49 protein-coding genes and 3 tRNA genes are annotated in these 45,324 nt (G+C 62.3%); 15 read left to right on the forward strand and 37 right to left on the reverse strand.

Features of this window, described 5'->3' with window-relative positions; translation table 11 throughout:
• Positions 1 to 153: 153 nt before the first annotated feature.
• The gene (locus KBX17_RS09830) at positions 154 to 1,353 is read right to left on the reverse strand and encodes an Ig-like domain-containing protein (protein ID WP_255998578.1); all 1,200 of its coding nucleotides are present in this window, start codon (positions 1,351 to 1,353) and stop codon (positions 154 to 156) included.
• A gap of 318 nt (positions 1,354 to 1,671) precedes the next feature.
• On the opposite strand from KBX17_RS09830, the gene KBX17_RS09835 reads away from it, so the two are divergent.
• From KBX17_RS09835 to KBX17_RS09845, 3 genes are all read left to right on the forward strand, one after another.
• Positions 1,672 to 1,744 (forward strand) — tRNA-Lys (locus tag KBX17_RS09835).
• Positions 1,745 to 1,825: 81 nt separating this feature from the next.
• Positions 1,826 to 2,389, forward strand: a complete 564-nt coding sequence (locus tag KBX17_RS09840; protein ID WP_256019627.1) for a TIGR00730 family Rossman fold protein — start codon at positions 1,826 to 1,828, stop codon at positions 2,387 to 2,389.
• A gap of 52 nt (positions 2,390 to 2,441) precedes the next feature.
• A complete protein-coding gene (locus KBX17_RS09845; RefSeq protein WP_256019629.1) occupies positions 2,442 to 2,999 on the forward strand; it encodes an isochorismatase family protein in 558 nt (185 codons plus the stop codon).
• Between the two features lie 72 nt (positions 3,000 to 3,071).
• Here KBX17_RS09845 and KBX17_RS09850 read toward each other — a convergent pair whose 3' ends face one another.
• A complete protein-coding gene (locus KBX17_RS09850) occupies positions 3,072 to 3,350 on the reverse strand; it encodes a DUF3618 domain-containing protein (protein ID WP_256019630.1) in 279 nt (92 codons plus the stop codon).
• Between the two features lie 67 nt (positions 3,351 to 3,417).
• Here KBX17_RS09850 and bcp point away from each other — a divergent pair, with 67 nt between their 5' ends.
• The 4 genes from bcp (at position 3,418) to KBX17_RS09870 (ending at position 4,996) form a co-directional block, all read left to right on the forward strand.
• Positions 3,418 to 3,891: a thioredoxin-dependent thiol peroxidase gene (gene bcp / locus KBX17_RS09855; RefSeq protein WP_256019632.1), complete on the forward strand. Its 474-nt coding sequence runs from the start codon at positions 3,418 to 3,420 to the stop codon at positions 3,889 to 3,891.
• Between the two features lie 74 nt (positions 3,892 to 3,965).
• Positions 3,966 to 4,047, forward strand: a tRNA-Leu gene (locus KBX17_RS09860).
• Between the two features lie 54 nt (positions 4,048 to 4,101).
• Positions 4,102 to 4,584 carry a hypothetical protein gene (locus KBX17_RS09865; RefSeq protein WP_256019633.1) on the forward strand — a complete coding sequence of 161 codons (483 nt, stop codon included), beginning with the start codon at positions 4,102 to 4,104 and terminating at the stop codon, positions 4,582 to 4,584.
• Between the two features lie 31 nt (positions 4,585 to 4,615).
• Positions 4,616 to 4,996 carry a DUF3817 domain-containing protein gene (locus KBX17_RS09870; protein ID WP_255998584.1) on the forward strand — a complete coding sequence of 127 codons (381 nt, stop codon included), beginning with the start codon at positions 4,616 to 4,618 and terminating at the stop codon, positions 4,994 to 4,996.
• Between the two features lie 94 nt (positions 4,997 to 5,090).
• Here the strand turns inward: KBX17_RS09870 and KBX17_RS09875 are convergent, their stop codons facing one another.
• From KBX17_RS09875 to clpS, 10 genes are all read right to left on the reverse strand, one after another.
• Positions 5,091 to 5,468: a hypothetical protein gene (locus KBX17_RS09875; protein WP_050748790.1), complete on the reverse strand. Its 378-nt coding sequence runs from the start codon at positions 5,466 to 5,468 to the stop codon at positions 5,091 to 5,093.
• Between the two features lie 98 nt (positions 5,469 to 5,566).
• Positions 5,567 to 6,169, reverse strand: coding sequence for an RdgB/HAM1 family non-canonical purine NTP pyrophosphatase (gene rdgB, locus KBX17_RS09880; protein ID WP_256019676.1), 603 nt, complete (start codon positions 6,167 to 6,169; stop codon positions 5,567 to 5,569).
• 11 nt (positions 6,170 to 6,180) lie between these two features.
• The gene (gene rph / locus KBX17_RS09885) at positions 6,181 to 6,912 is read right to left on the reverse strand and encodes a ribonuclease PH (protein ID WP_040424232.1); all 732 of its coding nucleotides are present in this window, start codon (positions 6,910 to 6,912) and stop codon (positions 6,181 to 6,183) included.
• Between the two features lie 10 nt (positions 6,913 to 6,922).
• Entirely contained in the window at positions 6,923 to 7,699 is a 777-nt protein-coding gene (locus tag KBX17_RS09890; protein ID WP_256019635.1) for an MBL fold metallo-hydrolase, read from the reverse strand.
• 52 nt (positions 7,700 to 7,751) lie between these two features.
• Positions 7,752 to 8,606, reverse strand: a complete 855-nt coding sequence (gene murI / locus KBX17_RS09895) for a glutamate racemase (protein ID WP_256019636.1) — start codon at positions 8,604 to 8,606, stop codon at positions 7,752 to 7,754.
• Between the two features lie 37 nt (positions 8,607 to 8,643).
• Positions 8,644 to 9,177, reverse strand: a complete 534-nt coding sequence (locus KBX17_RS09900) for a MarR family winged helix-turn-helix transcriptional regulator (protein ID WP_005288940.1) — start codon at positions 9,175 to 9,177, stop codon at positions 8,644 to 8,646.
• A 197-nt stretch (positions 9,178 to 9,374) separates the two neighbouring features.
• Positions 9,375 to 10,142, reverse strand: coding sequence for a rhomboid family intramembrane serine protease (locus KBX17_RS09905; protein WP_256019638.1), 768 nt, complete (start codon positions 10,140 to 10,142; stop codon positions 9,375 to 9,377).
• A 13-nt stretch (positions 10,143 to 10,155) separates the two neighbouring features.
• On the reverse strand, positions 10,156 to 11,148 hold the full coding sequence (locus KBX17_RS09910) for a P1 family peptidase (protein WP_256019639.1): 993 nt from the start codon (positions 11,146 to 11,148) through the stop codon (positions 10,156 to 10,158).
• Between the two features lie 4 nt (positions 11,149 to 11,152).
• Complete coding sequence (locus KBX17_RS09915; protein ID WP_005288929.1) at positions 11,153 to 11,692, reverse strand: DUF2017 domain-containing protein; 540 nt, start codon at positions 11,690 to 11,692, stop codon at positions 11,153 to 11,155.
• A gap of 50 nt (positions 11,693 to 11,742) precedes the next feature.
• Positions 11,743 to 12,030, reverse strand: coding sequence for an ATP-dependent Clp protease adapter ClpS (clpS, locus tag KBX17_RS09920; RefSeq protein ID WP_040423530.1), 288 nt, complete (start codon positions 12,028 to 12,030; stop codon positions 11,743 to 11,745).
• 195 nt (positions 12,031 to 12,225) lie between these two features.
• Here clpS and KBX17_RS09925 point away from each other — a divergent pair, with 195 nt between their 5' ends.
• A complete protein-coding gene (locus KBX17_RS09925) occupies positions 12,226 to 13,542 on the forward strand; it encodes a nicotinate phosphoribosyltransferase (RefSeq protein ID WP_256019641.1) in 1,317 nt (438 codons plus the stop codon).
• Positions 13,542 to 15,554, forward strand: coding sequence for an ATP-dependent DNA helicase (locus KBX17_RS09930; RefSeq protein WP_305086265.1), 2,013 nt, complete (start codon positions 13,542 to 13,544; stop codon positions 15,552 to 15,554). The genes KBX17_RS09925 and KBX17_RS09930 overlap by 1 nt, the downstream gene beginning before the upstream one ends.
• Here the strand turns inward: KBX17_RS09930 and KBX17_RS09935 are convergent.
• The 9 genes from KBX17_RS09935 to KBX17_RS09975 form a co-directional block, all read right to left on the reverse strand.
• Entirely contained in the window at positions 15,512 to 16,330 is an 819-nt protein-coding gene (locus tag KBX17_RS09935) for an aminoacyl-tRNA hydrolase (protein WP_256019644.1), read from the reverse strand. The genes KBX17_RS09930 and KBX17_RS09935 overlap by 43 nt on opposite strands.
• Positions 16,330 to 17,580 carry a phosphoserine phosphatase SerB gene (serB, locus tag KBX17_RS09940; protein ID WP_256019645.1) on the reverse strand — a complete coding sequence of 417 codons (1,251 nt, stop codon included), beginning with the start codon at positions 17,578 to 17,580 and terminating at the stop codon, positions 16,330 to 16,332. The genes KBX17_RS09935 and serB overlap by 1 nt, the downstream gene beginning before the upstream one ends.
• A gap of 77 nt (positions 17,581 to 17,657) precedes the next feature.
• Positions 17,658 to 19,526 carry a cytochrome c oxidase subunit I gene (gene ctaD / locus KBX17_RS09945; RefSeq protein WP_256019647.1) on the reverse strand — a complete coding sequence of 623 codons (1,869 nt, stop codon included), beginning with the start codon at positions 19,524 to 19,526 and terminating at the stop codon, positions 17,658 to 17,660.
• 395 nt (positions 19,527 to 19,921) lie between these two features.
• Positions 19,922 to 20,923 (reverse strand): class 1b ribonucleoside-diphosphate reductase subunit beta, encoded by a 1,002-nt coding sequence (gene nrdF, locus KBX17_RS09950; RefSeq protein WP_005288840.1) that lies wholly within the window; start codon positions 20,921 to 20,923, stop codon positions 19,922 to 19,924.
• Positions 20,924 to 21,051: 128 nt separating this feature from the next.
• The gene (gene nrdE, locus KBX17_RS09955) at positions 21,052 to 23,214 is read right to left on the reverse strand and encodes a class 1b ribonucleoside-diphosphate reductase subunit alpha (RefSeq protein WP_256019648.1); all 2,163 of its coding nucleotides are present in this window, start codon (positions 23,212 to 23,214) and stop codon (positions 21,052 to 21,054) included.
• 79 nt (positions 23,215 to 23,293) lie between these two features.
• Complete coding sequence (gene nrdI, locus KBX17_RS09960) at positions 23,294 to 23,821, reverse strand: class Ib ribonucleoside-diphosphate reductase assembly flavoprotein NrdI (protein WP_256019649.1); 528 nt, start codon at positions 23,819 to 23,821, stop codon at positions 23,294 to 23,296.
• A 74-nt stretch (positions 23,822 to 23,895) separates the two neighbouring features.
• Complete coding sequence (nrdH, locus tag KBX17_RS09965; protein ID WP_256019650.1) at positions 23,896 to 24,129, reverse strand: glutaredoxin-like protein NrdH; 234 nt, start codon at positions 24,127 to 24,129, stop codon at positions 23,896 to 23,898.
• A 372-nt stretch (positions 24,130 to 24,501) separates the two neighbouring features.
• Positions 24,502 to 24,624, reverse strand: coding sequence for a type B 50S ribosomal protein L36 (gene ykgO, locus KBX17_RS09970; protein WP_005288826.1), 123 nt, complete (start codon positions 24,622 to 24,624; stop codon positions 24,502 to 24,504).
• Positions 24,625 to 24,748: 124 nt separating this feature from the next.
• Positions 24,749 to 26,140 carry a sugar porter family MFS transporter gene (locus KBX17_RS09975; protein ID WP_050748866.1) on the reverse strand — a complete coding sequence of 464 codons (1,392 nt, stop codon included), beginning with the start codon at positions 26,138 to 26,140 and terminating at the stop codon, positions 24,749 to 24,751.
• Positions 26,141 to 26,165: 25 nt separating this feature from the next.
• On the opposite strand from KBX17_RS09975, the gene nadE reads away from it, so the two are divergent.
• A complete protein-coding gene (nadE, locus tag KBX17_RS09980) occupies positions 26,166 to 27,017 on the forward strand; it encodes an ammonia-dependent NAD(+) synthetase (RefSeq protein ID WP_256004607.1) in 852 nt (283 codons plus the stop codon).
• Positions 27,018 to 27,035: 18 nt separating this feature from the next.
• On the opposite strand, the gene KBX17_RS09985 is transcribed toward nadE, so the two are convergent.
• From KBX17_RS09985 to KBX17_RS10000, 4 genes are all read right to left on the reverse strand, one after another.
• Positions 27,036 to 27,446, reverse strand: coding sequence for a type II toxin-antitoxin system VapC family toxin (locus KBX17_RS09985; RefSeq protein ID WP_256004609.1), 411 nt, complete (start codon positions 27,444 to 27,446; stop codon positions 27,036 to 27,038).
• The gene (locus KBX17_RS09990; RefSeq protein ID WP_005288803.1) at positions 27,436 to 27,783 is read right to left on the reverse strand and encodes a type II toxin-antitoxin system Phd/YefM family antitoxin; all 348 of its coding nucleotides are present in this window, start codon (positions 27,781 to 27,783) and stop codon (positions 27,436 to 27,438) included. Before KBX17_RS09990 ends, KBX17_RS09985 begins: the two co-directional genes overlap by 11 nt.
• A gap of 71 nt (positions 27,784 to 27,854) precedes the next feature.
• A complete protein-coding gene (locus KBX17_RS09995) occupies positions 27,855 to 28,622 on the reverse strand; it encodes a fructosamine kinase family protein (RefSeq protein ID WP_256019652.1) in 768 nt (255 codons plus the stop codon).
• 50 nt (positions 28,623 to 28,672) lie between these two features.
• On the reverse strand, positions 28,673 to 29,011 hold the full coding sequence (locus tag KBX17_RS10000) for a helix-turn-helix transcriptional regulator (RefSeq protein WP_083770250.1): 339 nt from the start codon (positions 29,009 to 29,011) through the stop codon (positions 28,673 to 28,675).
• Positions 29,012 to 29,117: 106 nt separating this feature from the next.
• Between KBX17_RS10000 and KBX17_RS10005 the strand changes: the two genes are divergently transcribed.
• Positions 29,118 to 30,275: an MFS transporter gene (locus KBX17_RS10005; protein ID WP_256019653.1), complete on the forward strand. Its 1,158-nt coding sequence runs from the start codon at positions 29,118 to 29,120 to the stop codon at positions 30,273 to 30,275.
• 29 nt (positions 30,276 to 30,304) lie between these two features.
• On the opposite strand, the gene KBX17_RS10010 is transcribed toward KBX17_RS10005, so the two are convergent.
• From KBX17_RS10010 to KBX17_RS11510, 3 genes are all read right to left on the reverse strand, one after another.
• A complete protein-coding gene (locus KBX17_RS10010; protein WP_256019656.1) occupies positions 30,305 to 30,775 on the reverse strand; it encodes a methylated-DNA--[protein]-cysteine S-methyltransferase in 471 nt (156 codons plus the stop codon).
• A gap of 56 nt (positions 30,776 to 30,831) precedes the next feature.
• Positions 30,832 to 31,275 (reverse strand): protein-tyrosine phosphatase family protein, encoded by a 444-nt coding sequence (locus KBX17_RS10015; RefSeq protein WP_256019658.1) that lies wholly within the window; start codon positions 31,273 to 31,275, stop codon positions 30,832 to 30,834.
• 77 nt (positions 31,276 to 31,352) lie between these two features.
• Positions 31,353 to 31,799 carry a TetR/AcrR family transcriptional regulator C-terminal domain-containing protein gene (locus KBX17_RS11510; protein WP_370687603.1) on the reverse strand — a complete coding sequence of 149 codons (447 nt, stop codon included), beginning with the start codon at positions 31,797 to 31,799 and terminating at the stop codon, positions 31,353 to 31,355.
• Positions 31,800 to 32,035: 236 nt separating this feature from the next.
• On the opposite strand from KBX17_RS11510, the gene KBX17_RS10025 reads away from it, so the two are divergent.
• Positions 32,036 to 32,578, forward strand: coding sequence for a GNAT family N-acetyltransferase (locus KBX17_RS10025; protein WP_256019660.1), 543 nt, complete (start codon positions 32,036 to 32,038; stop codon positions 32,576 to 32,578).
• 21 nt (positions 32,579 to 32,599) lie between these two features.
• Positions 32,600 to 33,130 carry a GNAT family N-acetyltransferase gene (locus KBX17_RS10030; RefSeq protein ID WP_256019661.1) on the forward strand — a complete coding sequence of 177 codons (531 nt, stop codon included), beginning with the start codon at positions 32,600 to 32,602 and terminating at the stop codon, positions 33,128 to 33,130.
• Between the two features lie 475 nt (positions 33,131 to 33,605).
• Here the strand turns inward: KBX17_RS10030 and KBX17_RS10035 are convergent, their stop codons facing one another.
• The 7 genes from KBX17_RS10035 to pgm form a co-directional block, all read right to left on the reverse strand.
• Complete coding sequence (locus KBX17_RS10035; RefSeq protein ID WP_256019663.1) at positions 33,606 to 34,700, reverse strand: ABC transporter ATP-binding protein; 1,095 nt, start codon at positions 34,698 to 34,700, stop codon at positions 33,606 to 33,608.
• A gap of 2 nt (positions 34,701 to 34,702) precedes the next feature.
• Complete coding sequence (locus tag KBX17_RS10040; RefSeq protein ID WP_256004618.1) at positions 34,703 to 36,310, reverse strand: iron ABC transporter permease; 1,608 nt, start codon at positions 36,308 to 36,310, stop codon at positions 34,703 to 34,705.
• 9 nt (positions 36,311 to 36,319) lie between these two features.
• Positions 36,320 to 37,357, reverse strand: coding sequence for an ABC transporter substrate-binding protein (locus tag KBX17_RS10045; protein ID WP_256004620.1), 1,038 nt, complete (start codon positions 37,355 to 37,357; stop codon positions 36,320 to 36,322).
• Between the two features lie 197 nt (positions 37,358 to 37,554).
• Positions 37,555 to 37,627: transfer RNA gene (locus tag KBX17_RS10050), tRNA-Ala, on the reverse strand.
• 86 nt (positions 37,628 to 37,713) lie between these two features.
• The gene (locus KBX17_RS10055) at positions 37,714 to 38,478 is read right to left on the reverse strand and encodes a thioredoxin domain-containing protein (protein ID WP_256019665.1); all 765 of its coding nucleotides are present in this window, start codon (positions 38,476 to 38,478) and stop codon (positions 37,714 to 37,716) included.
• 48 nt (positions 38,479 to 38,526) lie between these two features.
• The gene (locus KBX17_RS10060) at positions 38,527 to 38,949 is read right to left on the reverse strand and encodes a MauE/DoxX family redox-associated membrane protein (RefSeq protein WP_256019680.1); all 423 of its coding nucleotides are present in this window, start codon (positions 38,947 to 38,949) and stop codon (positions 38,527 to 38,529) included.
• 177 nt (positions 38,950 to 39,126) lie between these two features.
• The gene (gene pgm / locus KBX17_RS10065; protein WP_256019667.1) at positions 39,127 to 40,785 is read right to left on the reverse strand and encodes a phosphoglucomutase (alpha-D-glucose-1,6-bisphosphate-dependent); all 1,659 of its coding nucleotides are present in this window, start codon (positions 40,783 to 40,785) and stop codon (positions 39,127 to 39,129) included.
• 99 nt (positions 40,786 to 40,884) lie between these two features.
• Here pgm and KBX17_RS10070 point away from each other — a divergent pair, with 99 nt between their 5' ends.
• Both KBX17_RS10070 and KBX17_RS10075 read left to right on the forward strand, forming a co-directional pair.
• Positions 40,885 to 41,223, forward strand: coding sequence for a CrcB family protein (locus KBX17_RS10070; RefSeq protein ID WP_256019670.1), 339 nt, complete (start codon positions 40,885 to 40,887; stop codon positions 41,221 to 41,223).
• Entirely contained in the window at positions 41,220 to 41,648 is a 429-nt protein-coding gene (locus KBX17_RS10075; protein ID WP_256019671.1) for a CrcB family protein, read from the forward strand. The genes KBX17_RS10070 and KBX17_RS10075 overlap by 4 nt, the downstream gene beginning before the upstream one ends.
• A gap of 34 nt (positions 41,649 to 41,682) precedes the next feature.
• On the opposite strand, the gene KBX17_RS10080 is transcribed toward KBX17_RS10075, so the two are convergent.
• Together KBX17_RS10080 and KBX17_RS10085 are read right to left on the reverse strand one after the other, a co-directional pair.
• A complete protein-coding gene (locus tag KBX17_RS10080; protein WP_256019673.1) occupies positions 41,683 to 44,226 on the reverse strand; it encodes an ABC transporter permease in 2,544 nt (847 codons plus the stop codon).
• 17 nt (positions 44,227 to 44,243) lie between these two features.
• Positions 44,244 to 45,032, reverse strand: a complete 789-nt coding sequence (locus tag KBX17_RS10085) for an ABC transporter ATP-binding protein (protein WP_256019674.1) — start codon at positions 45,030 to 45,032, stop codon at positions 44,244 to 44,246.
• Between the last annotated feature and the right edge of the window lie 292 nt (positions 45,033 to 45,324).

The raw sequence follows: 45,324 nt of genomic DNA on the forward strand, positions 1-45,324 counted from the left end.
GCGACTGACCTGTCAACCATCAGGAATGCTGTCCCAGGCACGCCGTGTCAACTATGTCATGACTTCAGACACCGTCAGCCACCCCAACGCGAAAGGCCCTGTCCGCCCTTGAGAGGGAACGGACAGGGCCTTCTACTTTGGCCGCTTTGGTGGCTAAAAGTCCTCGCCTGCCTTGACGGATTGGCCCGGCTCAAGCTCGATGTTCCAGTAGCCCAGGCCGTCGTACGGGCTCAGCGTTTCGCCGCCGGTGTTAATGATTTCCACCGGGTCGCCGCGCTTGGTGTTTTGCAAAAACCACAGGGCATCGTCAGGGCGCGCGTTGATGCAGCCGTGCGACTGGTTGTGCTTACCCAGCGCCCAGATTGCCCACGGCGCGGAGTGAACGTAGATGCCCGAGTAGGACAGCTGCGTCGCGTAGTCAACCGGGGTGACGTAACCACCGTTTTCCAGGGCCAGGCCGTACGTGCGGGAATCCATGACCAAGTGGTCGTGCTGGTCGCCCACGACATAGGTGCCGTTCGGGGTATCAAATGCCCCGTCCTCACCGAGGGAGACCGGGAACGACTTGATCTCTTCGCCGTTCTTGAACACGGTCAGCGTCTTGCCGTAGTTGTTCACCACCGTGCGGAACTCATCGCCGACGGTGAAAGAGGTCTCTGTGTCCTCAGCGCCATAGATGCCGTCGCCCAAGTCGCGGCCGTAGAAATCTGCCTTGACGGTCACCTCGGTGCCGGGCTCCCAGTACTCCACCGGGCGCCAGCGCAGCTGGTTGGCGTCCAGCCAGATGAATCCACCCTCGGTGTCATTGGATGTTTCGACAGTGATCGCGTCCTCAACGGCCTGCTTGTCGCTAGGAGCGATGTCGAAGTAGAACGAGATCGCCTGGCCGACGCCAACCTCTTCGCCTTCCTGCGGGCTCAGGGAAGCGGTCGACTGCGCCGACGGAGTCACCGTCGAAAACGTCGCCGTCGAGGTCTTGCCGGATTCCGTGGTGGCTTCGACGGTGTACTCGCGGCTGTACCCCAGCGGCTCTGCCGTGGTCCACTCCGTCTTGTCGTCGTTGAGCTCGGCTTCAACCTCTTTGCCGTCTTCGTTGGTCATGGTGACCTTCTCAAGACCGGCGGGGGCGGTCACGGTGACTGGGACAACCGGTTCCACGTCCTCGGCACCGTCTTCGACAGAGATCTCTGCGGGGTCATCCTTGACCTCTTCCGTCGTCTCTGTCGCCTCTGAATTCTCCGCTGCGTTCCCATCCTGCTCGATGGTGCACGCCGCCAACGCCGAACCCGCGATGATCAATGCCACACCTGCGGCCGCCGCGCGCCTGACACGCGAACCCCAGCTCTTACTCATCCTCGAAACACACAACCCTTATTCAAGTCCCAAACAGGTGCCATACACGTGCAAGGCCCCGTCGCAACAACTACTCACAATATAGGTGGCCGACACACGAATTCCAGTTGCATCACGGGCCTTCCACCAACCTGCCACCAAGCTGATATTAACCGTGTACCGTCGCGTTATCGCACCGTTACCCTCTGTTCAACGGCCAGCGAAAACAGGGCTCCCTCACCCTTTCCACCACCTCCCCGCTTTTCGGCAGTGACCTGGCGATTTCACTCTGCGCAGACCTAACTGCTATATTTTCTCTTCGTTGCCGTAACGGCCAACGCGCCACTAGCTCAACTGGCAGAGCAGCTGACTCTTAATCAGCGGGTTCGGGGTTCGAGTCCCTGGTGGCGCACACTACGACAGGCTGGGAGTTGCTCCCGGCCTGTTTTTCTTTGCGCGCATTCCACACCCAGCCTTTTGTACCCTGGGGCCCGTGAATATCTCCGCAGTGACTGTGTTCGCGGGGGCGCGCGAGGGTGTGGACCCAACAATGACGTCCCTCGCGCACGCCTTCGGTACCGCGTTGACGCGCCACGGAATGACCCTGGTGTACGGCGGCGGCCGGCTGGGCATGATGGGCGCTCTCGCTCAGGGGGTCATTGATGCCGGCGGCGCCAGCGTGGGCGTCATGCCAGAGCACCTCGCCGCCCACGAGGTGGCGCACACAGGGTTGGGGGAACTGGTCATCGTGGATACGCTCGCGCAGCGCAAACGCATCATGAGTCAGCGGTGCGACGCGTTCGTCGCGCTCCCTGGTGGTGCGGGCACGCTCGACGAGCTTTTCGACGAATGGACCAACCAGCAACTCGGCCTGCACACCAAACCTATCGGCCTGCTCGGCGCCGATTTCTGGCGGCCGTTGACGGACATGATCGATCACATGGTGGCCCACGGGTTTGTGCGCCAGGAAGACCGCGACAGTCTCGTCGTGGCTGACGATCCGGATGAGCTCCTCGCCGCACTGATGCACTGGACACCCCAACCGCCCCGGTGGTGAGCACGGCGGTGAAAGCATCCGCGCACCGGCCACGCGGGCTAGGCTGGCACGCATGAACCACGCACTCGTTGTCGTTGACGTACAGAATGACTTTTGCCCCGGCGGCACCCTCGGCACCGCACGCGGTGATGAAGTGGCTGCCACCATCGCCGAACACATCGCCGCCGCCGATAACTACTCCCACATCGTCGCTACCCAGGACTGGCACATTGATCCGGGCAGCCACTTCTCCGAAGATCCGGACTTCGTCGACACATGGCCGGTCCACTGCGTCGCGGACTCCGAAGGCGCCGCACTGCGCGCGTCTATCGCAGACGTCCGCTTCGACGAGTACTTCCGCAAAGGCGAGTACGAGGCGGCGTACAGCGGCTTCGAGGGGGCGTCGGCAAGCGAGGGCGCGCTGCTCGCTGACTGGTTGAAAGCGCATGATGTCGCTGGCATCGATGTCGTCGGCATCGCCACCGACCACTGTGTGCGCGCCACCGTGCTCGACGGGCTGAAGGAAGGCTTCAACGTGCGCGTACTGCGCGAGATGTGCTCGCCTGTCGACGACGCACGCGGCGCCGCCGCCCTCGAGGAGATGCGCAGCGCCGGCGCCGAGCTGGCCTAAACCAGTCTAGAAACACGACCAGCGCACCCCGCAACGGATATTGCGCAGGGTGCGCTTGGGCGCGACGAAGGACTACTTGCGGTCTGCCAGCAGGCGCTGCAGGTCCTTGAGATCCTTCTTCTTCTTGCGCTTGTTGGACACGTTGATCACCACAATGGCGGCAATAGCGACACCGATGCCGGCGAGAACCTTCTGCGCCTTGTCGTCTTTCATCTTGTTCTGCACCTGAGCCTTCGCGTTGTTGGCCAGGTTTTCCGGGCGGGTGCGGTCAGCGATCTCGTCGATCGTCTGGGCCAGGTTGCCGCGGGTGCGCTCGATGTCGCGCTGAATGTCGTTAATGTCGCGTGCCACGTCATACTCCTTTGTGGATAAATTTCTCTCGCCACCACAGTACTGCATCCCAGCTACAGTGGCGGGCATGACTGAAAACACACGCTTGACCCCCGGCGATGAAGCGCCAAACTTCACCCTGACCAACGACAAGGGCACCACCGTCTCCTTAAGCGACTACGCAGGTCAACGCGTCATTGTCTACTTCTACCCGAAGGCGAACACCCCAGGCTGCACCACCGAGGCGTGCGATTTCTCCGAGAACTTGAGCCAGTTCAACGACGCTTCTGTCGCCGTTGTGGGCATCAGCCCTGACACCCCGGAGAAGCTGGCGAAGTTCCGCGCCGACCACGACCTGGGCTTCGAGCTGCTGTCCGACCCGGACAAGGAGGCAATGACCGCCTACGGCGCCTTCGGCGAGAAGAAGAACTACGGCAAGATCGTCCAAGGCGTCATCCGCTCCACCTTCCTGGTCGATGCCGACGGCACCATCGAATCCGCCCAGTACAACGTCAAAGCAACCGGCCACGTTGGCCGTTTGCTGCGCGATCTGGACCTCTAGCTTTCGCCGCGAACGGCGCGCCCTGTACACTGTGAACCGCTTCGCGCACCGGGCAACGGCTCATGCGCGAATAGGCGCCCGTGGCGGAATTGGCAGACGCGCTGGATTTAGGTTCCAGTGCCGTAAGGCGTGAGAGTTCAAGTCTCTCCGGGCGCACTACTCATTCCCGGCGCTTTTGGCGCACTTAGGCCGGTTGATAGACTTTTCACTGTGACCGAACCAGCGCCGGGCTCCTCTTCCAGCCCCGAAGAACAGCCGCAACGCGACCATGTGCGCGTGAAGGCGTGGCACGTGCTGCTGCTCATCGCCGCTGTGATCGTCTCGCTGATGCTGGCTAACTGGCAGTGGTCGCGCTACACCTCCGGCACCGGTTCGCTACAAAACCTCGGGTACGCGCTGCAGTGGCCCATGTTCGGCCTTTTCCTCATTTTCATTTACCGCGCAGGCATGCGGATGGAAAACGAGAAGATTGACGCGGAGAACTCCGGCGACCGCATGCAGGCGCTTTACGACGCTGATGCCGCCACCTTCGGCGACCCCTCCCCCAGCCCAAACCAAACCGACGCCGCGCCCGAGTCCCGCCGCACTGCCGACGAGGACCTCCTCGAGGACTTCCTGCCCTCGCGCCCGGAGCTCAACGTCGAGGAGTTCAACGCCCTGAACACGCCGCGACGCCGCCAGCACGACGCGTGACGCCCAGTACTACAAGGAGAAACCACACCCCATGACAACGCCCGAAAGCCAGCCCGCCCCGCAGCCGGGCCAGCCCCGTGTTCACCCCGAGCGCCAGCGCCGCGTGAAGACCGCACTGAATCTTTTCTCCGTCGCTGCGTGGGTCACCGGTGTCATGCTGCTGCTCCTGTGCGCCCGCATGATCATGGAGTACGGGCTGAACATGGATGTCAGCGCACTGAACTGGGTGGCGGTCGGCCACGGCTGGATGTACGCGCTGTTCCTTCTGGCCACACTCAACCTGGGCATGAAGGCACGGTGGTCGGTGCAGACATGGCTGGTGACCGCACTGGCCGGCGTGGTGCCGTTTCTCTCCTTCTTCGTAGAATACTGGCGCCGCAGGGAAGTCAAGGCGGAGTTCGATCTGGCGTAGTGCCAACGCTGGGCGGGCGCGTCCAGCCCCTAGAAAACGTGAAAGGACCGGTGTGAAAACCGGTCCTTTGTTGTTGCGCTAGTAGTCGGTGGGGCTATTCGCCGACCTTGGTCAGCACGAGAATGTCCTTGGCGTCGCCACCGTCCGGGGTCAGGGTGAGCGAGTTCTCGGTCTGCTCGGTCTTGTACTTCAGGTCCTTGCCGGTAATAACGTCGGCAAGCTTCAGGTCGTCGCCGTCGACCTCGCAGCGGGCGGTGTCGGACTCGTTAGTGTCCGGGTTGGTGACCATCCACTCACAGTCGCCGCCGTTGATCTTCAGAGTGACCTTGCCCGCTGCGACACCAGTCTCTGCGTCCTGGCCGGTGCCCTCCCAGGTGCCGTCCAAGGAGTTACCACAGGCAACGAGCAGACCTGCAGACATAACGGTTGCACCTGCGAGTGCGATTGCCTTCTTTGCTGACTGAACAGTCATTTTTGCGATTCCTCCAATGAGTTTGATTAGCATTTAATAATTCGACTCTACCAGCGCGGTGCTCCCTCACTCCGAGACGCAGCGGCCCGAGCCGATTGCTACCGTAGTGCCGCGATATGCGGGGCGAGCTCGCGCAGTGCTTTTCCGCGGTGGGAGCGGGCGTTCTTCTCCTCCGCACTGAGCTCAGCAGACGAGCGCCCGTCAGCATCAGCGGGCTGGAACAACGGGTCGTAACCGAAGCCGTTGGAGCCGCGAGGCGCGCGCAACAGCGCACCTTCCCAGCGCCCCTCAGCGGTGACCTCGGAACCGCCGGGCACGACGAGCGCGCAGCAGGACACGAACGCTGCACCGCGATGCTCGTCAGGAATGTCGCTGAGCTGTGCTAACAGCAATTCGTTGTTGGCAAGGTCGTCACCGTGGCCGCCCGACCACCGCGCAGAGAGAACACCAGGCATGCCGTTCAAGGCGTCGACGGCGATGCCGGAGTCATCCGCCACGCACGGCAGACCGGTAGCCGCTGCCCCGGCGCGGGCTTTGATGAGCGCATTTTCGGCGAATGTCAGCCCCGTCTCCGCAGGTTCAGGGTAGGCCTGCACGTCGCGCAAGGAAACGAGCTCGATCCCGTCGATGCCGAGCTCAGAGAGAACAGTTTCCAGTTCTCCGAGCTTCTTCGCGTTTCCGGAGGCGACGAGGACACGCACAGGATTGGGGGTTACCACCCGAGGGCCGCCTTTTGTGCGTCGATAAGCTCACGGCATCCCTTTTCCGCGGCGTCGAGCATCAAGCCGAGCTGCTCGCGGCCGAAGAGGCCGTGCTCACCGGTGCCCTGCACCTCGACGAAGTCACCGGAGTCAGTCATGACCACGTTGAGGTCGACCTCGGCGCGGGAGTCCTCTTCGTACGGCAGGTCGAGACAGACGCGGCCATCGACAATACCCACAGAGACCGCAGCAACAGGGGCGAGCAGCGGCTCGCCGGGGACGACTCCTTGCTCCTTGAGGTAACCGATCGCGTCCGCAAGCGCGACGTACGCGCCCGTGATCGAGGCCGTGCGAGTGCCGCCGTCAGCCTGCAGGACATCGCAGTCGAGCTGAATCGTGTTCTCCCCCAGCGCCGTGAGATCCACAGCGGCGCGCAGCGAGCGGCCCACCAGACGCGAGATTTCATGCGTGCGGCCCTTGACCTTGCCCTTCATCGACTCGCGCGGCATGCGGTCGTGGGTCGCAGCCGGCAGCATCGCGTACTCGGCGGTCAGCCAGCCTTCGCCAGAGTCCTTCTTGAAGCGCGGCACGCCCTCTTCGGCGGAGGCGGTGCACATCACGCGGGTGTTGCCGAACTCGACGAGCACGCTGCCCGCCGGGTTTGAGGTGAATCCGCGGGTGATGCGCACGGGGCGCATTTCGTCCAGAGCGCGGCCGTCGGCACGCAAGAAAGCTTCAGTCATGCCCACGAGCCTACAACTCGTAGACTGCCTTAGCCTCGCCGAGCACGATCTCGCCGTCGAACTCCGTGCGCGCAGCTTCCAGCGTGGCTTCCTTGTCCGACCACGGTTGGATGTGCACGAGCACAAGCTTGTCGACGCCTGCCTCACGCGCAATCACACCCGCTTCCTGCCCCGACATGTGCATGCCCTCAGGGGTGCCGTCACCCTTGTACGGGCCCCACGCGGCTTCGCAGAGGAAGAGGTTGGCGTTACGCGCGGCGTCGATAAGCGTGGGCGTGTAGCAAGAATCGCCGGAGAAGCAGATGACGTTGCCTGAATCGCGGTGCTCCACGCGCAGTGCGTGCGACTCAGCAGCCGGGTGGACAACAGGGAACGGGGTGACCGTCACCGAGTCGATGTCGACCGGCTTGCCGGATACCCATGCCTGAAAGTCGAACGTGTCGGACAAATCCGCGATGTCATCCGGCCCGTCGCCGCACATCCGGCCAATGTGTTCTGGGGTGTAGCTGGGCCCGCACAGCTTGTGGCGCTGCCTGGCAGGAGCCGTCGGGTGAAAGCGGCGCCACACGCACAGCGACGCGGTATCGGAGCAGTGATCCGCGTGCAGGTGGCTAAACAGCAGGTGCGCATCAGACGGGTCCGCGACTTCCTGCATGGCAGCCAGCGCACCGGGACCAAAATCCATGAGGATGCCCGGCTCGTTCGCCCCCGTCTCAATCAGGTAGGAAGAGCCTGGGTTGCCCGGCGCTGCCAAGGACCCCGTGCACCCGAGAACTGTCAGCTTCATAACTTTACTGTTACACAAACCTGAGGGAAAGGTTAAGCCAGAGAGCGGAAGATCACGCATGGTTTTCCTCTGAGACACCCGCCACAGACGCGCCTGCAGCTGGGCCGAGGAAGCGCGGGCCGAGGCGGTGGAAGGGTTCCGGATCACCGGTCGATTCGAAAGTGCGGACTGGCTCATGGTCAACATCGGCGAACATATCGCGCTCCGTGAGAATGCGCAGAACGTCCTTGGCGGTCTCTTCCGCAGAGGAGACGAGGGTGACATCATCGCCGATAGCCAACTGAATCACGCCAGATAGCAGCGGGTAATGGGTGCACCCAAGCACAAGCGTATCCACGCCCGCCGCCTGCAGCGGCTCCACATAGCCTTGGGCTACGCCGAGCACTTGACGGCCGTGAGTGATGCCGGCCTCCACAAACTCGACAAAAGCGGGACATGCCGCCGCCGTCGCTTCAATCCCGGGAGCCAGGGAAAACAGATCTTGGTACACACCAGAACGAATGGTGGCTTGGGTACCAATGACGCCGACTTTGCCGTTCCGTGTCGTCGCAACAGCGCGGCGGACGGCGGGTTTGATCACCTCGATGACGGGGACGCTATAGCGCTCGCGCGCGTCATGCAGGAAGGCGGCGGAAGCCGTGTTGCACGCAATGACGATCATCTTGCAGCCACGCTCCACGAGATTGTCCGCAATTGCCATAGCGTGGCCGCGCACCTCGGCGAGCGGCTTCGGGCCATAGGGCCCGTTCGCGCCGTCGCCGATGTAGATAACTGATTCCCCCGGCAGCTGGTCCATGACAGAACGTGCGACTGTCAGACCGCCGAAACCGGAATCAAAAATGCCGATGGGGGCGTTATTGCCCCCACCGACGTTGTCATCGCTGAAGCTGTCACCACTGTCAATCATAATTGGCCAGTCTAGTGACAGCCGCAGCCGAACTGCATTAAGCGGCGTCCAGGCCGGAGGATTCGCCGACCAGCGGGGAGTCCGCGACGACCGGGCGTGCCGACTCCGCCAGAGCAGCAGCCATCTTGGCCAGAGCGGAGGAGACGACCTCCATCTCGTAGTCCGACAGGTTGTCGAACATGATGCGGCGCATCTCGCCCACGTGGCCCGGGAGCCCTGCATCGACGGTCTTGGCGCCGGCCGGCGTCAGCGTAGCGAAGGTGGAGCGGCCGTCGTTCGGGTCCGGGGTACGGGAGACGAGGCCCTTCTTCTCCAGACGCGTGACAACGCGGGAGAGGTGAGACAGAGACATCATCGTTGCGTCAGCCAGCTCGGTCATGCGCAGAGACTTCTTCGGAGCCTTTGCCACGTTCAGGAGAGCCTGAAATTCGAAGTAGGTGACACCTGCATCACGCTTGAGCTGTGCGTCCAGAGTCGACGGCAGCTTCATGTGGCAGGCCCAAACGCGCGTCCAGGTCTCAGCCTCGTGCGCAGAAAGTCGTGTGTTCAAGTTCGCGTCCATGTTTCCCATAACGCTTAATATAATCTAAGACCTTAGAAGTTCATGTGCTGACACAGAAAATATTTCTTTTGCATGTACCGAAAACGCAGTGAACAGGTCTTTTGCTCAGAAAATTTTCTGAAAATCTGAATTTAATCTGATTTCCTTGTCCATAACCGAACAATGAATGCGCGACAAAGAAGCCTTTGCCCATGTAGTTCACAGGTTCAGCGCGCTTGCCTCCGCGCCTGTTTCTCAGCCTTCCGTGATTGCTTCTTGGCCTGCAGTTCCGGCGGATCGTCCGAGGTAATCAGCACACCAGCGGCGACACCGCCAAGGCCGCCGAACAGGTGGGCCTGCCAGCTAATGCCGTCCTGCATAGGCAAGACACCCCAAATAAATCCTGAGTACATCAGGCCCAGAACACCCGCCAGCGCAATCTGGCTGCCGGAACGGTTGAAGAATCCGCGTACAAGCAAGTAGCCCAACCAGCCGTACACGAGCATGGAGGCGCCGATGTGGTTTGTCCCCAACCCGCCGAGAATCCACGTGCCGATCCCGCCCACCAGCACCACGAAGGCCGTGACCTCCCAGAACACCCGGTGCCCGGAGTAGCCGATCAAAAACGCGAAAATCGCGCCGGGGATCGTGTTGGACATCAAGTGCTCGAAGTTCGCGTGCAGGATCGGCGATGAGAGAATGTGCGGCAGCGAGGAAGGGTCCAGCGGGTGAATGCCGAAGTACGTCAAGCGGCCGCCGAAGATGACCACATTGACTATGTGCACCGCCCAGATGAGCACCACATACCCAATGGCGTAGGTAAAGCCCGTTCGCGTTTGCTGGCCGCGGGAGCGGTACAGACTCCTTTGCTGGGAAGGCACAACGGGGCCGCCGCCGACGCCGGGAACACCGTTCTGACCGGGTTGACCACCGTAGGGGTTGAAACCGTGTGTAGGTCCCTGGCCAGGATGCGGGGAGGAATATGGATAGCTCATGGTGCGGCCAAGCTTAGGTGATCTCGCTCCACGCGGCGACACCATAACCAGGTTCAGCGGCAGCGACGCCACGGACGATTGCCGCTTCGACGCACCGAGCGGACGCGTCGCACAAGGCGTAGTAGAGGTCCGGGTCCGCGGCGGCGTCGGCTGCGGACCCCGTGTATGCCTCCGGTTCGGCGGTGGAGACGGCGAACAGGGTATCGCCGTCGAGAGGTGAGTGTGCGGGGCGCACGGCGCGAGCAATCCCGTCATGGCCGGTCATCGCGAGGCGCTCAAGCTTATCGACGCCCACCGGGCAGTCCGTCGCCACCACCCCGATCGTGGTATTCAGTTTCGGTTGGGGCCGCTCCAACGCGACAAAGGCGTCCAGGTCCACAGCGGGGCGGGCGAGGTCGCCGAAGAAGCGGCCAGTATCCGGGTCAATGACACTGCCGAGCGGATTGGCCACGACAGCGGCGGCAACGGTGAAATCGCCGACACGTGTTTGTGCGACGCCGAACCCGCCGCGGAGAACGCCGGCGGTCGCGCCACAGCCAGCACCGACTGAACCAACAGGCACGGCAGAGACCGCATCGCCGCTGTGGCCGTCGAGAGCCGCACGTACTGCGGCGGCACCGTCCTCGGGGCTGGGCCGGTGGTTCGGGTCGCCGATGATGAGGTCGAAGACGACGGCAGCGGGGACAATCGGCACCCGGGGGCCCGGGTTGCCTTCACCGAAAACTGCGAACCCGAGGCCGCGGGATTCCAGCTCACGCATCGCTCCATCGGCTGCGGCCAAACCGAACGCAGAACCCCCAGCCAGCACGATCGCGTTCACGCGCTCCACTGTGTTGTGAGGTTTGAGCAGGTCAGTTTCCCGGGTGCCGGGGCCGCCACCGCGCTGGTCGACGGCTGCCACCATGCCGGCGGCGGACGTGGAGACAAGCGCTGTCACTCCCGTGTCACCTAGCGATTGGTGGCCGAGGGCTAAACCGGGGAGGGAGAAACCGCAGCTAAGCTCCATGCGCTCATTCCCCCATGAGGGCCTGCAGCAGCGATTCCTGGCAGTACGCGAGCCACTCGACAAGGTTGTCGCGGTCCTGCTCAGCAGCCTCTGTCGGAGCGTCGGCGGCAGCGACGTAGAGGCGCATGTCGTTCAACGCGGCGATGACCTGTTGCGCCTCGTGCTCCTCGACACTCACCGCGACCCCGCCGGTCGGACCAAGCGCAGTGTTGATCACCTGCAAGTTCGCCAGCTTCGCCTTGATGATGTCTGTTTCGTGCAGGCTGCGCAGCAGAGCGTTGTCGCCGTCGAATTCTTCGTCCCCGGCGCGCTCAAAATCCGGCAGGAGGCGGGCGAGCGACGGGTCCGCCGGCGCCTCGGTGTGGCCGGAGGGCATATCCATCATCTCCGCGAGCTCATCCTTCGGCGCGGACTGCGCGCGTTGGATCAACGCCTCCGACACCGTGGCCGTGAGATCCCCAATGACCTCGCGCTCCATCGGCTCGAACACAGTGCTAAAGCGTGTGGCCCGCATCAGGCCTTTCTTCCGCCGCCACGGCTGCATGCCTTATCTCCTTTCCAAGCCCGGCCACATCACGCGGCCGGGCGGGAACTTTAACCAGCTTGCTGCATCGTGGCCCACAGACCCGCGGTGTGCAGCTTCTTCACGTCGCCCTCGACCTTGTCTTTCTCGCCGGAGGACACCACGGCTTTGCCTTCGGTGTGCACCTGCATCATCAGCTCCTGGGCGCGCTTACGGCCGTAACCCAGCACTGTCTGGAACACGTAGGTGACGTAGCTTTGCAGGTTCACCGGGTCATCCCACACAATGCACATCCACGGCAGGTTCTCCGCCGTGTCGACGTTGACCTCAATCTGCTCGTCGAGGTCAGGCGTGGCCATGGGGGATCCCATCCGGACACCGGGCCGAATCTCAGGGTTGACACCAGTCATGGCTTCAAGCGTACTAAAGAGTGCTCTGCGCGTACGCCCCACGCCGCCACGGCCACTGCCACTGCTACTGGCACGGCACTGACACAACACTGACACAGCTCTGTCCTTGTCGTACGGAGACGAGGACAGACTAGGCTTGACTGCATGAACCAACAGCCGTCAACCGCCTTTCTTACCGACATGTACGAGCTCACCATGCTCGATGCATCCATGAAGGACGGCACCCACTCGCGCCAATGCGTTTTCGAAGTCTTCGCCCGCAAGCTGCCCAACGAACGCCGTTACGGGGTTGTCGCAGGCACTGGTCGCCTGATTGAAGCCGTGGAGAAATTCCGTTTCACCGAAGACCAGTTGTCCACGGCCGACTTCCTTAGCGAGGAAACCCGTGAGTACCTGCGCAACTACCGCTTCACCGGGCACATTGACGGCTACAGGGAAGGTGAGCTGTACTTCCCCTACTCCCCCATCCTCACCGTGCGCGGCACATTCGCAGAATGCTGCATCCTGGAGACGGTCATCCTGTCGATCCTCAACTCCGACTCCGCGATCGCCTCCGCCGCCTCGCGCATGGTCACGGCTGCCGACGGCCGCCCGATCATGGAGATGGGCTCGCGCCGCACCAACGAGCAGGCTGCGGTGACCGGTGCACGCGCCGCCTACATCGCCGGGTTCGGCTCCACCTCCAACATGGAAGCCTCCCTGCGCTACGGCATCCCGGCCTCCGGCACCGCCGCCCACGCCTGGACGCTGCTGCACACCAACCCTGACGGCACCCCGAACGAGAAGGCCGCTTTCAAGGCGCAGATCGACTCCCTCGGTGTGGACACGACCCTGCTGGTGGACACCTACGACATCACCCAGGGTGTGGCCAACGCGGTGGAGGTCGCGGGCCCGGAGCTCGGCGGCGTGCGCCTGGACTCCGGTGACCTGGGCATCATGTCGCGGCGCGTGCGGGCGCAGCTCGATGAGCTCGGTGCGTACAACACGAAGATCATCGTTTCCTCCGACCTGGACGAATTCGCCATCGCCGGCCTGCGGTCGGACCCGGTCGACGGCTACGGCGTGGGCACGTCGGTAGCCACAGGTTCCGGAGCTCCCACGGCAGGAATGGTGTACAAGCTTGTGGAGGTAGACGGTGTGCCCGTCGCTAAGCGCAGCTCCGGCAAGCAAATGAAAGGCGGCGCGAAGGGAGCACTGCGCACGTACCGCGGCTCCGGTGTCGCGGTCGACGAGATCGTTTACCCGCTCGATAAGCACCCCGGCACCCCGACGACGCTGGATTACCGCGAGCTTGTCGTCCCGCTCATCCGCGACGGTGAAATCGTCGAGGGGCTAGATGACCTTGAAGCGACCCGCACCCACCTTGCGAAACAACGCGAAACGCTGCCGTGGGAAGGTCTGTCGTTGTCCCGCGATGAACCGGCGATCCGCACACGCTTCGTCGGATTCCCGGAAGAGTGATGGAACGGTTGTCGCTGTCTGCGCGCGAGCTTCTCGACGCTGCCGTCGAATCCCTCGGCGGCACGCAACGCCCGGGGCAAATCGCCATGGCGGAGGCCGTTTCCACAGCGCTTGCCGACGAACGTCACCTCGCCGTCCAAGCGGGCACCGGCACCGGCAAATCTTTGGCCTACCTGGTGCCCTCGATCCGGCACGCGCAGGCGAACGACACGACCGTGATCGTCTCCACGGCAACGCTCGCTCTGCAGCGCCAGCTGGTAGAGCGCGACCTGCCGCGCCTGGTGGAAGCCCTTGACCCGCTGTTGCCGCGCACCCCGACGTTTGCCATTTTGAAGGGCCGCTCCAACTACGTGTGCCTGAACAAGATCGGTGTTCTGGACGGCACCGGGGACGGACAGGAAGCACTGGTCGACGAAGAAGACGTCTCCTGGCTCGGCCGCCACGTCAAACGCGTGCACGAATGGGCCGAAGAAACCGAGACCGGTGACCGCGATGACCTTGAACCCGGTGTGCCCGACAAAGCGTGGCGGCATGTCTCCGTCACTGCCAACGAGTGCTTGGGCGCCACGCGGTGCCCGCACGGTGCCGAATGCTTCGCCGAAGCCGCCCGTGTGCGCGCCGGTGAGGCCGACATCGTGGTGACCAACCACGCGCTTTTAGCCATCGACGCGCTTTCGGGCGCCTCCATCCTGCCCGAGCACTCCGCCGTCATCATCGACGAGGCCCACGAGCTCGACGGCCGCGTCACCTCCGTGGCCACCAACGAAATCTCCCCTCACGCGCTGCGGCTCGCGGCCCGCCGCGCCGGGAAGCTGGGAGAAAACAGGCGCAAAGACACGCTCGAGGAGCTTATCGACGACTTCGCCGCCGTCCTCGACACCGAATCCCCCGGCCGCTGGGAAACCATCTCGGATCCCACCCGCGCCGCCTTCGTCGCAGTGCAGGATGAACTGCGCCGCACCGGAGAGGCCATCGCCCGCGCCCCAGAAGGCGAAGCGACCAAAGACCCGGAGACCGCAGCCGAGCGAGAGAACCTGCGCAATCACCTTGGTGAGCTGTACACCTCCTTCGATCGCATTTTGAGCGTCTTTGACGAAGACGATCCCGCCAAGCATTTCGACGTTGTCTGGCTCGCCCGCAGCGCCTCCTCCAGCCCGGAGTCCGCCTCCGTTTCAGTAGCGCCGCTGTCCGTGTCGGCCTTGTTGCGCGACAACTTGTTTGGCGAGAAGACGGTCGTGCTCACCTCCGCCACCCTTGCTGTAGGCGGCAACTTCCGCGCGATGGCCGCGGCCTGGGGGCTTCCCGACGGCACCTGGGACAGCCTCGACGCCGGCACCCCCTTTGACCCGCGTCGCTCTGGAATTCTCTACACCGCCAAGCACTTGCCGCCGCCGGGCCGCGACGGCATCAGCGATGGCACCCTCGACGAGATGGCTGAGCTCATCACCGCGGCCGGCGGACGGACGCTGGGATTGTTCTCCTCTCGCCGTGCCGCACAAGAAGCCGCCGACGCGCTGCGCACCCGGTTGCCCTTCGACATTCTGGTCCAAGGCGACGACACCATCGGCGCACTGGTGAACAAGTTCGCCGCCGGGGAGAACGTGTGTCTGTTCGGCACCTTGAGCCTGTGGCAGGGTGTCGATGTCCCCGGCCGCTCCCTCTCCCACGTCATGATCGACCGGATCCCCTTCCCCCGCCCCGATGACCCGCTGCTCCAGGCCCGCTCACGCGCCGCCGACGCCGCCGGCCGCTCCGGGTTCATGGACGTCTCCGCCACCCACGCCGCACTCCTGCTCGCCCAGGGTGCTGGCCGGTTGCTGCGCAGCACGACCGACCGCGGCGTCGTCTCCGTCCTGGACAGCCGGTTGGTGACGAAGCGCTACGGATCCTTCCTCCGCGCCTCCCTCCCCGACTTTTGGGAGACGACAGACCCCGGGGTGGTGCACGGTGCGCTGCGCCGACTCGTGGCTCAGCCTGCTGAGAAGTCCGCGGCCGAGTCCTCCGCGGAGTAGGCGCCAGGATGCGCCACCACCGTCACTGACCCCGGAGCGACCTCCGTGAAGCCGCTATCGCGGACGGGAACAGACGCGGGAAGCGCCGCGGTCGCGCGGATAAGCTCGCGCGGGACCTCGCGGACCGCAAGGGGAAAGCCGTCGAGGGCCCAGCGCACCGCCCACGCTTCGCTCATCTGCGCGGCGAGCAGCATCGACCCGTGACCGACCTGGGCGGCGGCCTTACCCGCGGTCATTGCGAGCGAGTCGTCGACAAGAATCACTGGCACCGATGACATCTCGATGTCACCGACACTGGGCGCCGGCAGGTCATCGTGCGGGAGATCGGTGCCTTTGATCTGCAGTTTGCCGATCGCGTGCGGAACCTCCCCAACGGCGGACGGAATGAACGCGCGAGCTTCGGCGACCGGACCCGTCGCGCTGGATCGGAACGTGCAGCCGGGCAGCGTCTGCACGTTCTCCCACGCGGCACCGCGGGCACGCCGGGCGATCTTGCGGATCCGGTGGCCGTACCACTGTGCCAGCGCGTCGCGCCAGGCGGACTCTTGCCCCGCGCGCGGGTCGAGACACACAGCTGCGACGGCTCGGGCAGCGGCCACAAGAGCGTCGTTACGCTGCGGCGGGTCCGCTTTCGGAATATGCAGCGCGATCTGCATCGCCTGAACGGTGGCGGGATCGTCTGGGTCTTCCCCGCCACGGCGGTCGTCGGCAAGGCTCCCGGCTAAGAACCGGTGCGCTGCCGTGATGAGCGCGGCTGTGTCAGCTGTTTCCGGCATTAATCGAGCGCGACTTTGCCGTCGATACCCTGCTCCTCGTTGAGCGTATCGATCTCATGGCGCGGCACACCCATGATGTACAGCACCGAATCCAGGAACGGATGGGTGACCGAGGTGTCCGCGACCTCGCGCAGCGCTGGCTTCGCGTTGAAAGCGATGCCCAGACCGGCCGCGGTGAGCATGTCGATGTCATTCGCACCGTCGCCAACGGCCACCGTCTGGGACAAACGCAGGCCCGAATCTTCAGCGAACTCGGCGAGGAACTCCGCCTTCGCCTTGCGGTCCACGACCTTGCCGATCACCTTTCCGGTGAGTTTCCCGTCCACGATCTCGAGCGTGTTCGCGCGCACGTAATCGAGGTCCAGGTCGGCGGCCATCGGCTCAAGCACCTGGATGAACCCACCCGAGACGACTGCGGTGCGGTAGCCCATCTGCTTTAACGTGCGGATCGTTGTGCGGGCTCCGGGGGTGAGTTCGATGCCGCGAGCGACGCTGTCAAGCACCGACGCGTCCAGCCCCGCCAGCGTTGCGACGCGCTCACGCAACGACTCCTCAAAGTCCAGCTCCCCGCGCATCGCGCGCTCGGTGACCTCGGCGACCTCCGCTTCACGACCCGCGTGAGCAGCGAGCATCTCGATGACCTCGCCCGTGATGAGGGTCGAATCGCAGTCGAAACACACCAGGCGTTTCGAGCGGCGGGCCAGACCAGCGCGCTCAATCGCGATATCGACGCCGAGAGCTGTGGTGAGCTCCGCTAACGCTTGGCGCACCGTGTGGCTGACCTCGTCGCCGGAACCAGGAATGGTGATCGACAACTCCAATCCCGTCACCGGATAATCAGAAATGCCGCGGATACGGTCGATGTTCGCACCGAAGTCCGCGAGGGTGCGGCCGATTTCAGAGACCGCCTCCGCCGTCACCGGATCGCCGAGCACGACCACAGCATGGGTGGAACGGCGACGCTGCGGAGCCAAAGATGCCTCGTCCGTCTCGATGGTCACCGATTGGTCCGCCAGCTCCGGTGCCGCTTCAAGGTCGTGGCGTAGCGCCTCGACACCGCTCGTGGTGACGCCCGCGAACGCCGCGAGAGCAAGACGGCCACGGAACTGCGCCTGCTCAACGTCCAGCAGCTGCACCCCGTGCTGGGACAACACCGCGAAGAATGCCGCACTCACACCGGGGTGATCAGCCCCCGACAACGTGATCACTGCGTGCTGGAGGCCGGGTTGAAGGGTCACCGAATACGTCATGAATTCGAACCTACAGCAACAGGCCCCGCTCCACGATGTGGGGAGCGGGGCCTGCCGGTTAGTTCAGGAGTGGCCTACTAGTCGGTCGCCTTGGTGGAGCCGGAGTCGCGGCCGTCTGCCGGACGCACCTTGGTCACGGTCTCCGTGGCAGTGCGCTGCGAAGCAGAGGTCACGGTCTCGGACTCACGGGAGTCAGAGCCAGTGTGCTCGTTCTCTTCCGGGGTGGTTGCCTCAGAGCGCGGGTCGTGGTGGCCGGTGTGGGCCTCACGGCGCAGGGTTTCCACCATGTGCGGGTAGTGCAGCTCGAACGCGGGGCGCTCAGAGCGGATACGCGGCAGGGAGGTGAAGTTGTGGCCAGGAGGCGGGCAGGAGGTTGCCCACTCCAGGGAGTTGCCGTAGCCCCACGGGTCGTCGACGGTGACGACCTCGCCGTAGCGCCAGGACTTGTACACGTTCCAGATGAACGGCAGGAAGGCGATACCCAGGATGAAGGAGCCGATCGTAGAGATCTGGTTCAGCAGGGTGAAGCCGTCGGAGTCCAGGTAGTCGGCGTAACGGCGCGGCATACCCATGTTGCCCAGCCAGTGCTGGACCAGGAAGGTCATGTTGAAGCCGATCATGACGAGCCAGAAGTGGATCTTCGCCAGGCGCTCGTCGAGCATGCGGCCCGTCATCTTCGGGAACCAGAAGTAGATGCCTGCGCACGACGCGAACACGACCGTACCGAAGAGGGTGTAGTGGAAGTGCGCGACAACGAAGTAGGTGTCAGACAGCTGGAAGTCCAGCGGCGGGGCAGCCAGCATAATGCCGGTCAGACCACCGAAGAGGAACACGAACAGGAAGCCGACGGACCACAGCATCGGGCTCTCAAAGGTGAGGTGGCCGTTCCACATGGTGCCCACCCAGTTGAAGAACTTCACGCCGGTCGGAACAGCGATCAGGAAGGTCATGAAGGAGAAGAACGGCAGCAGAACCGCACCGGTGACGTACATGTGGTGCGCCCACACAGCCATGGACAGGCCACCGATGGCCAGGGTTGCAAAGACCAGGCCGATGTAGCCGAAGACCGGCTTGCGGGAGAAGACCGGGATGACCTCGGAGATGATACCGAAGAACGGCAGTGCGAGGACGTAGACCTCGGGGTGACCGAAGAACCAGAACAGGTGCTGCCACAGAATGGCGCCACCGTTGGCCGGGTCGAAGATGTGGCCGCCGAGTTTGCGGTCGTAGAGCACACCGAGGGCTGCAGCGGTCAGCAGCGGGAAGATCATCAGGGCCAGGATGGAGGCCACGAAGATGGTCCAGGTGAACACCGGCAGACGGAACATAGTCATGCCCGGCGCACGCAGGGTGAGCACGGTGGTCACCATGTTGATGGCGGAGGCCAGGGTACCGATACCGGTTGCACCGACACCGAGGATCCACAGGTCAGCGCCGACACCCGGGGTGTGGATCGCGTCAGCCAGCGGCATGTACATGGTCCAGCCGAAGTCGGCGGCACCACCTGGGGTGAGGAAGCCGGCGAGCATGGCGATGACACCGGCAGTGGTGATCCAGAAGCCGAACGCGTTCAAACGCGGGAAGGCGACATCCGGGGCACCGATCTGCAGCGGCAGAACGAAGTTGGCGAAGCCCCACACAATCGGGGTACCGAATGCCAGCAGCATCACGGTGCCGTGCAGGGTGAACAGTTGGTTGAACTGCTCGTTAGAAAGGAACTGGAGACCCGGGGAGAAAAGCTCCGCGCGGATCAGCAGGGCCATCAGGCCACCGACGAAGAACCAGATAAACGCCGAAATAATGTAGAAAATGCCCAGCTGTTTGTGGTCCGTGGTGGTCATCAGGTCCCAAAGGCGGGTGCCTTTGCGGGCCTTGCCGGTCGGCTCCGGCCGTGCCGGTGCAGCCTCGACGACATCAGCGTCGAGCCGTGGTGCCACAGCAGTCATACGTATCCTCCTGAATTAACCTCAGCCGCTCCTCCCCCAGTGGGATTTCCCGGGGGCGCCCCGGCCAAGCCTGCCCGGAGCTGACGAAAATCAGCTCGCAGACGGCATAGATAGGGCGCGGCTAATACCGCTTCATCTTAACCAGCGGTCCAGCGAAAATCCAGATGACGTGCAGCCTCTTCGCGCTGCTCATTCCGGGGGCAACCACTCCCCCAGCTCACAGCCCTGGACTGGACGGAAACCACCAGACACCCGACCACCGCATGCCCGGCAATGCCCGGATTTCAACCCAGAACGGGGGCGGTATAACCCCGGAATAGGTTAAGCCAAAGAATGCCCCGACCGGTCCAGGAAAAGGAGCAGCCGGGGCAAGGGACCCACAGGTCAAGGAGGGGTTAGAAGTCCCAGTCGTCGTCCTGCGTGTCCTCGGCCTTACCAATGACGTAGGAGGAGCCGGAGCCGGAGAAGAAGTCGTGGTTCTCGTCGGCGTTCGGGGCAAGCGATGCCAGGATGGCGGGCGACACGCGCGTCTCGTCGACCGGGAAAAGCCCCTCGTAACCGAGGTTGTTCAGTGCCTTATTGGCGTTGTAGCGCAGGAAGCGCTTGACGTCCTCGGTCCAGCCGAGCGGATCGTAAAGGTCCTCGGTGTACTGGATCTCGTTGTCGTAAAGGTCGTAGAGCAAGTCGAAGGCGTGCTCCTTGAGCTCGTCCTGGCGTTGCTGGGACTCGTCGCGCAGGCCAACCTGGTACTTGTAGCCGATGTAATAGCCGTGCACTGCTTCGTCGCGGATGATCAGGCGGATGATGTCGGCGGTGTTGGTCAGCTTGGAGTGCACCGACCAGTTCAGCGGCAGGTAGAAGCCGGAGTAGAACAGGAAGGACTCCAGCATCACCGAGGCGATCTTGCGCTTGAGCGGATCGTCGCCGCAGTAGTAGCTCTGGATGATTTTGGCTTTCCGCTGCACTTCAGCGTTTTCTTCGGTCCAGCGGAAGGCGTCGTTAATCTGCGGTGTCGACGCGAGCGTCATGTAGATGTTCGAGTAGCTCTTCGCGTGGACGGACTCCATGAACGCGATGTTGGTGTACACAGCCTCCTCGTGCAGTGTCTTCGCGTCCGGGATGAGGGAGACCGCACCGACGGTGCCCTGGATCGTGTCCAGCAGCGTCAGGTTGGCAAACACGCGCATCGTGGACAGCTGTTCTGCGTCGTTAAGCGTGTTCCAGCTCGGGATGTCGTTGGACACCGGGATTTTCTCCGGCAGCCAGAAGTTGCCGGTGAGGCGGTCCCATACCTCCTGGTCTTTGTCGTCAGGGATGCTGTTCCAGTTCACGGCCTTCAAAGGCGCGGGGTGGGATTCGACGTACGCCTCGTAATCGTGGGTCTCCTCGTGGGTCATGCCACCCATCCTAGAGGGTTACGGACATTTGCTTGACGACGCACCCAAACCCCTCCCCCAAAAATGTCGCACCCCGAGGGGGGAACGCGATGGTTCCGACCCTCGGGGTGCGACAGGGCACAGAAAAACTAGAGCATGCAGGACACGCAGCCCTCAACCTCAGTGCCCTCGAGCGCCATCTGGCGCAGGCGGATGTAGTAGAGCGTCTTGATGCCCTTACGCCACGCGTAGATCTGGGCGCGGTTGATGTCGCGGGTAGTCACGGTGTCCTTGAAGAACAGCGTCAGCGACAAGCCCTGGTCCACATACTTCGTGGCTTCAGCGTAGGTGTCGATGATCTTCTCGAAACCGATCTCGTACGCGTCCTTGAAGTAGTCGGCGTTCTCGTTGTCCATGTGCGGCGCCGGGTAGTAGACGCGGCCGATCTTGCCTTCCTTGCGGATCTCGATCTTGGAGGCGATCGGGTGGATCGACGAGGTCGAGTTGTTGATGTAGGAGATCGAGCCGGTCGGCGGAACCGCCTGCAGGTAACGGTTGTAGATGCCGTCGCGGGCGACATCGGCCTTGAGCTGCTCCCATTCCTCGGCGCTCGGGGGCTGGGCGGAGGAGCCGTCGAAAAGCTCCTTCACGCGCTGCGTCTTCGGCTGGAAGTCAGCCGGGTTGTAGCGGTCGAAGAACTCGCCGCTGGCGTACTCGGAGTCCTCGAAGCCCGCGAAGCGCTGACCCTTCTCCACGGCGATCTTGTGGGAGGCCTTGAGGCACTCGTACATGATCGTGGCGAAGTAGGCGTTGGTGAAGTCCAGGCCTTCCTCGGAGCCGTACTCGATGTGCTCGCGGCCGAGGTAGCCGTGCAGGTTCATCTGGCCCAAGCCGATGGCGTGCGAGGCATCGTTGCCCTCGCGCACGCTCGGCACCGAATCGATCGAGGTCTTGTCCGCGACAGCCGTCAGGCCGCGAATGGCGGTCTCGACGGTGCGGGAGAAGTTGTCCGAATCCATTGCCATCGCAATGTTGAGCGAGCCCAAGTTGCAGGAAATGTCGTGGCCGATCGTGTCGTAGGTCAGGTCCTCGTTCAGCACGGAGGCAGAGTTGACCTGGAGAATCTCCGAACACAGGTTGGACATGTTGATCCGGCCGGTCTTCACCGGGTTCGCGCGGTTGGCGTGGTCCTCGAAGAGGATGTACGGGTAGCCGGACTCGAACTGGATCTCGGCGATCGTCTGGAAGAACTGGCGCGCCTTGATCTTCGTCTTGCGGATGCGCGGGTCCTCCACCATCTCGTCGTACTTCTCCGTGACAGAGATGTCGGCGAACGGCACACCGTAAACGCGCTCGACGTCGTACGGGGAGAACAGGTACATGTCGTCGTTGCGCTTGGCCAGCTCAAAGGTGATGTCCGGGATGACCACACCGAGCGAGAGCGTCTTGATGCGGATCTTCTCGTCCGCGTTCTCACGCTTGGTGTCCAAGAAGCGCATGATGTCCGGGTGGTGCGCGTTCAAGTACACCGCACCAGCACCCTGGCGGGCGCCGAGCTGGTTGGCGTAGGAGAAGGAGTCTTCCAGCAGCTTCATCACGGGGATGACACCGGAGGACTGGTTCTCAATGTGCTTAATCGGCGCGCCGGACTCGCGGATGTTGCTCAGCAGCAGCGCCACACCACCGCCGCGCTTCGATAGCTGCAGGGAGGAGTTGATGGCGCGGCCGATGGACTCCATGTTGTCCTCGATACGCAGCAGGAAGCAGGACACCAGCTCGCCGCGCTGTGCCTTACCCGCGTTGAGGAAGGTGGGGGTGGCGGGCTGGAACCGGCCGGTCATAATTTCGTCGACAAGCGCGGAGGCGATCTCCTCGTTGCCGTCGGCGAGGAACAAAGCGGTCATGGCCACGCGGTCTTCGAAACGCTCCAGGTAGCGGCGGCCGTCGAAGGTTTTCAGCGTGTAGGAAGTGTAGTACTTGTACGCGCCGAGGAAGGACTGGAAGCGGAACTTGAAGGCGTAGGCCCGCTTGAACGTGGACTTCACAAAGTCCCAGTCGTAGGCCTTGATGACGCCCGGCTCGTAGTACTTGTTCTCTACCAGGTAGTTCATCTTCTCTTCCAGGTCGTGGAAGTAGACGGTGTTCTGGTTGACGTGCTGGAGGAAGAACTGGTTCGCGGCCTCACGGTCTTTGTCGAACTGGATGTGGCCGTTCTCGTCATAAAGGTTCAGCAGCGCGTTGAGCGCGTGGTAGTCGAGCTGATCTGCCGTGTCGACGGGCTCAGCGACGGTCTTTCCCGTTGTGGCGGTCACTGTAGTCGGGCCTTTCTTGTGCGGGAGTTCATGGAGCGTTTATAGGAGAGGTACAGCTATGAAGTTGTGAAGTCTGTTGTCACACCGTTTGGTAGCGCTCGCGCAACTGTGCCAGCCGCCGCGCACTGTCGTCGACGCGGGTCTGCACGTGCCCGTCGAGCCGATCTTTTTCCGTGGATGTCATCGGGTCCAACCCGAGCCGCTCGCGGTGGGCGATAAGAGAATCACGCACGTGCGTGACGTCGTATTCTGTGCCCATCATTTCGAAGCGGTAGAGGTAGGGCACGCCCGTCTTAGCGGAGATCACCTCGCCTGCCCGGCCGAAATCAGGGCCGAAGTTGGAGTTGCCTCCCGCGATCACACCACGCAACAAAGCACGATTGTGCGGGTCATTGAGAAAGTGGATAACTTGCGGTGGCACGGGGCGCGAGTTCCCTTCGCTTATCGACGCCCCTCCCCCATACGTCGGCACAACCAAGACATAGGGCTTCTCCACTGTCAGCGGTTGCTGCGTGCGGCGCAACGGAATGCGTGCCGCCGGCAAACCCAGCTTGCCGACAAACCGGTGCGTGTTCTCCGTCGTAGAGGAGAAATAAACCACCAGCATGCGCTACTCACCTATCTTCGGGCATACGATAAGCCGCCAGCTGGTGACGGCTTAACAGGCAGTGGGAATCGAGCTTAGGCAGCAGCCTCGGCGAGGGTGCGGATGCGGTCCGGACGGAAACCGGACCAGTGGTCACCGTCGACTTCCACGACCGGGGCCTGCAGGTAACCCAGCGCCATCACGTAGTCACGGGCGGAGTCATCCAGGGAGATATCCACGGTGGTGTAGTTCAGACCTGAACGGTCGAGGGCCTTCTTGGTCGCGTTGCACTGCACGCATGCGGGCTTGGTGTAGAGGGTGATGGACATAGCGGGGACGACTCTTTTCTGCTCGGGAAAACTGCTCTGATTACACGGCTTTGAACGTGGCACTGGGGCCTGTTGGCTTCCGGGGAACAACCAGCTGTTCACATCCCGGGGGCGAACACTTTGAAACACTATACGTTGTAGGAAAAACAAGCAACCACTACTACATATAGTAGTTACAAACATGGTATTTGCAGGATACGGCCACTAAATCACCTACATGTAGTTACCCCGGAATGTTTTACGCGTCCAGAATGGCTTACACGGGTGAAATTTTCCCGGAAAAGTGACTTATTTCACATTCTTTGGAAAATGGAGAGCGCCCCCGCCGCGAGCTTTCGCACGCAAGACGGGGGCGCTGGCGCTAAGAACCGCTTAACCCTGACGGGCCTTGAAACGCGGATCCTTCTTGTTGATCACGTACACCTTGCCGTGGCGGCGCACAACCTGGGCGCCCGGCTTGTTCTTCAGCGACCGAAGCGACTTGCGGACCTTCATCGGGCGCTCCTTTCTTTGTTGACTCTGCTGACACAATAGGCTCTGCGTGAGTGCCTTTATTTATCACGGCGCGCCAAGACAGGCGCTGCCGCACAACGGGGGACCATGTTACCCGAGCAGCCCCTTAACCACCAAAACGCTGCTTCATCTCACCAGCCACACTGTCGAGGGTGCGGCCCACCGTCTCCGGAACCATGACCTTGACAAATCCGGCGGCCGCGACACCGCACATCGCGAACATCACGAACGTCGCCGTCGCCCCCACGGTATCCACGAGCGGCAGGAAGAACTGCGCCACCGCCCAGTTTGCCATCCACAGCGCCAGACCCGCCACACCCATTCCCACGCCGCGGATCTGCGGAGGCACCAGCTCGGAGATGAGCAGCCACGTCGTCGGCGACACCGCAGCTTGTTGGGAAGCAATGAACAACGCCATGAACGCCAGCGCGAGCATTGCTAACGACGTATTCGCCTCAGCCGCCCGGTACACCACCGCCAGCAGCACCAGGAAGATCACGTTCAGCGTCAGACCGCCGAGCAGCAGCCGCTTCCTGCCGATCCTGTCCACTAGCTGCAGGCCGATGTAACAGGCCACCACCGACACCAGACCAATCACCATCGAGGTGTACACCGAGTTCTGAGTAGACACCCCGACGTTGTTCATCATCGTCGGAGCGAAGTAGACGATGGCATTGACACCGGAGATCTGCTGCGTCACACCCAGCAGAGCGGCCACGAGCACCGTCATGCGCATCCACCTCGACCCCGCCAAGGTGCGCCACTGGCCCTGCTGAGCTGCACGCACCTCCGCGTCCTCGCGCGTTGCCTGCGCGAGTTCGTCGGTGTCGATGCCGGTGCGGGAGGCGACGGCGCGGGCGTCGCTGATACGCCCATGCCGCGACAGCCAGACAGGCGTGTCCGGCAAGAACACCATGCCCACAGCCAAGACAGCGCCCGGCACCGCCGCCGCACCCAGCATGAGCTGCCAGCTGCCCGACGGTGCGAGAAGCGAATTGACCACGTACGCGAGCAACTGCCCCACCACAATCATCAGCGTGTTGAGCGACACGAGCCGACCACGCACCGCTGCCGGCACCATTTCCGAGATGTACATCGGCGTGACAATCGATACCGCACCCACTGCAACACCCAGGAATGCCCTGGCCGTACCGAGCATCTCCGGAGACGTCGCCAGCGCGCACCACACCGACCCGGCGACGAAGAGCACTCCGCCCAGAATGAGCGTCACACGACGGCCCAACTTGTCCGCCACTGCCCCGCCGCTGACAGCGCCGAGTGCAGCGCCGACGAGCAGCATCGCGGTGACCATGCCCTCCTGCGCGGGCGACATGCCGAACTCGGGCGTGATGAACAGCAAGGCGCCGCTCATCACGCCGGTGTCATAACCGAAAAGAAGCCCGCCGAACGCCGCGATCGCGGCGACCGTACGGACGTACCTGCGCTGCTGCGCCGATGCTGTAGAACTCGTGGTGGACACAGCCTCAGTTGAAGTCATGCCCCACATAGTGCACCCGGCTACCATGGCTGTCATGTCAGACTCCGACCGGAACACGCAGCGAGAGATAGTGAACGCGCTGGCTGTGAAGCCCTTTATCGATCCAGCGGAGGAAGTCGCCGCCCGCGTCGATTTCCTCGCCGATTACCTCGCCGTGACTGGTGCCCGCGGCTACGTGCTGGGGATCTCCGGCGGGCAGGACTCCACCCTCGCCGGACGGCTCGCACAGCTCGCCGTGGAAAAGGTCCGTGCCAACGACCCCTCCAGCGAGTGCCAGTTCGTCGCCATCCGTCTCCCCCACGGCGTGCAGTCCGACGAGGATGACGCGCAGCTCGCGTTGGACTTCATCCAGCCTGACCGCCGTGTCACCGTCGACATCGAACCGGCCACGACAGCGATGGCAGGCGCAGTAGCTGCCGCACTCGACGGGAACGAGCTCACCGACTTCAACAAAGGCAACGTCAAAGCCCGCATGCGCATGATCGCCCAGTACGCGATCGCCGGCGAGCTCGGCCTCCTCGTCGTGGGCACCGACCACGCGGCGGAAAACGTCACCGGCTTCTTCACCAAGTTCGGCGACGGGGCGGCCGACCTCGTCCCTCTCGCGGGCCTCAACAAACGCCAGGGCGCCCAGCTTCTGGAACACCTCGGGGCCGACAAGCGCCTTTATGAAAAGGTGCCCACCGCCGATCTCGAGGACGATCGCCCAGCGCTTCCCGACGAAGAAGCCCTCGGCATCACCTACCCCCACATCGACGACTATCTCGAGGGGAAGCAGGTTCCCGACGATGCGGCAAAGCGTCTCGAGCACCTGTGGGCCGTCGGCCAGCACAAGCGCCACCTTCCGCCTGGTCCCGCCGACACGTGGTGGCGTTGACGCCCCCGCCCCGAGAACCTAGAGTTCGCTTCCAAACGGATGGATGACCGTTGCACCGACAGTCGTGGCTGCACGCGCTAACTGTCGATCTGCCGTGACGAAATCACAGTGGAACTCACGAGAACGCAATAGAAGCCAGGTCCCCAGATGAATAGCGTCGAGCGCCTTCAGGAAACCAGGTATCGCCCCTGCAAATTCCACGACCTCGCTATTCAAACCGACGAGACTCAGTTTCGCCGCAAGGCCGAGGATCTGTGCGCCAAACTCTTCCGTTCTCTTGGGAACACGGGCGAGTTCGACTTTTCCGATCACAGAACTGACGAGATCTTTATCGTCGAGCACTTGCTTCGCCCACGCACTATGCACTTCGGAGACGGCGAGCGGAATGAGCGCTGACGTGTCTACGTAAACCGCACCACTAGAATTCACTACTCAGCGCCGCGTCAATGCGGTTGTCCTTGCGGTCTTCGAGGAATTGCTCAAGCGAATAACCGGTTCCCTCAATGGGCTCCCAGTTGATCTCCATGGGTACGCCCCTCTGCATGATCAGTCCGAGGTCCTCTAACCGGTCAATTCCGGTTCGCTGGCTCAGTGGCCGGATTTCCGCAACCGGCTTGCTGCGGTCTGTGATGGTCAAAGCAACCCCCTCCGATTGCACACGATCGATCACCCTGCGTGTTTGCTGGTTCAACTCACGCATAGACACCGTGTGGGAACGGTGGTGTTCTGCGAGAAGCTCTTGGAGCTTGCGTTCAACCTCGCCCATGGTGCAGACCCTCGTTTGTAGTACGTGTATTACATTGCGATTTTAGCAGCTACAACCAGTAGTTCAATCCCCTAACGGGTGAGGTCGAGGGTGCGCTCGGCGGCGTCGATAAGCGGGCGGGCGTAGCTCGCGCCGTGCGTGTAGCAGTGCACCGCGAGCGGGTGAAGCTGGTGGATCGGGATGCGGGCCTCCCAGTCGCGGCCGAGGTCGCCGCCGGCGACGAGGTAGCCCGATGCGATCTCGCTAACGTACGGAGCGCTAAAGAGCTCGAGCATCGCAATGTCTGTCAGTGGGTGTCCGCCGTGCGCCGCCGGGTCGATGAACCGCGGGCCGTCCGGCGAGAACAACAGGTTGCCCGCCCACAGATCGCCGTGGATGCGCGCGAGCGGGGCGTCTTCATCCTCCGCGACGAGTGCCTCGCACGCGCGTTTCACTGTCTCCAGCCCATCGGCGCTCAGCGTTCCGCCTTTGTGGGCTTTTTCCGCGAACGGCAGCACGCGCTGCTCCGTGTAGAACTCCGCCCAGCGCCGCGCCGGGATGCAATCCTGCTGCGCGCGGCCAATATAGTTCGGCCCATCCCAGCCTTCTGCAGGCGCGCCGAAGGCTTCTGCCCCCATGGCGTGGATCGCGGCGAGCTCCTCCCCGGCGCGGCGCGCAGCCTCACGCGTTGGCCGTGCGGACGCGACCTCCTCGATAGTCAGGGTGTTCGCCTCCACATCGACGCTGTAAACCTCGACGACAGCGTTCGACCCTTCCCGCAGCCAGCGCAAATAGGCCGCTTCAGCTTCAGCGGCGCGGGGTCCAGTTCCGGTTTTAGTGAAAGTCTGGGGAGCAGTCATGCCTCCACGCTAGCTGCGCGCGGCGTTTCTCGTTCGAAGTGCTTTAAGTGCTACTTCAATCCCACTTCGATCGCATCAGTGTCCGCAACCCCCAGGAGAGACGGAAGGAGTCCTGGAAAGCGATCCTCCAGATCCTCGTTGCGAAGTCGGACAAAACAGCGCGTGCCTTCATCCCGGGTACGTGTTATACCCGCACTTCGCAGGGTCTTCATATGGTGGCTGAGAGTGGATTTCGAGACTGGGGCATCGATCTCACCCCATTGCCGTTCCTCACCATCAGCAAGCAGTTGAACGATCCCCAGCCGCAACGGGTCAGACAGGGCAGCCAAGACACGCGTTAGAGAAAGGTCCTCCACATTCGGAGATTGATCATCAGAGCGCCCGCGCATAGTTCAATAATTCTATCCGGCTAGCGAGCATGGGAACACTTTGCTAACTTGTTCGATGTTTGTCAAACATCGAACTTTTCACCTTCGGTAGAACTAAGGAGCACCTGTGCCCTCTTCCCTTCCCTGGCTAACTGCCCTTTTCATCGCGACTCTCGCACTTGGAACTGATGAATTCGTGATTGCAGGCGTACTCAATCTAGTAGCCGCCGATCTGAACACCACGCCTGGTGCTGCTGGGCAACTGGTGACAGTCTTCGCAACATCATTCGCCATCGGCGCTCCGGTTCTAGCCGTATGGCTCAACCGATTCGGCCACAAGAAGGCCCTTCTCGCTGGCCTATTGATCTTTGCTGCCGCGAATCTCGGATGCGCAGCCGCCACTACCCTGGCCACACTGCTCGCACTGCGCGTGCTTGCTGGTTTGTCAGCCGCAGCGGTATCTACGGCTGCATTCTCCGCTGCCGCCAAAGGCGCGCCTGACGGCAAGCAAGGCAAGTACCTGTCAATTGTGACCGCCGGACTTACCGTCGCACTTTTCACCGGCGTGCCATTGGGTACGTGGTTTGGCGCGGTTTTCTCATGGCGCACTACTTTCATTTTGATTGGTGCTGTCTCTCTGATGTCCGCGATAGTTATCCACCTGAGCATGCCCGAGTTACCTCACGATGAAACTAGAAGCGTGACCGATCAATTGGCTCCGTTGAAGAACCCGCAAGTAGCTCGAATGGTCGCTGCAATTTTCCTCTGTGGCGCGGGCGGTCTCATGTTCTACAGCTACCTCGCCCCCATAACTGTGGGGATTTTGGGCAGCGAAGAACTGCTCCCATTCATTCTCTTGGTGGTTGGGCTCGTAGGAGTGGGGTCAGCCTTGCTTGGCGGGAACCTTACCGACCAGATTGGCTCACGTAGAGCCCGCATAACCGTCCTGGGAGGCCATGCCGCAACGCTCGGCATCCTCGCATTGTTAGGCTGCTTTACCCCTCCGACGTGGCTTTTCATTGCCGCAGTGGGCTTTTGGGCTCTTTTCGCTTGGGCTCTCAATCCGCCGATGCAAGCAAGCACGATCGCTGCAGCACCGGAAGCTCCCATGACTGCGGTCGCGCTAAACATTTCGGGTCTTTACCTAGGCACCGCAGCAGCCGGAGCAATAGGCGGCGCACTACTTGACCACTTTGGAACGCTCTCCATCCCTGTGGCCGGAACCGTATTTCTAGTGTGTGCTCTATTGGCTGCCACCCCACCGATCCCGGACGCCGAACGCTAACCTGCCTTAGCGATCATGTTTGCCTGCGACTAGCCGCCGATAGCGTGTTCCCGTTCAAGCTCGAGCAAGTACTGCTTCATTTCGATTCCCCCGGCGTAACCACCGAGTGTGCCGTCGCTGCGCAGTACGCGGTGGCACGGCACGATGATCGGCAGCGGGTTCGTGGCGCACGCGCTCCCCACCGCACGCACTGCCCGCGGGTTGCCAATGCGCGCCGCGAGCTCGCTGTATGTTTCTGTGCGGCCGTATTCGATGTCGCTCAGCGCGGCCTGCGCTTGCGCGCGAAACCCCTCGCCGGAGCGGTCGAGCGGTACGGTGAATTCTCGGCGTTCACCGGCGAAGTACTGCTCAATTTCGGCTGCCGCCTGCCGCGTGACAGCATTGCTTTCGCCGAGCACGGGTCCAAAAACGACGCGCGTCAGCCCGCTTTCCGACGCCTCTAACCCCAGCTCTCCCAGCGGTGTCTTCACTGTTTGGGCTGCGACGATCGGCTGTGTCATGGCGTCGATGCTACCCGCTCTCACCACCCCGCCATCTTGCGCTGACTGAGCTGGACCTAACGGAGATCATCCAGCACAATCGATTTCAACCACCTGCGCTGCCACGGGGTCTCAACAGCGCGGGGATGGTAGTTCTCCCGCACCCACTGGATTCCTTCCTCCGCTGAGAGTCCATTGGAGGCAGTGACTAATGCGAGCGCGGTGCCAGTGCGCCCGATCCCACTGCCGCACATGATGGCAACCTTTTCGTTCCGAGACCGTTCTCGTGCGAGCTGAAGAGCAGCGACCGCTTGATCAGTTGATGTGGGGACACCGAAATCTGGCCATCGCACCCAAACATGTGGACACGGAACCTCGACAGGTTCACGTCCGAGAAGTAGAACAAGGAAGTCCGGATAGTTGCACGCCGTGCGCCGAAATCGTTTCCAGCTACCGCCCTTGAGGCGCAACCCATCCGGAAGCTCAACGACGCCATCTTCTCCATCCGGCCATGCATTCATGACCGTATGTTAGGCATCCGTCAGGATCCCCTAAGGGTGACAAGCCGACGGTTGGCTCCGGAACTAGCCCTTGCACACTAGTCCGAGAGAGTCCTCTTCTTCACGTCATCAAGAAGGCTGCTGATCCCGTCCGCAAGAATCACTTCCGGGCTGATGCCGTGTTCACGATGAAGACGGGCATAGGTCGGAGCTTGTTCAGCATCAATCGGGGCTTGTTTCTCATTAGCAGCCATGGGTGCAGTGAGCGCACTTCCGATCACGAAATTCGATAAACGATATGCCGAACCCAACGGATCCTCGGCTCCAGCCTGAGCAAGCAGAACGCACATGCGATCCGACAGTCGCATGTAAGCGGGGCCGCGTGGGGCACGCATCCCGATCACTTGCCCCGCCCAGCGATGAGATACGAGATGACGAAAGAACGCCATCATAAGATCGGGCATGCTCGCGTCACTGATTGCCGCTTGCATCGTGGAATCGCCTGCCAAGGCGAAATCTAAAGCTAGGTCGTAGAGGTCTTCCACCGAGCGAACCCGTGAGTACAGACTCGCTGGGGCCACCCCGACGCTCTGTGCCACCGCACGCAAAGTCAAAGCTCGGGGGCCTCCATCGTCTAGCAGGGTGATTGACGCGCGAGCAATTTCGGCGACATCGACTGCTCGTTGGCGTTGCACAGGCTTGGAGTTATCCCAGTAGCTCACCACCCCAGACTATCCGAACGACCTTCGGATAGTTATTCGTTCTATGTTAGTTTAGTGGCATGTTACAGTCTTCAGCACTCCCCCTCTCATCAGGTAGAACGCGTCTTAGGCGTATGACAGACTCGGACGCAGCAGCATATGCTGCCGGCACGAAGGATGGAATGGTGCGCAAGTTCGCGCATCTTCCGGAGCCGCAGTACACGCCCGAAACGGTGCGGACCATGATTCAAGAGGTTGTGGAGCCTGGATTGGCCGATGGCACGTTGGCTGTTCTCGCTCTCGCGGATGCTGAATCGGACAAGTTTGTCGGCTCGATGGTCGTCTTTGATGTCGGGAGCCAGTCGGCAGAAGTGGGGTTTTGGATCGCGCCGGATAGCCGAGGTGACGGTCATGCCGCTCGGGGTCTTGAATTGGCGGCCTCGCTTGCCCGGAAGTCTGGGCTGAGTGCTCTGACTGCTCGGACCGTGACTGCCAATGAAGCGTCTCAACGCTGTCTGATCAATGCTGGCTTCGTAGAAACGTCCCGCCACACCGGCACAACGCCAGCCGGCGCCCAGGAAACACTGGTCCACTACCACCGCGAGCTCCATCCAGCGCCATAATTACCACTGCGCACCGAACGATTGCAGCTCAGGCTGCATCAGCCAGAAGACCAAGCCTGGCTGCCTGCTCTCTATTCTCGCCCCGAAGTCGCTAGATACCTGCTCGACGACCCGTGGACGCACGAGGACACGGACAAGAATCTCACCCAACGGATCGCAAAGACCGGCCTCGAATCTCCGAGTGGCGCCCTGGCGGTCGTCGTGGAACACAACGGGCGTGCGATCGGTGATGTCGCGTTGTGGCTGACTGACCGATCTCGTGGCCAAGCCGAAATCGGCTGGGTACTGGATCCTGATCATGGCGGGCAAGGGTTTGCCACTGAAGCCGTCCAGGCAGTTCTCAACCTTGGTCTCCATCACTATCAGCTACATCGAATCATTGCGCAGATGGATGATCGCAATGCTGGCTCTGCCGCGTTAGCTAAGCGGGTTGGAATGCGCTTGGAGGCCCACCACGTCCAGGACTGGTACAGCAAAGGTCAGTGGACCAACACTCTCGTCTTTGCTTGTCTACGCAATGATGAATGCGACCCATCCCATTCATCGGTTTAATCGGCTTATTTCCCCGCAGCGACATCGATGCTAAAGGGATTCGAACTCGTACCCCAACACTGCCAGTGTGGTGCGTTACCGGCTGCGCCATTGCCCCGCTTCATGCGACGTGATCTGCTCCGTTGCGAGAGCACCCTGTCGCGCGAGTCCGATCACTACGCCCCTGCCCGCGGTTTGCTGATGCGCGCCGCGAGCTCTCTGTAGGTTTCCGTGCTGCGGTGTGCGATGTCGCTCAGCACGGCCTCCGCATTCGCGCGAAACCCATCGCCGGGGCGGCCTAACGGTACGGTGAACTCTGGGCGTTCACCGGCGAAGTACTGCTCAATCTCGCCTGCCGCGTGACAGCATCGCTTCCGCCATGCACAGCTCCATAAACAACGCGCACCAGCCCGCGCGATGTCGCCTCTAACCCGAGTTCCCCCAGCAGTGTCTTCACTGTTTGGGCTGCGACGACCGAGCGTGTCATGCCGCCATTCTAGGCATCCGCGGGGGCATCCAGGTAGATCAGCGGTTGCCGGATCTCCACCTGCACTTGATCATCCACCTCGGGCGCAGAGCTGGTGGATGTCCACGCACGGAACTCCGTCCCGTCCAGGTCGACGGTCACGGAGAACCCACTGACCTCGAACAAAGCCGACGTCACAGTAGCAGTTGGCGCCGTGCCAGACAGCGAATGATCAATGAATACGGCTTCCGCCAACACCGCCACCGTGACCCGCTGGCCGTCCTGGAGGAGACGCTGGTTCTCAGACGCCTCACCGTCTTCCGATACAACCGTGACGTTGTCGACAGGCCACGACAACGACGGCTTATCGACGGTAACCAAACCGTCTACAACCACACCGTTCAACAGTGTCGCATCGGCGATGAACGACGCCACCCAGGCAGTAGCCGGACGGGCCACGATCGACATTGGTGTGCCGAACTGCTCCAGCTTGCCGTCCCGCAAGACCGCGATCCGGTCCGCGATGGCCAGCGCTTCCTTCCGGTCGTGCGTGACATGCACCGATGTCAGATCGGACCCCTTCGTCAGCGACACCAACTCGCGGCGCAATGAGTCACGGAGGGGTTCGTCGAGTGCTGAGAGGGCTTCGTCGAGAAGCAGCACCTTCGGCGTGGAGACGATCGCGCGGGCCAACGCCACGCGCTGCTGCTGGCCACCAGACAGGGTCGCAGGTTTGCGTTTGCCGTAACCGGCAAGTCCGACAGTCTCGAGAGTCTGCTCAACCTTGCTGGTGATCTCTGATCCCGCCGCACCCGCGCGGCGCAGCGGGTACGCGACATTGTCGGCGACACTCATATGCGGCCAGACCGCATGCTGCTGGAAGACCATACCCATGTTGCGCTGCGCGGGAGGCGTTGCGGATTGGTCTTTCCCATCGATCAGGATCTCGCCTGATGACGGCGCGATGAAGCCGGCGATGGTCCGCAATAGAGTGGTTTTTCCCGATCCCGACGGTCCCACGAGCGCAACGAATTCACCACTGGAAATATCGAGCGTGATGTCTTTCAACCCCTCGGTCCCGTCAGGGAACACGACGGACAGATCCCTTATTTCGATGTCGCTCATCTTTAAGTCTCCTTATCGGGGTTACGCACCGTGAGGGCCAAAGCGGCGATGCCAACGACCGCGAAAATGAGCGCGAGCGCCGATGCTTGGTTGTAGTTTCCGGATTGCTGCAGGTTGAAAAGTTGGACACCGATGGTGGTGGTGCCGGGGGCGACCAGTAGGACGGACACTGTGAGTTCGCGAACTGCCGTGACTGCAACGAGCACCGCTCCGGATGCCACCGCTGGCAGTGCCATCCGGCCGCTGGTGTCCCACAGGGCGCGGAGTCGGCCCGCACCCGAGATCTCTGCTGCCTCCTCCATCGCGCGTGGAGTCTTCGCCAACGGAGCACGCACCGCCTGCAGAACCATCGCCGTGAATGCGCACACATAGGCCAGCAGAATCACCCAGCGGGTGTTGTAAATCCCCGTGTATCGGCCCACAATGACCCAGCCGACGCCGATGATGAGCCCCGGCAAAGCCGACGGCAACAAAGTGAGCAGACTCAGTGCAGTGTTGGAACGCGCCCGCGTGCGCGTGACCAAGACGCCGATGCTCCACCCGAAGAGGGCGCACAGCAGGGCCGCCCCCGCGGCGAGCACGAGCGAGTTCTGGAAACCGTCCTGCACACGCGGGTTGGACAACGTGCTCGTGAAGTTGCTGAGGGTAATGGTGTCCAGGGTCATCGGGATACCGGGGGCGGGCAACAGCGCCCGGTAAGCCAGGCCCAGTAGCGGACCGAGTGTGATGGACAGTGCCAGAACCCAGGAAATGATCGTGATGGGCCATCGAGCTTTACCCAGAGGAAGCTTCATCGACCCTTTACCTGCCGTGGTGGAAGCGTTCTTCGACACCAAGTAGTCGGCGATCACCGTAGCAATGCCGAGAAGCATGAGCACCGTTCCCACCGTGGACACCACCTGCAGGGGATTGCTCACCGTCCCCGATTCCATGAACCGGTAGACCATGGTGGCCAGCGTTTCATACTGCACCGGGGAACCGAGGATTGACGGAATTCCGAAGTCAGCCAGGTTTGACACAGCGGTGAGGGTGAAAGCACTGAGCAAGGCTGGTCCGAGAAGCGGGATAGTCACCGTGCGCAAGACAGTCGCGTTACCTGCTCCGCTCACCAATGCAGCTCGTTCAAGGTCCGCTGGAATCGAACGCAACGCGGCAGAAACAATGACGTACACCACCGGATAGGAGTGCAAGGTCATCAGGAAGATGATTCCGTCTGCACCGTAGATGTCCCACACTGGTTTGCCGAAAACGGCATTGAGCCCCTGATTGCGGCCGAACAGCTGAAGCCATGAAATCGCGCCCACGAAAGGCGGCACCAGCAGCGGTGACAGAAGGAAAAGACGCAGCACACCAGACCCGGCCACGTCGGTTCGCTCCAGCAAGATCGCAACCGCACCGCCTACGAGGACTGCACCCAGTGACGACAACAACGTGGTGTACGTCGAGTTCCAGGTAGCACTCCACAGTCCTTGCTCAATAAGCGTCGGAAACTGGTTCCCGCCGAGCGCGAGCGACACCACCATCGCGAGCGGAGCAATGAAGATCGCAGCGGCTAGTAACCAGATCCCGATTCGGGCAACGTTGAGGCCCGGCGAACGCTGTGCCTGCACGTACGGCCCCTACTTCATAGCCTTCTCGAAAGACTCCACCGAGCGATCCCGGTCCCCGGTCAACGTCTCCAGGTCAGTGTCCATCAGCTCAATATCGTCCAGGCCAGGGGCATCGCCCGGGGTGTCGATTCCGTCGATAACCGGCAGGTAGTTCTGCTCGACCGCGAGCTTCTGACCGGCCTCCGAGAGCAAGAACGTGATGTACTTCTCCGCGGCCTCCTGCTGCTCCGAATCAGCGAACACGCCAATGGGTTCCGTGATGTACGGCGACCCCTCCGTCGCGTACACCTCCTTGATCGGCGAGCCTTGCTCTGCGAGGTCGCGCACCAGGTAGTCGACGACGATGCCGACCGGGTGGCCGCCACCTGCGATCTCCTGCGACGTCGGACCGTTGGACGCCGCAATCATCGGGCTGTTTTGTCCCAGGCCTTCAACCCAGGATTCCCCGAGCTCCTCACTATTCATCCACACGGTGGCGTTGAACGCGGCCGCACCGGACACACTCGGGTCCGGAAGGACGATCTTGTCGCGGAATTTCTCGTCCGTTAAGTCCATCCAGGACTCTGGCGCGTCCGCTTCGTCGATCACGTCCGTGTTGTACGCGATGACAGTCGGAATGATGCGCGTGCCCACGTAGTATCCCTCGGGGTCAACTGCCTCCTCCATGACATTGCTGGTGTCGACGTCTTTGAGCTCGGCGAGCAAGTCATCGGACTTGAGACCTTCGAAGGTCGGCGCGTCAGCCGCCCACATCAGATCCGCTTCGACCTGGCCGGACTCACGTTCAGATTCGATGCGTGCTTTCAAGTCACCAGTTCCCGCGCGGTACACCTCGACCTGGATGTCCGGGTGCTCTTTCTCAAACGCTGCGTTGATTTCGTCGACCTTCTCCTCCGGTTCGGACGTGTAGATCGTGAGGACGGTGTCATCACCAGCGGCGCCGATGCCGGCATTGGGGTCCTCGGCCGGCTCCGAGCAACTGGAGAGACCGAGTGCGAGAGCACCCGTAAGGGCGGTGATGGTCAAGGACGTGCGGAGCAAGCGCATAACGACTCCTTCAAAGAGCGCGGTGAGATCGTGGATAGCCGAAAGAAACGAGGGGATGCTAACTGGTGCATAACCATCCTCATCCGCGACAGAACTTACCAAACTCTCAGAATTCTGCAGTGCGAGACGAAAACCGGTGCATGGAGCCGCAAAATATGCGAAAACCCGCGACCACAACGGCCACGGGCTGAAAAAAGTGGAGCTAACGGGATTCGAACCCGTGACCCCCACACTGCCAGTGTGGTGCGCTACCAGCTGCGCCATAGCCCCGTTGCTTCAGCGGATCTCCGCGAAGCGACTTCGATCAATATACACCGGGTGCGGACGAGACCAAAATCGCCCGCAGCCAGTGACTTTTAGCTAGCTAGCAGGTCGTCGAGCCAGTTCTCGAGGGGGTCGGAGTCGACATCCTTGCCGTCGACAAGCACGCGCGGGGAGGAAAGGTCGCCGGTCTTGTCCACGAGGTCCTTCTCGTTGGCTTCTCCGAGCTCCTTGGCCTTGTCGACGTACTCGCCGTTACGGATCGCGTCAACCGCATCCTTGGAGGCACCGACTCCCTTCGCAAGGTCGGCGAGCTTCTCCGGGTCAGCGCTGCCGTACAGGCTCTCCTGCTCTTCGAGGAGGACCTTGCGCAGGTTCCAGTACGCCTCAGTCTCGCCCTTATCGGCGAGCGCGAGAACAGCGGCCAGAGTGTTCGTGGAGTGGCCGAGCTGGTACTGCTCGCCGGTGCCGTCCAGGAAGACCAACGGCTGGATGTGGACCTTGACCTCGCCGGCCTTGATCTTCTCCAACATTTCGGCATCAGTCTTCTTCGCCAGGTCGGCGCAGTAGCTGCACGCGAAGTCCTCGTAGAGAGAGGCTTCCTTCGCGCCGTCGCTATTCTCGCCGGACAGAGTGATTATGTTGTCGGTCAGCTCCATGTTCACGCCGTCGACGGGCTCAACGTTCTCGGCGATGCGTTCAGCCTGCGCGCCGCGTCCGTTGTAAACGATCAGGCCGATCACCAACGCGCCGACGAGGAGAAGAGCGAGGATCGCCCAGAGGAAGCCTTTGCCGCCGGTCGAGTTGGGGTTGGACACCTTGGTGGAACCCTTAGTGTTCGACTTAGAAGAGGAAGTCACAGTGCATCACCTTATGCATTCGGGGTCAAGCTGTTCCAGCAGGTAAGTCTACGGGTACAGCGCGAATTTCTTAAACGGTCGGTAGATCATGAACAGCGTCACGGCAATCAGCCCGACGTCGCGGATGATGGCCCACCTCAGATCGCCGTCAGTGTGGTCCGGGTCGGGCCCGAAGCAGCCGCAGTCGATCTGCAGTCCGCGGGCATAGGCGGATGCCAGGCCGATGATGAAGAGGACGAGCACACCGAACGACACCCAGCCAGCGGGGCGAATCTTGATGCCCAGCAGCAGAATAAGGCCGCCAGCGAGCTCCAGTGGGCCGATAAGGTTCGCCAGCAGGCCGGACCAGTGCGGAGTGAAGATCTCGTACGCTTCGATGCTCTGCGTCACGGTCATATGTTTGCCGAGTTTCGACGCGCCCGACGCAATCCACATCGCGGCAAGTCCGAAGCGTGCGAGCGCGGAGAGCACGTCGAGCGCGCGTTCGCTTGTCGACGTCTCCTCTGTCCACTGGTCCCCGCCGTCTACGGCGCCAGCCTCTGCTACCTGCGCACCTTGCTTAATTGCCACCTCAATGACCTTAGTCGATGGGTGGGCTGCCGGGAAGTTTCCCGTGATGAGGTTTCCATCACCCTCACTAGCGGATTTTCACTCCCCGAGCACTGCGGAGACGACGTCCTGCGCTTCCTTCTGGACCTGCTCAAGGTGCTCCGCGCCCTTGAAGGATTCGGCGTAGATCTTGTATTTGTCCTCAGTGCCGGACGGGCGGGCGGCGAACCAGGCGCTGTCGGTGGTGACCTTCAAACCGCCGATGGCAGCGCCGTTGCCAGGGGCCTCGGTCAGCTTGGCCGTGATGTTCTCACCAGCGAGAGTGTCGGCAGTGACCTGGTCCGGGGACAGCTTCTTCAAGGTGGCCTTCTGCTCGCGGTTCGCCTCGGCGTCGGTGCGGGCGTAGACGGGGTCCCCAAACTTCTCCGTCAGTTCGCGGTAGCGGACTGACGGGGTCTTGCCGGTCACCGCGGTGATTTCCGCCGCGAGCAGGTCCATGATGAGGCCGTCTTTGTCGGTCGACCACACCGTGCCGTCCTTGCGCAGGAAGGATGCGCCGGCGGATTCTTCCCCGCCGAAGCCGACGGAGCCGTCGATAAGCCCCGGCACGAACCACTTGAAGCCGACAGGAACCTCGACGAGTTCGCGGCCGAGCGAGGCGACGACGCGGTCGATCATCGACGACGACACCAGCGTCTTGCCCACTGCCGTGTCCGCACCCCAGCCGTCGCGGTGGGAGAAGAGGTACTCGATGGCCACGGCGAGGTAGTGGTTCGGGTTCATCAGGCCCGCGTCGGGTGTGACGATGCCATGCCGGTCCGCATCCGCGTCATTACCGGTCGCAATGTCGTACTTCTCGCGGTTGGCCACCGAGCTCGCCATCGAGTTCGGCGACGAGCAGTCCATCCGGATCTTGCCGTCAGTGTCAAGAGTCATGAACCGCCACGTGGCATCCACATGCGGGTTGACCACGTCGAGGTTGATCCCGTGCGCCTCCGCAATGGCGCCCCAGTAATCGACGCTGGCGCCGCCCATCGGATCCGCGCCAATATGCAGTCCGGAGCTGCGAATCGCCTCAATATCCACGACGTTCGGCAGGTCAGCAACGTAGTTCGCCATGAACGGGTGCTTGCCCGCGCGCTCATCGAGCACACCGCTTGTCGACGTCGTGCGCACCCCCTCCAGATCATTCGCCAGATACTCGTTGGCGCGCGCGGCGATCCAGTCCGTCGCGTCAGTGTCCGCCGGGCCGCCGGATGGCGGGTTGTACTTGAACCCTCCGTCACGCGGCGGGTTGTGCGACGGAGTGATCACGATGCCGTCCGCGCGCTGCGGGTCCGAGCCGGTCACACCGCCGGACAGCGTGGCGTTGTGCGCGAGAATCGCGTGGGAGACAGCGGGAGTCGGGGTGTAGCGGCCTGCGTCGTCGACAAGCACTGCGACATCGTTGGCGAAGAGCACCTCGAGCGCGGAGATCATCGCGGGCTCCGACAGCGCGTGCGTGTCCCGGCCGATGTAGACCGGGCCACCGATGTTGTTGGCGCGACGGTAGTCGACGATCGCCTGCGTGGTCGCCCAAATGTGCTGCTGGTTGAACGCGTTGTCCAAGCTGGAGCCGCGGTGGCCGGATGTGCCGAACGCCACCTGTTGGTCCGGGTTCTGCGGGTCGATGTCGCGGGTGTAGTAGGCGGTGACTACCTCCGCAATATCGATGAGATCGTCGGGGCGTGCTGGTTGACCTGCTCGTTCATGCGCCATGGGTGCTCCTTGAAGTGCTGGTGTGTCTCCGTCGGGTACACACCCCATCTTTCCTTCACCGCTGACAAATTGCCATGAAAATCCGCTACCGTGAACCGCGTGGTAAGAGAAGGACTCGTTGTCGGCTTCGGAGCGTCATTCGGCGCGCTGGTGCGTTTCGCCCTCACGCCGCTCATGGCGTCGCACCCGCCGGCAGAACTGCTGGTGACGTTGGGGATCAACGTTGTCGGGTGCTTCCTGATGGGCCTGTTCGATCCACCTGAGTTCTGGGGCAAAGGCTTCCTGGGAGGCTTGACGACGTTTTCTGCCGTATCCCTCGCATCTATGCAGTCCAGCGCGCTCTTCGCGGCGGTGTACATGTTCGGCACACTCGTGGCCGCTATCGTTGCATGGTTGCTTGGTGACGCCGTGCGTAACCGCGCCGGAGCCCCCGCGTGATCCCCGGGAATGTCGGTCCCGACGGCCTCGTCGGCGTGGGCCTCCGGGAAGCGCTGGGCACCGAGGCAGCCCTGGAGGTCGTGTTCATCCTCTTCATGGCGGTCGGCGCTGGCGCGTTCCTCGGCGGCATTGCGCGGTGGGCACTGTCGTTGGTGCCCGGCACCCATGTGGGTACGTGGGCGGCGAACATTGTCGGATCGGCCGTTTTCGGGTTTTCCACCCTCATGCCGGGAATGTGGCCCGCGTTCTTGGGCGCCGGGTTCGGCGGCGCATTGTCGACATTGTCAACGCTGGCCAAAGAGGGCGGCACCATGATCAAGAACAAAGAATGGGGCCAGTTGACCAGCTACGTTTTAGCCACCGCAGCCGGCGGAATCATTGCGGCGTGGTTCGGCACACTGTGGGCATCGCGAGCGTTTATGTGACTGTGTAGCCGTGTAACTGTGTGACCGTGCCCGGCTACTCGGCGATGGCGTCGAGCGGCGGTGTTTTCGCCGCCCGCTGCGCCGGCCACAATGCCGCCACCACGCCGACAACGACGGAGCCGGCCAGCATGATCGCCAGCATCGTCCACGGGTAGGCGATATTCTCTAGGCCTTGGTCTGCGAGCACGGTGAGGAATGCCCAGCCCAGCGCGAGGCCCGTGATGATGCCCACGATGGCGCCGAAGACCGCGATCTGCACCGATTCGAGAATGATCATTGTGCGCACTTGACGCCTTTGCGTGCCGACGGCCCGGAGCATCCCGATCTCTTGCCGTCGTTCGATCACCGACAACGTGAGGGTGTTGATGATGCCCAAGATCGCAATCACCACCGCGAGCGACAGCAGCGCGTAGAGGATGTAGAGCATCTGGTTGATCATCTGCTGCGCTTCCCCGCCGACTTCTTCCGGGGAGCGCACCTGCACGACGATGTCCTCTTTGACAGCAGCCTCCAGGTTGGAGCGCAACGTGTCCACATCGACACTGCCGTCACCGTTCGCTCCGACCATGCGGACATCAAGCGTCCGGTCTGGGACGACCTGCAACGCTGACTCCTGGGACACGACCCACTTCTGCAGGAAGCTCGACTCGGTGAAAATTCCTTTCACGGGCACATCAACCGTGTCGGGGCTGATCCCGGGCGCTGCGACGGTGACTGTGTCGCCGACCTTGATCCCGGTCTCGTCGGCAAGCGCGGCAGGCAGGATGACTCCCCCGCCGGTGAGATCTGAAGTGCCTTCGCGCATCTCCAGTGCGAAGATCTTGCTCGGGTCCCCACTGATGACATCCGTGACTCCGCCTGGGCCGTACTGGTACCCGTACTTTTCGTTGACGGTCACCGGTGACTGAGTGAAGGTGACCACATCGCCGACACCATCGACGTCCGCAACGCGCTGCGGCAGGGTGGCCGGCACAGGGAATGAGCCCATGTCCGGCCCGTAGAGCACCATGTCAGCGCTGACTTCGCTTTCGAGCACATCATCGACGGAGCGTTGCATCGACGCACCGAGCATGCCGATGACCGTGACCAGGGCAATGCCGAGCATGAGCGCGAATGCCGTCGCGGAGGCTCGCCGCGGGTTGCGGCGCGAGTTCGTCGCCGCCAGCGAGCCCACTGCGCCGAATGGGGCGCCAATGGCGCGGCCGAAGACGGGAACGACCGGCAGGGACAACGCTGGCCCCGCCAAGAACAGCCCGATGATCACGCAGACCGCGGCGACTCCCACGAGACCCGCACGCTGCCCTGTCGAGCCGTCCTCCCACAGCACTCCCCAGGCGGCAAAGGCTGCACCGGCGATAAGTAGCACCGCACCGATGATGGTGCGCACCTTGAGCGGCTGCGGCGCGGCCGATTCCGACGACCGCATTGCCTCGACCGGTTCGACCTGGCCCGCACGCTGCGCCGGCGCCCAGGCCGACAGGACAGTCACGATGGTGCCAATGACGATCGGCACCGCCACAGCATCCACCGACAAACCCCAGCCAGCTCCGGGCAGCTCCATCCCCTGGGTTTCCATCAAGGCGCGAATCGCGGCGACCATGCCCATACCGGCGATCACACCGAGTGCGGATCCAATGAACCCGACGATGAGCGCCTCCGCCACCACCGAGCGGGTGATCTGCCCCTTCGAAGCGCCGAGCGCGCGCAACAGCGCGAATTCCTTCGTGCGCTGCGCAACGATCATGGAGAAGGTGTTGGCGATGAGGAAGGTGCCCACCAGCAAACCGACCAGGCCGAAGGCAATCAGAAAGTATGAAATGAAGGACAGGGCGTTGCGGATCTCTTCGGAGGTCTCGTCGGCAAGCACTTGCCCTTCTTTGACCTCGTAGTCCGGGTACTGCTCCCGCAGGTGCGCGACGAGCTCCGGTGCGTCCACACCGTCCGCGGCTGTGACGGAAAGACCTGGGAGAGTGTCTTGTGAGGCCGACATGTCGCGGTAGGCCGGCTCATTCACCAGCAAGCTTAACGACGCCCCCTGGTCCAGCTCATCCGTGTACACGCCCGTCACCGTCATCGTGTGGCGGGCTTGCGGATCGACAACGATGATCTCGTCGCCGACGTTGATGTTGTAGCGCTCCGCCCCCTTCTCGTTCACGACAGCCTCACCGACTTCAGCCGGCGCGGCCCCCTCGGTGATGTCGTAGGCCTCCCCTACCGCTTCTTCCGGCGGGTAGTACACCGAGACGGTAGATATGCCCGCTCCGGTCTGGTACGCCGTGCCGTTGGCATCAGCAATGACAACGGCTTTATTCGCACTGATGTTGACCCGGGAGGTCTTTGGGTCAGCGGCAATGTCGTCGTAAAGCTGCGCAGGGAGCGACGGTGCGTTCTCTCCCGGCAGGACCACTGCGTCGCTATCGGCGTAGGCGCTTGCCACAGCCGAATCGAACGTCTTCTCCAGCATGTTGGTGAACATTAGGGAGCCGGAAATGAACGCCGTGCCCAGCACGACTGCAAGCACAGTCAGCGCGAGCCGGAGCTTGTGCGCCGCGATGTTACGCAGCGACACTTTCGTCATAGCGGAAGACATCGTGGCTAGTTCTCGATTCCGGACATCGTGGAAAGGATGTCCTCCATCGTGGGATTGAGCAGCTCATCGACAATCCGGCCGTCGGCAAGGAAAACAACGCGGTCGGCGTAAGAAGCCGCGCGGGCGTCGTGCGTGACGATGACCACCGTCTGCTCATCATTGTCAACGGCCGTGCGCAGGATCTCCAGCACCTCCCGCGAGGAGTTCGAGTCGAGGTTGCCAGTCGGCTCATCGCCGAAAATGATCTCCGGCCGGCTCACTAGCGCGCGGGCGCAGGCGACGCGCTGCTGCTGACCACCGGACAGCTCGCTCGGACGGTGACTCAGGCGCTTACTCAGACCGAGGCGCCGCGTGATCTCGTCGAACCAGGCCTGATCGACGTTGCCACCAGCAATATTGGTCGGCAGCGTGATGTTTTCCTCCGCCGTCAGAGTCGGCACAAGGTTGAAGGACTGGAAGATGAAGCCGAGTCGATCACGTCGCAGCGCCGTGATCTGCTTGTCGTTGAGAGTAGACAGGTCCGTGTAGCCGATGAAGGCGGAGCCGCTCGTGAAAGAATCCAGGCCAGCCATCGTGTGCATCAGCGTGGACTTGCCGCTTCCCGACGGCCCCATGATGGCCGTGAACTCATTACGACCAAAATCGACATCAATGCCATCCAGGGCGACGACCTGCGTGTCACCGGCGCCGTACGTTTTGCGGAGCGCTACAGCGCGGGCCGCTGCTGCAGGAGCTTGACGCGTATCGACGGCATCACGCACACTCTCCCCCTCATTCAACGCGTGCTTACTCATGGCTAGAGCCTCCTCACTCGTTCCGGCACCCGACACTGCGAGTTGAATCGGTCACATCCTACAGTTTCCTTTGGATAGGCGAAAGACTCATAAGGGCGCAGCATCGCTCGCTGTGATGCTGCGCCCTCCGTCGAACTAACCCGGTACTAGCGCCCGATACCGGCAGCGAGTTCGTTGTTCCGCTTGTTCCAGTAGCGAAGATATTCAATCAACAGGAAGACGAGCGGAACCGAAGCTGCGGCAGAGATCCACCTGACAATACTGAACGGAAAATCCGAGGACAGGTCGTTGG

The organism is Corynebacterium sp. CCUG 65737 (genome assembly GCF_024454115.1).
In the GTDB taxonomy this organism is placed as follows: domain Bacteria; phylum Actinomycetota; class Actinomycetes; order Mycobacteriales; family Mycobacteriaceae; genus Corynebacterium; species Corynebacterium genitalium.

Coding starts and splice junctions, on each gene's coding strand:
- nrdF (WP_005288840.1), bottom strand. CDS start 20,923: ATGACCCACGAGGAGACCCACGATTACGAGGCGTACGTCGAATCCCAC.
- bcp (WP_256019632.1), top strand. CDS start 3,418: ATGACTGAAAACACACGCTTGACCCCCGGCGATGAAGCGCCAAACTTC.
- nadE (WP_256004607.1), top strand. CDS start 26,166: ATGGCTGTCATGTCAGACTCCGACCGGAACACGCAGCGAGAGATAGTG.
- KBX17_RS09875 (WP_050748790.1), bottom strand. CDS start 5,468: ATGACTGTTCAGTCAGCAAAGAAGGCAATCGCACTCGCAGGTGCAACC.
- KBX17_RS09870 (WP_255998584.1), top strand. CDS start 4,616: ATGACAACGCCCGAAAGCCAGCCCGCCCCGCAGCCGGGCCAGCCCCGT.
- ctaD (WP_256019647.1), bottom strand. CDS start 19,526: ATGACTGCTGTGGCACCACGGCTCGACGCTGATGTCGTCGAGGCTGCA.
- KBX17_RS10015 (WP_256019658.1), bottom strand. CDS start 31,275: ATGAATGCATGGCCGGATGGAGAAGATGGCGTCGTTGAGCTTCCGGAT.
- KBX17_RS09930 (WP_305086265.1), top strand. CDS start 13,542: ATGGAACGGTTGTCGCTGTCTGCGCGCGAGCTTCTCGACGCTGCCGTC.
- KBX17_RS09890 (WP_256019635.1), bottom strand. CDS start 7,699: ATGAAGCTGACAGTTCTCGGGTGCACGGGGTCCTTGGCAGCGCCGGGC.
- KBX17_RS09910 (WP_256019639.1), bottom strand. CDS start 11,148: ATGGAGCTTAGCTGCGGTTTCTCCCTCCCCGGTTTAGCCCTCGGCCAC.
- KBX17_RS09975 (WP_050748866.1), bottom strand. CDS start 26,140: ATGACTTCAACTGAGGCTGTGTCCACCACGAGTTCTACAGCATCGGCG.
- KBX17_RS10080 (WP_256019673.1), bottom strand. CDS start 44,226: ATGACGAAAGTGTCGCTGCGTAACATCGCGGCGCACAAGCTCCGGCTC.
- ykgO (WP_005288826.1), bottom strand. CDS start 24,624: ATGAAGGTCCGCAAGTCGCTTCGGTCGCTGAAGAACAAGCCGGGCGCC.
- KBX17_RS09900 (WP_005288940.1), bottom strand. CDS start 9,177: ATGGGAAACATGGACGCGAACTTGAACACACGACTTTCTGCGCACGAG.
- nrdI (WP_256019649.1), bottom strand. CDS start 23,821: ATGCTGGTGGTTTATTTCTCCTCTACGACGGAGAACACGCACCGGTTT.
- KBX17_RS10035 (WP_256019663.1), bottom strand. CDS start 34,700: ATGAGCGACATCGAAATAAGGGATCTGTCCGTCGTGTTCCCTGACGGG.
- clpS (WP_040423530.1), bottom strand. CDS start 12,030: ATGGCCACGCCTGACCTCGACGAGCAGATTGAGGTCAACGTCGACACG.
- KBX17_RS09915 (WP_005288929.1), bottom strand. CDS start 11,692: ATGCAGCCGTGGCGGCGGAAGAAAGGCCTGATGCGGGCCACACGCTTT.
- KBX17_RS10045 (WP_256004620.1), bottom strand. CDS start 37,357: ATGCGCTTGCTCCGCACGTCCTTGACCATCACCGCCCTTACGGGTGCT.
- KBX17_RS09995 (WP_256019652.1), bottom strand. CDS start 28,622: ATGACTGCTCCCCAGACTTTCACTAAAACCGGAACTGGACCCCGCGCC.
- KBX17_RS09935 (WP_256019644.1), bottom strand. CDS start 16,330: ATGCCGGAAACAGCTGACACAGCCGCGCTCATCACGGCAGCGCACCGG.
- serB (WP_256019645.1), bottom strand. CDS start 17,580: ATGACGTATTCGGTGACCCTTCAACCCGGCCTCCAGCACGCAGTGATC.
- nrdH (WP_256019650.1), bottom strand. CDS start 24,129: ATGTCCATCACCCTCTACACCAAGCCCGCATGCGTGCAGTGCAACGCG.
- rph (WP_040424232.1), bottom strand. CDS start 6,912: ATGACTGAAGCTTTCTTGCGTGCCGACGGCCGCGCTCTGGACGAAATG.
- KBX17_RS10085 (WP_256019674.1), bottom strand. CDS start 45,032: ATGAGTAAGCACGCGTTGAATGAGGGGGAGAGTGTGCGTGATGCCGTC.
- KBX17_RS10000 (WP_083770250.1), bottom strand. CDS start 29,011: ATGCGCGGGCGCTCTGATGATCAATCTCCGAATGTGGAGGACCTTTCT.
- KBX17_RS10025 (WP_256019660.1), top strand. CDS start 32,036: ATGTTACAGTCTTCAGCACTCCCCCTCTCATCAGGTAGAACGCGTCTT.
- KBX17_RS09830 (WP_255998578.1), bottom strand. CDS start 1,353: ATGAGTAAGAGCTGGGGTTCGCGTGTCAGGCGCGCGGCGGCCGCAGGT.
- KBX17_RS09845 (WP_256019629.1), top strand. CDS start 2,442: ATGAACCACGCACTCGTTGTCGTTGACGTACAGAATGACTTTTGCCCC.
- murI (WP_256019636.1), bottom strand. CDS start 8,606: ATGATTGACAGTGGTGACAGCTTCAGCGATGACAACGTCGGTGGGGGC.
- pgm (WP_256019667.1), bottom strand. CDS start 40,785: ATGGCGCATGAACGAGCAGGTCAACCAGCACGCCCCGACGATCTCATC.
- KBX17_RS10010 (WP_256019656.1), bottom strand. CDS start 30,775: ATGACACAGCCGATCGTCGCAGCCCAAACAGTGAAGACACCGCTGGGA.
- KBX17_RS09925 (WP_256019641.1), top strand. CDS start 12,226: ATGAACCAACAGCCGTCAACCGCCTTTCTTACCGACATGTACGAGCTC.
- KBX17_RS09905 (WP_256019638.1), bottom strand. CDS start 10,142: ATGAGCTATCCATATTCCTCCCCGCATCCTGGCCAGGGACCTACACAC.
- KBX17_RS09990 (WP_005288803.1), bottom strand. CDS start 27,783: ATGGGCGAGGTTGAACGCAAGCTCCAAGAGCTTCTCGCAGAACACCAC.